Origin of the sequence: Streptomyces sp. NPDC093252 (genome assembly GCF_040683675.1) — a bacterium.
GTDB lineage: Bacteria > Actinomycetota > Actinomycetes > Streptomycetales > Streptomycetaceae > Streptomyces.
Window position 1 is genome coordinate 1 of the sequence record NZ_JBFBEM010000017.1, and the last position, 56876, is coordinate 56876.

At 73.3% G+C, this 56876-nt stretch carries 49 protein-coding genes (1 of these 49 running past the window's edge); 26 read left to right on the forward strand and 23 right to left on the reverse strand.

The window, feature by feature from the left end; translation table 11 throughout:
• Window positions 1–243 precede the first annotated feature (243 nt).
• From AB0O01_RS30525 to AB0O01_RS30550, 6 genes are all read left to right on the forward strand, one after another.
• Window positions 244–1650: an NAD(P)/FAD-dependent oxidoreductase gene (locus tag AB0O01_RS30525; RefSeq protein ID WP_365318672.1), complete on the forward strand. Its 1407-nt coding sequence runs from the start codon at window positions 244–246 to the stop codon at window positions 1648–1650.
• Window positions 1647–2156: an O-acetyl-ADP-ribose deacetylase gene (locus AB0O01_RS30530; protein WP_365318402.1), complete on the forward strand. Its 510-nt coding sequence runs from the start codon at window positions 1647–1649 to the stop codon at window positions 2154–2156. Before AB0O01_RS30525 ends, AB0O01_RS30530 begins: the two co-directional genes overlap by 4 nt.
• A gap of 28 nt (window positions 2157–2184) precedes the next feature.
• Window positions 2185–3600 carry a dihydrolipoyl dehydrogenase gene (gene lpdA / locus AB0O01_RS30535; RefSeq protein ID WP_365318404.1) on the forward strand — a complete coding sequence of 472 codons (1416 nt, stop codon included), beginning with the start codon at window positions 2185–2187 and terminating at the stop codon, window positions 3598–3600.
• A gap of 149 nt (window positions 3601–3749) precedes the next feature.
• Complete coding sequence (locus AB0O01_RS30540; RefSeq protein ID WP_365318406.1) at window positions 3750–4361, forward strand: hypothetical protein; 612 nt, start codon at window positions 3750–3752, stop codon at window positions 4359–4361.
• A gap of 174 nt (window positions 4362–4535) precedes the next feature.
• The gene (locus tag AB0O01_RS30545; RefSeq protein WP_365318408.1) at window positions 4536–6008 is read left to right on the forward strand and encodes an AlkA N-terminal domain-containing protein; all 1473 of its coding nucleotides are present in this window, start codon (window positions 4536–4538) and stop codon (window positions 6006–6008) included.
• Between the two features lie 73 nt (window positions 6009–6081).
• Window positions 6082–6576, forward strand: coding sequence for a methylated-DNA--[protein]-cysteine S-methyltransferase (locus tag AB0O01_RS30550; protein WP_365318409.1), 495 nt, complete (start codon window positions 6082–6084; stop codon window positions 6574–6576).
• On the opposite strand, the gene AB0O01_RS30555 is transcribed toward AB0O01_RS30550, so the two are convergent.
• Window positions 6573–7319, reverse strand: a complete 747-nt coding sequence (locus AB0O01_RS30555) for a Sir2 family NAD-dependent protein deacetylase (protein ID WP_365318411.1) — start codon at window positions 7317–7319, stop codon at window positions 6573–6575. The genes AB0O01_RS30550 and AB0O01_RS30555 overlap by 4 nt on opposite strands.
• A gap of 110 nt (window positions 7320–7429) precedes the next feature.
• Window positions 7430–7972, reverse strand: a complete 543-nt coding sequence (locus AB0O01_RS30560) for an NUDIX hydrolase (protein ID WP_365318412.1) — start codon at window positions 7970–7972, stop codon at window positions 7430–7432.
• Window positions 7973–8076: 104 nt separating this feature from the next.
• Here AB0O01_RS30560 and AB0O01_RS30565 point away from each other — a divergent pair, with 104 nt between their 5' ends.
• Complete coding sequence (locus AB0O01_RS30565) at window positions 8077–9231, forward strand: glycerate kinase (protein WP_365318414.1); 1155 nt, start codon at window positions 8077–8079, stop codon at window positions 9229–9231.
• 34 nt (window positions 9232–9265) lie between these two features.
• On the opposite strand, the gene AB0O01_RS30570 is transcribed toward AB0O01_RS30565, so the two are convergent.
• From AB0O01_RS30570 to AB0O01_RS30630, 13 genes are all read right to left on the reverse strand, one after another.
• Entirely contained in the window at window positions 9266–10132 is an 867-nt protein-coding gene (locus tag AB0O01_RS30570) for an oxidoreductase (RefSeq protein WP_365318416.1), read from the reverse strand.
• Between the two features lie 444 nt (window positions 10133–10576).
• A complete protein-coding gene (gene pssA / locus AB0O01_RS30575) occupies window positions 10577–11431 on the reverse strand; it encodes a CDP-diacylglycerol--serine O-phosphatidyltransferase (protein WP_365318418.1) in 855 nt (284 codons plus the stop codon).
• Window positions 11418–12074: a phosphatidylserine decarboxylase gene (locus tag AB0O01_RS30580; protein WP_365318420.1), complete on the reverse strand. Its 657-nt coding sequence runs from the start codon at window positions 12072–12074 to the stop codon at window positions 11418–11420. Before AB0O01_RS30580 ends, pssA begins: the two co-directional genes overlap by 14 nt.
• A gap of 168 nt (window positions 12075–12242) precedes the next feature.
• Window positions 12243–13448, reverse strand: coding sequence for an acyl-CoA dehydrogenase family protein (locus tag AB0O01_RS30585; RefSeq protein WP_365318422.1), 1206 nt, complete (start codon window positions 13446–13448; stop codon window positions 12243–12245).
• Window positions 13445–13957: a MaoC family dehydratase gene (locus tag AB0O01_RS30590; RefSeq protein ID WP_365318423.1), complete on the reverse strand. Its 513-nt coding sequence runs from the start codon at window positions 13955–13957 to the stop codon at window positions 13445–13447. Before AB0O01_RS30590 ends, AB0O01_RS30585 begins: the two co-directional genes overlap by 4 nt.
• A 5-nt stretch (window positions 13958–13962) precedes the next feature.
• Window positions 13963–14928 carry a CoA ester lyase gene (locus AB0O01_RS30595; RefSeq protein ID WP_365318425.1) on the reverse strand — a complete coding sequence of 322 codons (966 nt, stop codon included), beginning with the start codon at window positions 14926–14928 and terminating at the stop codon, window positions 13963–13965.
• Window positions 14925–16997, reverse strand: a complete 2073-nt coding sequence (locus tag AB0O01_RS30600; RefSeq protein WP_365318427.1) for a protein meaA — start codon at window positions 16995–16997, stop codon at window positions 14925–14927. The genes AB0O01_RS30595 and AB0O01_RS30600 overlap by 4 nt, the downstream gene beginning before the upstream one ends.
• A gap of 10 nt (window positions 16998–17007) precedes the next feature.
• Window positions 17008–18345: a crotonyl-CoA carboxylase/reductase gene (gene ccrA / locus AB0O01_RS30605; RefSeq protein WP_365318674.1), complete on the reverse strand. Its 1338-nt coding sequence runs from the start codon at window positions 18343–18345 to the stop codon at window positions 17008–17010.
• A 361-nt stretch (window positions 18346–18706) separates the two neighbouring features.
• On the reverse strand, window positions 18707–19519 hold the full coding sequence (locus tag AB0O01_RS30610; protein WP_365318429.1) for a TetR family transcriptional regulator: 813 nt from the start codon (window positions 19517–19519) through the stop codon (window positions 18707–18709).
• 302 nt (window positions 19520–19821) lie between these two features.
• Window positions 19822–21663: a 3-hydroxybutyryl-CoA dehydrogenase gene (locus AB0O01_RS30615; protein WP_365318431.1), complete on the reverse strand. Its 1842-nt coding sequence runs from the start codon at window positions 21661–21663 to the stop codon at window positions 19822–19824.
• Window positions 21664–22055: 392 nt separating this feature from the next.
• Window positions 22056–22709: a response regulator transcription factor gene (locus AB0O01_RS30620; protein WP_365318433.1), complete on the reverse strand. Its 654-nt coding sequence runs from the start codon at window positions 22707–22709 to the stop codon at window positions 22056–22058.
• A complete protein-coding gene (locus AB0O01_RS30625) occupies window positions 22706–24268 on the reverse strand; it encodes a histidine kinase (RefSeq protein ID WP_365318434.1) in 1563 nt (520 codons plus the stop codon). Before AB0O01_RS30625 ends, AB0O01_RS30620 begins: the two co-directional genes overlap by 4 nt.
• 148 nt (window positions 24269–24416) lie before the next feature.
• Entirely contained in the window at window positions 24417–25550 is a 1134-nt protein-coding gene (locus tag AB0O01_RS30630; protein ID WP_365318436.1) for an ABC transporter substrate-binding protein, read from the reverse strand.
• A gap of 316 nt (window positions 25551–25866) precedes the next feature.
• Here AB0O01_RS30630 and AB0O01_RS30635 point away from each other — a divergent pair, with 316 nt between their 5' ends.
• Entirely contained in the window at window positions 25867–26448 is a 582-nt protein-coding gene (locus AB0O01_RS30635; protein WP_365318675.1) for an adenylosuccinate lyase, read from the forward strand.
• Between the two features lie 233 nt (window positions 26449–26681).
• Here the strand turns inward: AB0O01_RS30635 and AB0O01_RS30640 are convergent, their stop codons facing one another.
• The 4 genes from AB0O01_RS30640 to AB0O01_RS30655 form a co-directional block, all read right to left on the reverse strand.
• Complete coding sequence (locus AB0O01_RS30640) at window positions 26682–27191, reverse strand: GNAT family N-acetyltransferase (protein ID WP_365318677.1); 510 nt, start codon at window positions 27189–27191, stop codon at window positions 26682–26684.
• 20 nt (window positions 27192–27211) lie between these two features.
• Window positions 27212–27622, reverse strand: coding sequence for a RidA family protein (locus AB0O01_RS30645; protein ID WP_365318438.1), 411 nt, complete (start codon window positions 27620–27622; stop codon window positions 27212–27214).
• A 52-nt stretch (window positions 27623–27674) separates the two neighbouring features.
• The gene (locus AB0O01_RS30650; RefSeq protein ID WP_365318439.1) at window positions 27675–29282 is read right to left on the reverse strand and encodes an alpha/beta hydrolase; all 1608 of its coding nucleotides are present in this window, start codon (window positions 29280–29282) and stop codon (window positions 27675–27677) included.
• Window positions 29283–29499: 217 nt separating this feature from the next.
• The gene (locus AB0O01_RS30655) at window positions 29500–30546 is read right to left on the reverse strand and encodes an Rv2578c family radical SAM protein (RefSeq protein ID WP_365318441.1); all 1047 of its coding nucleotides are present in this window, start codon (window positions 30544–30546) and stop codon (window positions 29500–29502) included.
• Window positions 30547–30748: 202 nt separating this feature from the next.
• Here AB0O01_RS30655 and AB0O01_RS30660 point away from each other — a divergent pair, with 202 nt between their 5' ends.
• The 10 genes from AB0O01_RS30660 (at window position 30749) to AB0O01_RS30705 (ending at window position 44650) form a co-directional block, all read left to right on the forward strand.
• The gene (locus AB0O01_RS30660) at window positions 30749–31192 is read left to right on the forward strand and encodes an SRPBCC family protein (protein ID WP_365318443.1); all 444 of its coding nucleotides are present in this window, start codon (window positions 30749–30751) and stop codon (window positions 31190–31192) included.
• 356 nt (window positions 31193–31548) lie between these two features.
• Complete coding sequence (locus tag AB0O01_RS30665; protein ID WP_365318445.1) at window positions 31549–33957, forward strand: MFS transporter; 2409 nt, start codon at window positions 31549–31551, stop codon at window positions 33955–33957.
• Between the two features lie 204 nt (window positions 33958–34161).
• Window positions 34162–37005, forward strand: coding sequence for a SpoIIE family protein phosphatase (locus AB0O01_RS30670; protein WP_365318447.1), 2844 nt, complete (start codon window positions 34162–34164; stop codon window positions 37003–37005).
• 151 nt (window positions 37006–37156) lie between these two features.
• Window positions 37157–37882, forward strand: coding sequence for a class I SAM-dependent methyltransferase (locus AB0O01_RS30675; protein ID WP_365318448.1), 726 nt, complete (start codon window positions 37157–37159; stop codon window positions 37880–37882).
• A 244-nt stretch (window positions 37883–38126) separates the two neighbouring features.
• The gene (locus AB0O01_RS30680) at window positions 38127–38873 is read left to right on the forward strand and encodes a sortase (RefSeq protein ID WP_365318450.1); all 747 of its coding nucleotides are present in this window, start codon (window positions 38127–38129) and stop codon (window positions 38871–38873) included.
• Window positions 38874–38945: 72 nt separating this feature from the next.
• Window positions 38946–39779 (forward strand): M55 family metallopeptidase, encoded by an 834-nt coding sequence (locus tag AB0O01_RS30685; RefSeq protein ID WP_365318452.1) that lies wholly within the window; start codon window positions 38946–38948, stop codon window positions 39777–39779.
• Window positions 39772–41076: a M20/M25/M40 family metallo-hydrolase gene (locus AB0O01_RS30690; RefSeq protein ID WP_365318454.1), complete on the forward strand. Its 1305-nt coding sequence runs from the start codon at window positions 39772–39774 to the stop codon at window positions 41074–41076. The genes AB0O01_RS30685 and AB0O01_RS30690 overlap by 8 nt, the downstream gene beginning before the upstream one ends.
• A gap of 24 nt (window positions 41077–41100) precedes the next feature.
• Window positions 41101–43050: a prolyl oligopeptidase family serine peptidase gene (locus AB0O01_RS30695; protein WP_365318456.1), complete on the forward strand. Its 1950-nt coding sequence runs from the start codon at window positions 41101–41103 to the stop codon at window positions 43048–43050.
• Complete coding sequence (locus tag AB0O01_RS30700; RefSeq protein ID WP_365318458.1) at window positions 43047–43982, forward strand: LD-carboxypeptidase; 936 nt, start codon at window positions 43047–43049, stop codon at window positions 43980–43982. Before AB0O01_RS30695 ends, AB0O01_RS30700 begins: the two co-directional genes overlap by 4 nt.
• Before the next feature lie 113 nt (window positions 43983–44095).
• Window positions 44096–44650: a GNAT family protein gene (locus AB0O01_RS30705; protein WP_365318460.1), complete on the forward strand. Its 555-nt coding sequence runs from the start codon at window positions 44096–44098 to the stop codon at window positions 44648–44650.
• On the opposite strand, the gene AB0O01_RS30710 is transcribed toward AB0O01_RS30705, so the two are convergent.
• Together AB0O01_RS30710 and AB0O01_RS30715 are read right to left on the reverse strand one after the other, a co-directional pair.
• Window positions 44622–44969 carry a DUF6204 family protein gene (locus tag AB0O01_RS30710; RefSeq protein ID WP_365318462.1) on the reverse strand — a complete coding sequence of 116 codons (348 nt, stop codon included), beginning with the start codon at window positions 44967–44969 and terminating at the stop codon, window positions 44622–44624. The two genes, AB0O01_RS30705 and AB0O01_RS30710, sit on opposite strands and share 29 nt — an antisense overlap.
• A 132-nt stretch (window positions 44970–45101) precedes the next feature.
• Window positions 45102–45884 (reverse strand): NYN domain-containing protein, encoded by a 783-nt coding sequence (locus tag AB0O01_RS30715; protein WP_365318464.1) that lies wholly within the window; start codon window positions 45882–45884, stop codon window positions 45102–45104.
• 149 nt (window positions 45885–46033) lie between these two features.
• Here AB0O01_RS30715 and AB0O01_RS30720 point away from each other — a divergent pair, with 149 nt between their 5' ends.
• The 3 genes from AB0O01_RS30720 to AB0O01_RS30730 all read left to right on the forward strand — a co-directional run bounded on the left by AB0O01_RS30720 (window position 46034) and on the right by AB0O01_RS30730 (window position 49885).
• Entirely contained in the window at window positions 46034–46948 is a 915-nt protein-coding gene (locus AB0O01_RS30720; protein ID WP_365318466.1) for an arginase family protein, read from the forward strand.
• A 217-nt stretch (window positions 46949–47165) separates the two neighbouring features.
• Window positions 47166–49013: a transketolase gene (locus AB0O01_RS30725; protein WP_365318468.1), complete on the forward strand. Its 1848-nt coding sequence runs from the start codon at window positions 47166–47168 to the stop codon at window positions 49011–49013.
• A gap of 149 nt (window positions 49014–49162) precedes the next feature.
• Entirely contained in the window at window positions 49163–49885 is a 723-nt protein-coding gene (locus tag AB0O01_RS30730) for a GvpL/GvpF family gas vesicle protein (protein WP_365318470.1), read from the forward strand.
• 33 nt (window positions 49886–49918) lie between these two features.
• On the opposite strand, the gene AB0O01_RS30735 is transcribed toward AB0O01_RS30730, so the two are convergent.
• Both AB0O01_RS30735 and AB0O01_RS30740 read right to left on the reverse strand, forming a co-directional pair.
• On the reverse strand, window positions 49919–50788 hold the full coding sequence (locus AB0O01_RS30735; protein WP_365318471.1) for a methyltransferase domain-containing protein: 870 nt from the start codon (window positions 50786–50788) through the stop codon (window positions 49919–49921).
• A gap of 130 nt (window positions 50789–50918) precedes the next feature.
• Entirely contained in the window at window positions 50919–52451 is a 1533-nt protein-coding gene (locus tag AB0O01_RS30740; RefSeq protein WP_365318473.1) for a phosphatase PAP2 family protein, read from the reverse strand.
• Window positions 52452–52509: 58 nt separating this feature from the next.
• Here AB0O01_RS30740 and AB0O01_RS30745 point away from each other — a divergent pair, with 58 nt between their 5' ends.
• From AB0O01_RS30745 to AB0O01_RS30765, 5 genes are all read left to right on the forward strand, one after another.
• Window positions 52510–53157, forward strand: a complete 648-nt coding sequence (locus AB0O01_RS30745; RefSeq protein WP_365318475.1) for a histidine phosphatase family protein — start codon at window positions 52510–52512, stop codon at window positions 53155–53157.
• A gap of 195 nt (window positions 53158–53352) precedes the next feature.
• The gene (locus AB0O01_RS30750) at window positions 53353–54972 is read left to right on the forward strand and encodes an ATP-binding cassette domain-containing protein (protein ID WP_365318477.1); all 1620 of its coding nucleotides are present in this window, start codon (window positions 53353–53355) and stop codon (window positions 54970–54972) included.
• 90 nt (window positions 54973–55062) lie between these two features.
• Window positions 55063–55290: a DUF6158 family protein gene (locus AB0O01_RS30755; protein ID WP_365318479.1), complete on the forward strand. Its 228-nt coding sequence runs from the start codon at window positions 55063–55065 to the stop codon at window positions 55288–55290.
• Between the two features lie 345 nt (window positions 55291–55635).
• Complete coding sequence (locus AB0O01_RS30760) at window positions 55636–56409, forward strand: hypothetical protein (RefSeq protein ID WP_365318481.1); 774 nt, start codon at window positions 55636–55638, stop codon at window positions 56407–56409.
• A gap of 45 nt (window positions 56410–56454) precedes the next feature.
• Window positions 56455–56876 carry the 5' portion of an aminotransferase class I/II-fold pyridoxal phosphate-dependent enzyme gene (locus AB0O01_RS30765; protein ID WP_365318483.1) on the forward strand. 886 nt of this gene lie beyond the right edge of the window, so 422 of the gene's 1308 nt are visible here — the first part of the coding sequence; the start codon lies at window positions 56455–56457; its stop codon lies beyond the right edge, outside the window.

Genomic DNA, 56876 nt, shown 5'->3' on the forward strand with positions numbered 1-56876 from the left:
GCCCCCGCGCGTCACCGCCCCCGCGCGTCACCGCCCCCGCGCGTCACCGCCCCCGGCCCCCCCACGCCCCCCCCGCCCGGCACCCCGCACCCCGCCCTCCCCCGCCTGGGCACCCCTCCCCCCACCCGTCACCCCAGCGGAGCGCCCCCGCCCCGTCACCCCAGCGAAGCACCCCCCACGCCCCCCGACATATCCTGATCCCGAGTAACCATCGGCCGGTGAAGGAGTCCGAAGGTGCCGTCAATGCTCGACGCGGTCGTGGTGGGAGCGGGGCCGAACGGGCTGACCGCTGCCGTGGAGCTGGCCCGGCGCGGTTTCTCCGTGGCCGTCTTCGAGGCCCGGGACACCGTGGGCGGCGGCGCCCGCACCGAGGAGCTGACCCTCCCCGGATTCCGCCACGACCCCTGCTCCGCCGCCCACCCGCTCGGGGTCAACTCCCCGGCGTTCCGCGCCCTCCCCCTGGAGCGGCACGGACTGACCTGGCTGCACCCCGAGCTGCCGATGGCCCACCCCTTCACCGACGGCAGCGCCGCCGTGCTGGCCCGCTCGGTCGCCGAGACCGCCGCCTCCTTCGGCCCGCGCGACGCGGGGGCGTACCGCAGACTGATCGCCCCGTTCCTCACCAAGTGGGACACCCTCGCCCAGGACTTCATGTCCCTGCCGTCCACCGCGCTGCCCCGCGACCCCCTCACCCTCGCCCGCTTCGGCCTCGCCGGACTCCCCCCGTCCACCTGGCTGACCCGCCGCTTCCACGACGAGCGGGCCAAGACCCTCTTCGCCGGACTCGTCGCCCACGTCATGGCCCCGCTGAGCGGCTTCGCCACCGGAGCCGTCGGCCTGGTCTTCGCCCTCGCCGCGCACGCCCGGGGCTGGCCGGTGGCCCGGGGCGGCTCGCAGGCCATCTCCGACGCCCTCACCTCGTACCTCACCGAGTGCGGCGGCACCGTGCACACCGGTTTCGAGGTGAAGCGGCTCGACGATCTGCCGCCCGCCCGCGCCTATGTCTTCGACACCTCACCCACCGCGCTGGCCCGGATCGCCGGCTTCGGCTCCTTCTACGACGGCTACCGCTACGGCCCGGGAGTCTTCAAGGTCGACTACGCGCTGGACGGCCCGGTGCCCTGGACCGCCCCCGAGGCCAGGATCGCCGGCACCGTGCAGATCGGCGCGGACCCCGCCGAGATCGGCACCGCGCTGCGGGCCGTGTCCCGCGAGGGCCGCGCACCCGAGCGCCCCTTCCTGATCACCGTCCAGCCCGGCGTGGTCGACCCCACCCGCGCCCCCGAGGGCAAGCAGGTCTTCTGGGCGTACGGCCATGTGCCGAACGGCTACACCGGTGACCTCACCGACGCCATCGAGCGCCAGTTGGAGCGGTTCGCCCCCGGCTTCCGCGACCGGATCCTCGCCCGAGCCACGGCCGGACCGCCCGAACTGGCCGCCGCCAACGCCAACTACGTCGGCGGTGACATCGCCTCCGGCGCCACCTCGGGCCTTCAGCTCATGCTCCGCCCGAGACTCACCCTCGCCCCCTACCGGACCCCCCACCCCGCCGTCTTCATCTGCTCGTCGGCCACCCCGCCCGGCCCCGGCGTCCACGGCATGTCCGGACACAACGCGGCGAAGGCCGTATGGAGGAGACTGCGGGCATGACCACGCTGACCCTCGTCGAGGGCGACATCACCGACCAGTCCGTCGACGCCCTCGTGAACGCCGCCAACTCCTCCCTCCTCGGCGGCGGAGGCGTGGACGGCGCCATCCACCGCCGGGGCGGACCGGAGATCCTCGCCGCATGCCGCGCCCTGCGCGCCTCCCGGTACGGCAAGGGCCTGCCCACCGGCCGGGCCGTCGCCACCACCGCCGGACTGCTGGACGCCCACTGGGTGATCCACACCGTCGGCCCCGTCCACAGCACCACCGAGGACCGCTCCGCGCTGCTCGCCTCCTGCTACCGCACCTCCCTGCTGGTCGCCGACGAGCTGGGCGCCCGGACGATCGCCTTCCCCGCGATCTCCACCGGCATCTACGGCTGGCCGCTGGACGACGGCGCCCGGATCGCGGTGGAGACGGTCCGCGCGACCGCCACCGCCGCGACCGAGGTCAGATTCGTGGTCTTCGACGACCGCGCCCACGAGGCGTTCGCGGCCCACCTCGGCTGAACCAGGCCCCACCCGGAAAGGCACCCCCATGGACGAGCAGGACACCGACCGCTTCGACGTCGTGGTACTCGGGGCCGGCCCCGGCGGCTATGTCGCCGCCGTCCGCGCCGCCCAGCTCGGCAAGCGCGTCGCCGTGATCGAGGAGAAGTACTGGGGCGGCGTCTGTCTGAACGTCGGCTGCATCCCCACCAAGGCCCTGCTGCGCAACGCCGAGCTGGCCCATGTCTTCACCCATGAGCGCAAGACCTTCGGCATCAAGGTCGACGGCACGGTCACCTTCGACTACGGCGAGGCGTTCCGCCGCAGCCGCAAGGTCGCCGACGGCCGCGTCAAGGGCGTCCATTACCTGATGAAGAAGAACAGGATCACCGAGTTCGACGGCCGAGGCACCTTCCTCGACCCGCACACCCTCCAGGTCACCGACTACGAGGGCACCACCCGCACCCTCACCTTCGAGCACTGTGTCATCGCCACCGGCGCCAGCCCCCGCCTCCTCCCCGGCACCCGCCGCACCGCCCGCGTGGTCACCTTCGAGGAGCAGATCCTCGCCGAGGAACTGCCCGGATCGGTGATCATCGCGGGCGCCGGGGCGATCGGCGTCGAGTTCGCCTACGTCCTGCACAACTACGGCGTGCAGGTGACCATCGTCGAGTTCCTGGACCGGATGGCCCCCCTGGAGGACGCCGAGGTCTCCACCGAGCTGGCCCGCCAGTACCGCAGGCTCGGCATCGACGTCCTCACCTCCACCCGGGTCGACGCGATCGACGAGTCCGGCCCCCAGGTCCGGGTCACCGTCACCGCCAAGGACGGCTCCCAGCAGATCCTGGAGGCCGACAAGGTGCTCCAGGCGATCGGCTTCCAGCCCAATGTGGAGGGCTACGGCCTGGAGAACACCGGCGTCCGGCTCACCGAGCGCGGCGCGATCGACGTCGACGGCCGCTGCCGCACCTCCGTCCCGCATCTGTACGCCATCGGCGATGTCACCGCGAAACTGATGCTCGCCCACGCCGCCGAGTCGATGGGCGTCATCGCCGCCGAGACCCTCGCGGACGCGGAGACCATGGAGCTGGACTACGCGATGATCCCGCGCGCCACGTTCTGCCAGCCCCAGATCGCCAGCTTCGGCTACACCGAGGCCCAGGCCCGCGACCTGGGCCACGACGTCAAGGTGGCCAAGTTCCCCTTCACCGCCAACGGCAAGGCGCACGGCCTCGGCGACACCACCGGCTTCGTCAAGCTGATCAGCGACGCCAGGTACGGCGAGCTGATCGGCGGCCACCTCATCGGCCCCGATGTCACCGAGCTGCTGCCCGAACTCACCCTCGCCCAGCAGTGGGACCTCACCGTCCACGAGGCCGCCCGCAATGTCCACGCCCACCCGACCCTGAGCGAGGCGGTCAAGGAGGCACTGCACGGACTGGCGGGCCACATGATCAACATGTGAACCCCCAGCCCCCGGCCCCCGGGTGCCCCGGCTCCCGGCGCCCCCGCCTCCCCGGCCCCGCGCCCGCCCCGGCCCCGTCCACCCACCCCCATTCACCCATTCGGCCCACACCGCTCGCCACCCCCGCAGCTCCGGGGTCTCCTGGCCCCATGAGCCAGAACGCAGCGCAACCGGATGGAGAGCAGCCGCAGGGCGGCCACGGCACACCGGGACCCTCGGACCCACAGGGCAGCGGCGGATACACGACCCCGGGCACCCCGGGGTCGCGGGGAACAGCGGGATCGCCCGGCCCCCAGGACAGCGAGGTCGGCGACGCCTGGAGCGCCCGTCCGCCCCGCCCCCCGCACACCGGCAACGACGCCTGGGTCACCGGCGGAGTCACCTTCGCCGGTGTCCTGCTGCTGGTCAGTGGTGTGCTCGCGATCCTCCAGGGCATCTCGGCGATCGCCAAGGACGACGTCTACACCCGCGTCGGCACCTATGTCTACGAGATCAATCTGACCGGCTGGGGCTGGATCCACCTGGTCCTCGGCGTCCTGGTCGCGCTCACCGGCTGGGGTGTCCTCTCGGGCGCCGCCTGGGGCCGGATCGCCGGTATCGTGCTGGCCTCGCTCAGCCTGATCTTCCAGTTCCTGTTCCTGCCGTACGCGCCCGTCTGGTCCGTCGTCGTGATGGCCATCGACGTGTTCGTGATCTGGGCACTGGCCAGCCGCCAGGAGACGGCCCACCGCGGAGCCCACTCCCGCACCGCGCCCCGCTGACCTGGCCCCACCACCCACCGCCCCACCACCCACCGCCCCACCATCCGCCGCCCCACCATCCGCCGCCCCACCGGCCGGTGCACCCGGACGGGCACAGCACAGCCGAGGTAGATGTCGGATTCTCGCCAGCCGGGCACCGTCGCGGTGCCCGATGCTGGACGTATGCACAAGGGGATGCACACCGACACCGAACGCTGTGTCCGCGCCGTCCGGTCCAATGACGCCCGTTTCGACGGCTGGTTCTACACGGCGGTCCTGACCACCGGTATCTACTGCCGGCCGAGCTGCCCGGTGGTGCCGCCGAAGCCCGAGAACATGGTCTTCCTGCCGAGTGCCGCCGCGTGCCAGCAGGCCGGCTACCGGGCCTGCAAGCGCTGCCGCCCCGACACCAGCCCCGGCTCCCCCCAGTGGAACCAGCGCGCCGACCTCACCGCCCGCGCCATGCGGCTGATCGCCGACGGAGTGGTGGACCGCGAGGGCGTCCCCGGTCTCGCCGCCCGCCTCGGCTACAGCACCCGCCAGATCGAGCGCCAGCTCCGTGCCGAACTCGGCGCCGGACCCCTCGCCCTCGCCCGCGCCCAGCGCGCCGAGACCGCCCGGCTCCTCATCGAGACCACGGACCTGCCGATGGCCGAGCTGGCCTTCGCCGCCGGTTTCGCCTCGATCCGCACCTTCAACGACACCGTCCGCGAGGTCTTCGCCCTGGCCCCCGGCGAGCTGCGCGCCCGCCGCCCCCGGGGGCAGCGCCCCCAGGCCGCCACCGGTGCCCTGACCCTGCGGCTGCCGTTCCGCACCCCCCTCAACCCCGACAACCTCTTCGGCCACCTCGCCGCCACCGCCGTCCCCGGGGTCGAGGAGTGGCGGGACGGCGCCTACCGCCGCACGCTGCGCCTGCCCCTCGGCCACGGAATCGTCGCCCTGACCCCCACCCCCGACCACATCATCTGCCGGCTCACCCTCTCCGACCTGCGGGATCTGCCGGTCGCCATCGCCCGCTGCCGCCGCCTCCTGGACCTGGACGCCGACCCGGTCGCCGTCGACGACGCACTGCGCGCCGATCCGCTGCTGGCGCCCCTGGTCGACAAGGCGCCGGGGCGCCGGGTGCCGCGCACGGTCGACGAGGCCGAGTTCGCGGTCCGGGCGGTGCTGGGACAGCAGGTCTCCACGGCCGCCGCCCGCACCCACGCGGCCCGCCTGGTCACCGCCCACGGCGACCCGGTGACCGACCCCGAGGGCGGCCTCACCCACCTCTTCCCCACGACCGAGCGGCTCGCGTCCGTCGACCCCGCCACCCTCGCCATGCCCCGCACCCGCCGGGCGACCTTCACCACCCTGGTCTCCCACCTCGCCGACGGCACCCTCCATCTCGGGGTGGAGAGCGACTGGCCCGAAACCCGCGCACAACTCCTCGCCCTGCCCGGCTTCGGCCCCTGGACCGCCGATGTCATCGCCCTGCGCGCCCTCGGCGACCCCGACGCCTTCCTCCCCACCGACCTCGGCATCCGCCGCGCCGCGCAGGGCCTCGGCCTGCCCTCCACCCCGGCCGCCCTCACGGCCCGCGCCGCCGCCTGGCGCCCCTGGCGGGCCTACGCGGTCCAGTACCTGTGGGCGACCGACGACCACCCCATCAACGTTCTGCCGACATAAGCCCGTACCCCGGCCCTCACCCCCCACCCCCTACGATCCCCCCAGCGACCCACACCCAAGGACGAAGACCCCCATGCACACCCGCACCCACACCGTCATCGACAGCCCCTACGACCCCCTCACCCTGGTCGCCGAGGACGGCGTCCTGTGCGGTGTCTACATGACCGAGCAGCGCCACCGCCCCCCGGAGGAGAGCTTCGGCGACCGCGCCGACGCCGCCCCCGCGTTCGCGGCGGCCGAGGAACAACTGGAGGCGTACTTCTCCGGCGACCTCAAGGACTTCGACCTCGAAATGCACCTCATCGGGACCGACTTCCAGCGCACCGTCTGGGACCAGCTCTGCCGCATCCCGTTCGGCGAGACCCGCTCCTACGGCGATCTCGCCGACGCCCTCGGCAACCCGAAGGCGTCCCGCGCGGTGGGCCTCGCCAATGGCAAGAACCCCATCAGCATCATCGTCCCCTGCCACCGAGTGATCGGCGCCGCGGGCAGCCTCACCGGCTACGGCGGCGGCCTCGACCGCAAGCGCCGCCTCCTGGACTTCGAACGCGGCACGGCCCTCTTCTAGGGCGAGACCCCTTGGACCCCGCCCCCGATCTCCTTCAGCAGCCGCGGCAACGCCGTCCCGATCGGGTCCCGTACGACCTCGTCGGCCAGTTCGTCGTACGGGGTCGGCTCGGCGTTGACGATGACGAGACGGGCCCCGTGGTCGGCGGCGACCCCCGCGAGCCCGGCGGCCGGCTGGACCTGGAGGGTGCTGCCGACGGCGAAGAACACCTGGCACGCCTTGGCGATGGCGACCGCCTGACCCAGCACGCCCGGATCGAGCTTCTCCCCGAACATCACCGTCGCCGACTTCAGGACGGACCCGCACTCCAGACAGGGCGGGTCCTCCTCCCCGGCCGCCACCCGGGCGAGGGCGTCCTCCATCGGCCCGCGCGCCCCGCACCCGGTGCACACCACGCTCCGCGCGCTGCCGTGCAGTTCCAGCACCTTGCGGGCGGGCATCCCGGCCAACTGGTGCAGCCCGTCGACGTTCTGCGTGATCACCCGGACCGGCACCCCGGACCGCTCCAGCTCCGCCACCGCCCGGTGGGCGGCGTTCGGCTCGGCCCGGAGGGTGCGGTTCTCGCGCCGCATCCGCCAGGACCGCCGCCGGATCTCCGGATCCCCCATGTAGTACGCGTACGTCACGAGCTTCTCGGCCTCGGGATCCCGCCGCCACAGCCCGGCCGGGCCGCGGTAGTCGGGGATACCGGAGTCGGTGCTGATACCGGCGCCGCTGAGCAGGGCGACAAGAGGCTTGGCCATGCCGCCGAGGGTAGGGCGGGAGGCCGGAGCGGGGCGAACGGATATCCGCACCGCCGGGGCGCCGCGCCGACCGGGCCGCCGGCGGAAGGCTGAGCCCCCCGTCCGTCCCCTCAGGCCACCCGCTCGCCGTTCTCCAGCTCCGCCGTGCCCGAGCCGTCCGCGAGGACATCCAGCGCGGCCCGCACCCGGGGACCGAGGGCGCCCGGCAGATAGGGGTCCAGCTCCTCGCGGGGCACCAGCCGCCAGGACAGCAGCTCCTCCTCCTGGAGCCGGATCGCCTTGAGATCCGCGTCGCCGAGCACCCCACCGTCGTAGAGGTATGCCACCAGGGGCGGCCAGCCCGCCCGGTACACCCAGTCGACGGCGAGCAGCCGCCCCAGCGTGCGGTCCAGGCCGATCTCCTCCGCGGTCTCCCGCCGGGCGCCCTGGCGCGGGGTCTCCCCGCCGTCCGACTCGATGGTGCCGCCGGGCAGGGTCCAGCCGTCCCGGTAGTTCGGCTCGACCAGCAGCACCCGGCCCTCCGCGTCCCGGAAGAGCGCGGCGGCACCGGCGAGGACACGGGGCAGTCCGGCGATGTACGTGGCGAAATCAGAACTGTCAGAAGTGGTCACCCTGGCAAGGGTAGCCAGCCCCGCGGGCACCTCCCGGGGCATGACGGCGGGGGCGCCCTCCGGTTAAGGTCGCATCGGCGCGACTGCCTTGGAGCTCGATCCTGGAACTCGATGCGCTCAAGGCCCGAGGAGCGAGGGGATGGCAAGTGGCAGACGCTGCTGACGTGCGCGGTACCCGGCGGGTACTGGTGGCCGCCGACAAGTTCAAGGGCTCACTGACGGCGGTCGAGGTCGCCGAACGGGTGGCGGCCGGACTGCGCCGGACCGTGCCGGACCTCACCGTGGAGTGCCTCCCGGTCGCCGACGGCGGTGACGGCACGGTGGCCGCGGCCGTCGCGGCCGGATTCACCCGCCACGAGGTACGGGTCACCGGACCGCTCGGCGACCCGGTGACGGCGGCGTTCGCCCTCCGCGACGGCACCGCCGTGGTCGAGATGGCCGAGGCCAGCGGCCTCCAGCGACTCCCCGAGGGCGTCTTCGCCCCCCTGAGCGCCACCACCCACGGCTCCGGCGAGCTGCTGCTGGCCGCCCTGGACGCGGGCGCCCGGACCATCGTCTTCGGCGTCGGCGGCAGCGCCACCACGGACGGCGGCGCGGGCATGCTGACGGCCCTCGGCGCCCGCTTCCTGGACGCCGACGGCACCCCGGTGCCCCCGGGCGGCGGCGGCCTCACCGCCCTCGCCACGGCCGACCTGACCACCCTGGACCCCCGCCTCGCCACCACCGACCTCGTCCTCGCCAGCGATGTGGACAACCCCCTGACCGGCCCCACGGGCGCCCCGGCGGTGTACGGCCCGCAGAAGGGCGCCACACCGGACGACGTGGCCGCCCTGGACGCGGCCCTCGCTCACTACGCCAAGGTCCTGGAGGGGACGGCGGGCCCGAGGGCGGCCCAGTGCGCGGCGGCACCCGGCGCGGGCGCGGCGGGCGGCATCGGCTACGGCGCCCTGATCGTCGGCGCCCGGTTCCGCCCCGGCATCGAGGTGATGCTCGACGTCCTCGGCTTCGCCCCGGCCCTGGCCCGCGCCGATCTGGTCATCACCGGCGAGGGCTCCCTCGACGCACAGACCCTGCACGGCAAGGCCCCGGCGGGCGTCGCCGCGGCGGCCCGCGCGGCGGGCAAGGACGTCATCGCGGTCTGCGGCCGTCTGGCCCTCCCGCCCGAGTCCCTGACCCGCGCGGGCATCCTCCGCGCCTACCCCCTCACGGACGAGGAACCCGACATCACGAGGTGCATCACCCACGCGGGCCCCCTCCTGGAACAGGTCGCCCAGCACATCGCCCACAACCACCTGACCTGACCTGACCTGACCTGACGGCACCGGCGCCCCACCCTCAGCCCCCCACCCCGTCCAGCTCCGCCACCACCCCCTCCGGCAGCACAAGGTCCGCCGCCGCGAGGTTCTCCCGCAGATGGGCCAGGGACGACGTCCCGGGGATCACGGAGATCGTGGGGGAGCGGTGCAGCAGCCAGGCCAGGGCGACCTGCTGCGGCGAGGCCCCCAGCTCGGCGGAGACCCTGGTCAGACGGTCCGACTGGATCGGGTTGAAGCCGCCCAGCGGGAAGTACGGCACGAAGACGATGCCCTCCGCCGCGCAGCGGTCGACCAGGGCGTCGTCCCGGCGCTGGGCCAGGTTGTAGCGGTTCTGGACGGTGACGACCGGTGCGATGCCCTGCGCCTCGCTGAGCTGCGCGTCCGTGACGTTGCTCAGGCCCAGGTGCCGGACGAGGCCCTGGGCGCGCAGCTCGGCGAGGGCGGCGAAGGGCTCGGCGAGGGAGGTGTCGTCGGGGTCGTCCACGCCGCCGAGCCGCAGATTCACCACGTCCAGGGTGTCCACGCCCAGGTGGGTGAGATTGTCGTGGACCTGGCCGACCAGGTCGGCGGGTTCGTGGGACATGTCCCAGCGGCCGTCGGCCCCGCGCCGGGCGCCGACCTTGGTGACGACGGTCAGCTCGGCGGGGTAGGGGTGCAGGGCCTCCCGGATGAGTTCGTTGACCACGACCGGCCCGTAGAAGTCGGCGGTGTCCACATGGGTGACTCCCGCCTCGACCGCCGCCCGCAGCACGGCGAGGGCCTCCGCCCGGTCCGCGGGCGGCCCGAACACATTCGGCCCCGCAAGCTGCATGGCCCCATACCCCACCCGCGAAAGCACCGGCCCCCCGACAACCGCCACAGTCCCGCCCAGAGCAACGACACCCATAAAACCCCTCTCAAACCCCCACCCCTCCACCCTGCACCCTCCACCTCACCCCCGCACCTTCCCCCACCCCTTTCAGGGGCGCGGGGAACTGCGCATTCCCCCCACCGCCCCGCACTCTCCCACCCCACCCAGCCCACCACCTCCCCAGGGGCGCGGGGAACTGCGCGCTCAACCCCCACCGCCCCGCACTCTCCCACCCCACCCAGCCCCCTACCTCCCCAGGGGCGCGGGGAACTGCGCGCTCAACCCCCACTCACCCGCACTCTCCCACCCCGCCCAGCCCCCACCCCCCAGGGGCGCGGGGAACTGCGCACTCACCCCCCACCAACCCGCACCCGCACCCGCACCCACACACAAGAAGGGCCCCGGACCGACATCCGGCCCAGAGCCCTTCCTCACACCAACCCAAACCAACCCAGCCCAGCGGAGCAGCACGCACTCTCACTACGGCAAATGCGCGGCGCGCGACTCCCGCCGGTTGTCCCGGAAATTGTTCACCCGGCGAGCCGTGGCGAACAGCGGGATCACCGCACCCATCACGAGCTGAAGCGCACACCCGGTCTGGAGCAGAAGCTGCCCGCTCGGCGCGTCGAACGCCCACGCCGCGAGCAGCCCCATGCTGACCACGATCCAGGAGAGCATCGCGACGGCGAGCCGCCCCCGGGGCTTGGGGTACTCGACCCGGCTCACCATCAGCCACGCCGTGCCGATGATCGCCAGCAGCGTCGCCACGAAGGGCAGCTCCAGCAGCACGATGGAGACGACCGTGAGCGCCCCGAAGGGGCTCGGCATGCCCTGGAACATCCCATTGGGCGGTGTCACACACGAGAACCGGGCGAGTCTGAGCACCACGGCCAGCAGCACCACGATCGCACCGACCGCGGCCACTCTCTGGTGCGCGTCGTCCGCGACCATGCCGTAGACCAGGACGAAGTACGCCGGAGCCAGTCCGAAGCTGATCAGGTCGGAGAGGTTGTCCAGCTCGGCGCCCATGGGGGAGGAGCGCAGCTTGCGCGCGACCAGCCCGTCGAACAGGTCGAAGACCGCCGCGCAGAGCATCAGGATGACCGCCGTGGCCGCGCTGTGGCGGGCCATGCCGGTCTCCTGGCTCCCGGTGAGGTGCGGGATCAGGATGCCCGTGGTGGTGAAGTACACCGCCATGAAGCCACAGGTGGCGTTGCCGAGGGTGAGGGTGTCCGCTATCGACAACCGGAGGGAGAGGGGCATCTCCTCCTCGTCGTCCGGCTCCTCGGCCTCGGGCACCCAGCCGGCCTGGGTCTCCGGGTCAATCACGGTCAATGCGAGTCACCCCAGCCACGGTCTTCTGACCGACCTCGACCGCGACCTCCACGCCCTCCGGCAGATAGAGGTCGACGCGTGAGCCGAAGCGGATCAGGCCGATGCGCTCACCCTGCTCGACCTTGGTGCCCTCGGGCACGTACGGCACGATCCGGCGGGCGACGGCACCGGCGATCTGGATCATCTCGATGTCGCCCAGCTCGGTGTCGAAGTGCCACACCACCCGCTCGTTGTTCTCGCTCTCCTTGTTGAAGGCGGGAACGAAACCACCGGGGACGTGCTCGACCGAGGTCACCGTGCCGGACAGCGGGGCGCGGTTGACATGGACATTGAGCGGGCTCATGAAGATCGCGACCCGGGTCCGGCCGTCCTTCCACGGCATGATGCTCTGCACCACTCCGTCGGCGGGGGAGATGACCGTGCCGGTGGCGATCTCACGCTCGGGGTCGCGGAAGAACCACAGCATGCCCGCCGCGAGGGCGGTGGCGGGGACGGCGACGGCCCTGGCGGCACCCGAGCGGCGGGCGCGCAGCAGGCTGACGGCTGCGGTGGCGACGGTCGGGAGAAGCCACGGCGAGGCTCCGCGTGCGAGGCGTACGCCGGCCAGGCTGTCTCGGTGTGCAGAGGTTTGGCTGTGGGGCATGGATGACCTTCGTAGCGGATGATGCCGCGCTGGACAGGGGACGGCGGCTTTCCGGCGATCGTAGCGGTTCATGGCCACAACTGGGTAAGCCAGGAAGCCGAGTCGACGGCCGGACACCGCCTACGGGGTGTGATCTTCTTCTCGAACAAAACACCCCGTCTCCGGCATTCAGCCCTGGAACCGATACTCTTCGAGCAGCCTGCGCCCGATGATCATTTTCTGGATCTCGGCGGTGCCCTCCCCGATGAGCAGCATCGGTGCCTCCCGGTAGAGGCGCTCGATCTCGTACTCCTTGGAGAAGCCGTACCCGCCGTGGATCCGGAAGGCGTCCTCCACGACCTCTTTGCAGTACTCGGAGGCGAGGTACTTCGCCATCCCCGCTTCAAGGTCGTTTCGTTCGCCGGAATCCTTTTTGCGTGCCGCATTCACCATCATCGCATGGGCCGCCTCCACCTTGGTGGCCATCTCGGCCAGCTTGAACTGGATGGCCTGGTGCTGGGCGATCGGCCGGCCGAAGGTGTGGCGCTGCTGGGCGTACCCCACGCCCAGCTCGAAGGCACGCTGCGCCACCCCGCAGCCACGGGCCGCGACATTGACCCGGCCCACCTCCACCCCGTCCATCATTTGGTAAAAACCCCGGCCGGTGGTGCCGCCCAGCACCCGATCGGCCGGAACCCGCAGCCCGTCCATGATCAGCTCGGTGGTGTCGACGCCCTTGTAGCCCATCTTCTCGATCTTGCCGGGGACGGTCAGCCCCGGCCTGACCTCGCCGAAGCCGGGCTCCTTCTCCACCAGGAACGTCGTCATGGACCGGTGCGCGGCGGTGCCCTCCGGATGCCCCTCGTCGGTCCGCACCAGCACCGCCACCAGCGACGACGTCCCGCCGTTGGTGAGCCACATCTTCTGGCCGGTCAGGACGTACCCGTCCCCGTCGCGGACCGCCTTCGAGGTGATCGCGGAGACATCCGAGCCGAGCCCCGGCTCCGACATCGAGAACGCGCCCCGGATGTCACCGGCCGCCATCCGGGGCAGGAAGTACGCCTTCTGCTCCTCGGTGCCGTGCTGCTTGAGCATGTACGCCACGATGAAGTGGGTGTTGATGATGCCGGACACCGACATCCACCCCCGGGCGATCTCCTCCACGCACAGCGCGTACGTCAGCAGGGACTCGCCCAGACCGCCGTACTCCTCCGGGATCATCAGCCCGAACAGGCCCAGTTCCCTGAGGCCGTCCACGATGGCCTGCGGGTACTCGTCCCGGTGCTCCAGTTCGGTGGCGACCGGGAGGATCTCCTTGTCGACGAAGTCACGGACGGTGGCGAGGATCTCGCGCTGGACCTCGGTCAGTCCGGCGGTCTGGGCGAGACGGCTCATTTCTCCTGCTCCCGCGGCTCCGGGCGGCCGGGCTGCTCTCCGCCGCGCTCCTCGATGTACGTCCCGGTGGGGACCAGCACCTTGCGGCGGAAGACACAGACGACCGTGCCGTCCTGCTTGTAGCCCCTGGTCTCGACCTGCACGATCCCGCGGTCGTGCTTCGACTTCGACGGCCACTTGTCCAGGACGGTCGTCTCGCCGTACAGGGTGTCGCCGTGGAAGGTCGGGGCCACGTGCCGCAGTGACTCGATCTCCAGATTGGCGATGGCCTTGCCGGAGACATCGGGCACGCTCATGCCCAGCAGCAGGGAGTAGATGTAGTTGCCCACCACCACGTTCCGGCCGAAGTCGGTGGTCCGCTCGGCGTAGTGGGCGTCGAGGTGGAGGGGGTGGTGGTTCATGGTGAGGAGACAGAAGAGGTGGTCGTCGTACTCGGTGACCGTCTTGCCGGGCCAGTGCTTGTAGACCGCGCCGACCTCGAACTCCTCGTAGGTGCGTCCGAACTGCATCGCGCTCAGTCCTCCGGGATCTCGAAGGAGGAGGTGCGGGCCATCCCGGCCGCCCGGCCCTTGCCCGCGACGACCAGGGCCATCTTGCGGCTGGCCTCGTCGATCATCTCGTCGCCCAGCATCGCCGAGCCCTTCTTCCCGCCCGCCTCGGAGGTGCAGAAGTCGTAGGCGTCGAGGATCAGCTCGGCGTGGTCGTAGTCCTCCTGGGACGGGGAGAAGATCTCGTTGGACGCCTCGACCTGGCCCGGGTGCAGCACCCACTTGCCGTCGAAGCCCAGCGCCGCCGCCCGTCGGGCCACCTCGCGGTAGCCGTCGACATTGCGGATCTGGAGATAGGGGCCGTCGATCGCCTGGAGGTCGTTGGCGCGGGCCGCCATCAAGATCTTCATGAGGATGTAGTGGTAGGCGTCCGCCGGGTAGCCGGGCGGCTGCTCGCCGACCACCAGCGACTTCATGTTGATGGACGCCATGAAGTCGGCCGGGCCGAAGATGATGGTCTCCAGGCGGGGGCTCGCCTCGGCGATCTCATTCACGTTGTTGAGGCCCCGGGCGTTCTCGATCTGCGCCTCGATGCCGATCCGCCCGACCTCGAAGCCCATCGTCTTCTCGATCTGGGTCAGCAGGAGGTCCAGGGCGACGACCTGCCGCGCGTCCTGCACCTTCGGCAGCATCAGGCAGTCGAGGTTCGGCCCGGCGCCCTCCACCACGGTCACGACATCGCGGTACGTCCACTCCGTCGTCCAGTCGTTGACCCGGACCACGCGCGTCTTGCCGGTCCAGTCGCCCTCGTTGAGGAACTTGACGATGGTGTGCCGCGCCTCCGGCTTGGCGAGCGGGGCGCAGGCGTCCTCCAGGTCCAGGAACACCTGGTCCGCGGGCAGGCCCTGGGCCTTCTCCAGGAAGCGGGGGTTGCTGCCCGGCACGGCCAGGCAGGAGCGCCGCGGACGCAGACGGTTCACGGGCGGTGTCATGCGGGGACCTCCAGGGGGTCGAGCTGGTTCGCGGTGCGGATCTCGTCGACGATACGGCCGATGATCGCGGTGATGTCGAAGTCCTTCGGGGTGAAGACGGCGGCCACTCCGGCGGCCCTGAGCTGCTCGGCGTCGGCGTTCGGGATGATCCCGCCGGCGATCACCGGGATGTCCGCGGCGCCCGCCGCCCGCAGCCGCTCCAGCACATCCGGCACGAGCCGGGCGTGCGAGCCGGACAGGATGGACAGGCCGACCGCGTGGACGTCCTCGGCGAGCGCGGCGTCCACGATCTGCTCCGGGGTGAGCCGGATGCCCTGGTACACCACCTCGAAACCGGCGTCCCGGGCGCGCACCGCGATCTGCTCGGCGCCGTTGGAGTGCCCGTCCAGGCCCGGCTTGCCGACCAGGAACCGCAGCTTGCCCACCCCCAGCTCCCGGGCCGTCAGCTCCGCCCCGCGGCGCACCCCGGCCAGCGCGCCGCCCGGCTCGACGGGCACGGCGATCGGCGCCGAGGACACCCCGGTCGGGGCGCGGAACTCGCCGAACACCTCGCGCAGCGCGCCCGCCCACTCGCCGGTCGTCACCCCCGCCCGGACGCACTCCAGGGTCGCCTCCATCAGGTTCTCCTCGCCGGCCGCGGCCTCCTTGAGCCGCTCCAGGGCCTGTCCGACGGTCGGGAAGTGGAACGGATCGCCCAGGCCCTGCCGGTCCGAGGACTCCTGCCGGGTGGTGCGCCACTCCTCGATGGCCCGCACCGCCCGCTCCTCCACCTCCGGGTCCACGGTCATGATCGCGGTGTCCAGATCGGCGGTCAGCGGGTTCGGCTCGGTCGTCTCGAAGATGTTGACCCCGACGATCTTCTCCGCGCCGGACTCGATCCGCCCCCGCCGCTCGGCGTGCGAGGCGACCAGCCGCGCCTTGAGATACCCCGACTCGACGGCCGCCATCGCGCCGCCCATCTCCTCGATCCGGTCGATCTCCGCCAGGGACTCCTTCACCAGCGAGGTGACCTTCTCCTCGACGACATACGATCCGGCGAAGAGGTCCTCGTACTCCAGCAGATCGCTCTCATGGGCCAGCACCTGCTGGATGCGCAGGCTCCACTGCTGGTCCCAGGGGCGGGGCAGCCCCAGCGCCTCGTTCCAGGCGGGCAACTGCACGGCTCGCGCCCGCGCGTCCTTGGACAGGGTGACGGCGAGCATCTCCAGCACGATCCGCTGGACGTTGTTCTCCGGCTGCGCCTCGGTCAGCCCCAGCGAGTTGACCTGGACGCCGTAGCGGAACCGGCGCTGCCGGGGGTCCTCGATGCCGTACCGCTCGGCGGTGATCTTGTCCCAGATGCGGGAGAAGGCCCGCATCTTGCACATCTCCTCGATGAACCGGACCCCCGCGTTCACGAAGAACGAGATCCGGCCCACCACCTCGCCCCGGCGGTCCTCGGCGATCTGCCCCGACGCGAACACCGCGTCCAGCACGGCGACCGCGGTCGACATCGCGTACGCGATCTCCTGGACCGGGGTGGCCCCCGCCTCCTGGAGGTGGTAGCTACAGATGTTGATGGGGTTCCACTTGGGGATGTTGTTGACGGTGTAGCAGATCATGTCCGTGGTCAGCCGCAGCGAGGGGCCGGGCGGGAACACATGGGTGCCCCGGGACAGGTACTCCTTGACGATGTCGTTCTGGGTGGTGCCGGTCAGGCTCGCGAGGTCGGCGCCCTGCTCCTCGGCGACCACCTGGTAGAGCGCCAGCAGCCACATGGCGGTGGCGTTGATGGTCATCGAGGTGTTCATCCGCTCCAGCGGGATGTCCCGGAACAGCCGCCGCATGTCCCCGAGGTGCGCGACCGGCACCCCGACCCGGCCGACCTCGCCCCGGGCCAGGACGTGGTCGCAGTCGTAGCCGGTCTGGGTCGGCAGGTCGAACGCCACCGACAGCCCGGTCTGCCCCTTGGCGAGATTGCGCCGGTACAGCTCGTTGGACGCCTCGGCGGTGGAGTGACCGGCGTAGGTGCGCATGAGCCACGGCCGGTCCTTCCCCGCGCGCTCGGCGGGCTCCTGACGGTCCGTCATCCGGCGGCCCTCAGACGTTCCGGAAGCGGTTGATGGCGTCGAGGTGCCGCGCCCGCTTCTCCGCGTCCCGCACCCCGAGCCCCTCCTCCGGCGCCAGGCACAGCACGCCCACCTTCCCCTGGTGCAGATTGCGATGGACGTCGTAGGCGGCCTGGCCGGTCTCCTCCAGGGCGTACACCTTGGAGAGGGTGGGGTGGATCTTGCCCTTGGCGACCAGGCGGTTGGCCTCCCACGCCTCGCGGTAGTTGGCGAAGTGCGAGCCGATGATCCGCTTCAGGGACATCCAGAGGTAGCGGTTGTCGTACTCGTGGGTGTAGCCGGAGGTGGAGGCGCAGGTGACGATGGTGCCGCCCTTGCGGGTCACGTACACCGAGGCGCCGAAGGTCTCCCGGCCCGGGTGCTCGAAGACGATGTCGACATCCTCGCCGCCGGTCAGTTCGCGGATGCGCTTGCCGAACCGCTTCCACTCGCGCGGGTCCTGCTCGTGCTCGTCCTTCCAGAACCGGAAGCCCTCGGCGGTGCGGTCGATGATCGCCTCGGCGCCCATCGCCCGGCAGATCGCCGCCTTCCGCTCGCTGGAGACGACACAGATCGGGTGGGCGCCCCCGGCCAGCGCGAACTGGGTGGCGTACGAGCCGAGGCCGCCGCTGGCGCCCCAGATCAGCACATTGTCGCCCTGCTTCATCCCGGCCCCGTTGCGGGAGACGAGCTGCCGGTAGGCGGTGGAGTTGACCAGGCCGGGGGCGGCGGCCTCCTCCCAGCTCAGATGGTCCGGCTTGGGCATGAGCTGGTTGGACTTGACGAGGGCGATCTCGGCGAGGCCGCCGAAGTTGGTCTCGAAGCCCCAGATCCGCTGCTCGGGGTCGAGCATGGTGTCGTTGTGCCCGTCGCTCGACTCCAGCTCCACGGAGAGGCAGTGGGCCACCACCTCGTCGCCGGGCCGCCAGGAGTTGACCCCGGGGCCGGTGCGCAGCACGACGCCCGCGAGGTCGGAGCCGATGATGTGGTACGGCAGGTCGTGGCGGCGGGTCAGCTCGCTGAGCCGGCCGTAGCGCTCCAGGAAGCCGAAGGTGGACAGCGGTTCGAAGATCGAGGTCCACACCGAGTTGTAGTTGACGGAGCTGGCCATGACCGCCACCAGGGCCTCGCCCGGCCCGAGTTCGGGCACCGGGACCTCGTCCAGGTGGATCGACTTGCGGGGGTCCTTGTCCCGGGTCTCCAGCCCCGCGAACAGCTCCGTCTCGTCCTTGTGCACGGTGATCGCGCGGTACGACTCGGGGAGCGGCAGTGCGGCGAAGTCGGCGGCGGTGGCGTCGGCCGACTGGATCGCGTCCAGGATGTCCTTCACGGTCACGGTGTTGCCTCCGGCGAATGGCGCCCTGAGGGAGGGGCGCTGAGGGGTGCGGCGGGGAAGCTGCTGAGCTGGTGGGAAGCGCTTTGTGGCGCGGGAGGGTGCCTGTGACGCAGGCGTCCGGCGGGACGAGCCGGGTGTGCTCGCCGGGACGGGCCGGACACCCTCAACGTATGACACCGCGTGTCAGGTGACAAGGCACTGAGTGCCAGAAAGTGTGCTCAGGTGAAATCTTTACCTGACAGATGAGCGATGATCGATCAGGTGGGGGTGCGGGGGAGTGGAAGCGGAAACGGCGGAGGGGGCCGCGGTCCGAAGACCGCGGCCCCCTCCAGGTGGACCGATGGGTGACGAAGACCTACGTGCGCTCCTTCAGCGCCTCCTCGATGGTCCGCATCACCTCGTCCAGCGGGGCGTCCGTGCGGGCCACCGTCACCAGGACCTCGCCCTGGGTGGAGGCGGTCGCGGCGGCCGGCTTGGCGGGGGTGGTGCGGCCCGCCATGATGCCGGAGCCGACGGTCTTGCGGACGATCGCGAAGGCATGGTCGAGCTGCGCCTCCACATCGCCCTGGCCCCCGGCCCGCAGCCAGCGCCGCAGCACATGGTTGTGCGCGGTGACCACGGCGGAGGCGGCCACCTCCGCGAGCAGCGGATCGTCGTTGGCGTCGTCGTCGTGGGCGTGCTCGTCGAAGTGGCCGAGCAGATAGCGGGTGAACAGCCGCTCGTAGCGGGCCACCGAGGCGATCTCGGCCTCGCGCAGCGTGGGTACCTCGCGGGTCAGCTTGTAGCGGGCGACCGAGATCTCCGGGCGGGCCGCGTACATCTTCATGACTTCCTTGATGCCGCGGCACACCGTGTCCAGCGGGTGCTCGTGCGCCGGGGCCGCGTTGAGGACGGCCTCGGCGCGGATCAGGGTGTCGTCGTGGTCGGGGAAGATCGCCTCTTCCTTGGAGCGGAAGTGGCGGAAGAAGGTGCGGCGGGCGACCCCGGCCTGGGCCGCGATCTCGTCGACGGTGGTGGCCTCGTACCCCTTGGTGGCGAACAGCTCCATGGCCGCCGCCGCCAGTTCCCGGCGCATTTTCAGCCGCTGGCTCGCGGCACGGCTGCCCGCGGCACTCTCCGGTGCGTCGGACGTGGCGGGTGTACGTGAGGACTTGGCGGGCTCGGGCATGACCCGAACGTACTGCATGTGCGCAGCTCGATGCGCGTGCCGGGGTGCCCCTGCGGGGGGAGGGGGGTGGGAAGGGGTGGGTGTGGGGTGGCCGGTGCCGGGTGGGTGCGGGTGGGTGGGGGTTGGGTGCGCGGTTCCCCGCGCCCCTGGGGGGTGGGGGTGGCCGGTACCGGGTTCGTGCGGGGCGATGGGGGTTGGGTGCGCGGTTCCCCGCGCCCCTGGGGGGGGTGTGGGGTGGCCGGTACTGGGTTCATGCGGGGCGGCGGGGGCCGGCATGCTCAGCGGCGCGGGTACCGGTGTCCTCAGTGGTGGGTGTGCTCGCGGAAGCCGCGGCCTGTCTTGCGGCCGAGGCAGCCCGCCGCCACCAGGTGCTCCAGCAGCGGTGCCGGGGCCAGACCCGGCTCCCGGAACTCCCGGTGCAGCACCCTCTCGATCGCCAGCGACACATCCAGCCCCACCACGTCCAGCAGCTCGAACGGGCCCATCGGATAGCCGCCGCCCAGCTTCATCGCCGCGTCGATGTCGTCCGGCGTCGCGTAGTGCTCCTGGACCATCTTGATCGCGTTGTTGAGATACGGGAACAGCAGCGCGTTCACAATGAAACCGGCCCGGTCGCCGCAGTCGACGGGATGCTTGCGCAGCGTCCCGCACACCTCCCGGACGGTCGCGTGGACCTCGTCGGCGGTGAGCACCGTACGGACCACCTCGACCAGTTTCATCGCCGGGGCCGGGTTGAAGAAGTGCATCCCGATCACGTCCTCGGGGCGGGACGTGGCGCGGGCGAGGGCGACGACCGGCAGCGAGGAGGTGGTGGTGGCCAGCACCGCGCCCGGCCTGCACACCTTGTCCAGCGTCCCGAACAACTGCCGCTTGACGTCCAGATCCTCGGCGACCGCCTCCACCGCGAGATCGACGTCCCCGAAGGCGTCCCAGGATCCGGCCGGGGTGATCCGGTCCAGGGTCTTCGCGGCGGCCTCCGCGGTCATCCGGCCCTTGTCGACCGACCGGGCCAGGGACGTCCCGATCCGGGCGCGCGCCGCCTCCGCCTTCCCGGCGCTGCGGGCGGCCAGCACCACGTCGTAGCCCGCCTTGGCGAACACCTCGGCGATCCCGGACGCCATGGTCCCCGACCCGGCGACGCCGACCGAGCGGACCTCCCGGCCGACCGTCCAGGGCCCGCCGGAGGCCGGGGACTGCGCGTCCGGGACGACGGTGGCGCTGCCCGGCGCCTCGTAGGTGTAGAAGCCGCGGCCCGCCTTGCGGCCGGTCAGGCCCGCCGCGCCGAGCTGCCCCAGGATCGGCGCGGGCGCGTGCAGCCGGTCGCGGGACTCGGCGTACATCGCCTCCAGAACGGTCCGGGCGGTGTCGACGCCGATCAGGTCCAGCAGCGCCAGCGGGCCCATCGGCAGCCCGCAGCCCAGCTTCATCGCCGCGTCGATGTCCTCGCGGGAGGCGTACTTGGCCTCGTACATCGCCGCGGCCTGGTTGAGATAGCCGAACAGCAGCCCGTCCGCGACGAACCCGGGACGGTCCCCGACCGCCACCGGCTCCTTGCCCAGCTCGACCGCGAGCCGGGTCACCGCGTCCACGGCGGCGGGCGCGGTCAGCACCGAGGAGACCACCTCGACCAGCTTCATCGCCTGCGCCGGGTTGAAGAAGTGCACGCCCAGCACCCGCTCGGGCCGCGCGGAACCGGCCGCCAGCCGGGTCACCGACAGCGCGTTGGTCCCGGTCGCCAGGATCGCGTCGGGCCGCACGATCCCGTCCAGCTCGGCGAAGATCCGCCGCTTGGTCTCGTACGACTCCGGTGCCACCTCGATCACCAGATCGGCGTCGGCCGCCGCCCGCAGATCGGTGCCGGTGCGCAGCCCGGCGAGGGCCTCGGCGCGCTGCTCCTCGGTGATCCGGCCACGGGCCACGGCACGGGCGGTGGACGCCTCCAGCGCGGCGCCGCAGCGGGCGGCCTGGGCCTCGCTGATGTCGATGCCGATCACCGTCCGCCCGGCACGGACGAGGACCTCGGCGATACCGGTGCCCATGGTGCCGAGACCGACGACGGCGACGGTGCGGAGGGTGGTGGCGGGGGTGCCGGGGGACCCGGGGGCGGCTGTGGGTGTGGTGGAGGGGGACAAGGGAGTGGCCATCGAGGACTCTCCAGAGGTGAAGGTGGGGTGACGACTGGGCACGCGCCGGGCGCCGGGGGCGCAAGGGGGCGCGGTGGTGCCGCACAGAGATGCGGCACGGGGATGCACTGAAGTGCGGGTGACGTGGGGATGCCGGGCTGCGAGCGCACACGCCCGGGTGCGTCACCGCCGGACACGGGCGACGCGTCCGGGGCGCGGTGAGGCCGACCGGCCCTGTCCCGTGGCCGGGTCGTCGAACCCCACGACGACTGCGTCACCAGGCCGTCGTGAGCGAAGCAGCGGGTGGTGACCCGCTCGTCTGAGATTAACCGGTGGGTAACGAGCGCGCCAGCCCCCGGAGATGTGGTCTGCGCCTCGCCACCGCCGGCCCGCTCAGGTCAGGTCGGGTGGGGTCAGGTCAGGTCGAGGATCCCCCGCCGTACCGCCTCCGACACCGCCGCCGGACGGTTGTCCACCCCGAGCTTGCGGTAGATGCGCACGAGGTGGGTCTTGACCGTGGCCTCGCTGAGGAACAGGGCCGTGGCGATGGCCCGGTTGCCGAGCCCCTCCGCCACCAGCCGGACGACCTCCGTCTCCCGCTCGCTCAACGACCGTGCCGGATCGGCCACATGACCCACCAGCTCGCCCACGATCTCCGGCGCCAGCCCCACCGAACCGGCCGCCGCCGCGCGCACCGCCCGGAACAGCTCCTCCGGCGCCCCCGCCTTCGGCACATACCCCCGGGCCCCCGCCTCCAGCGCGCGCACCACATCGGCGCGCCCGGTGTAGCCGGTCAGCATCACGACCGCCACCCCCGGCGCCTCGGCGGCCAGCCGCCGCACCGCCTCGGTCCCGTCCATCCCGGCCTCCGGCCCACCGAACCGCAGATCCATCAGGACGACATCCGGCCCGGTCCGCGCCGCGAGCGCCACCGCCTCCGCACCACTGCCCGCCTCCCCGGTCACGACGAGATCCGCCTCGCCCTCCAGCAGCGCGCGCAACCCGGCCCGGACCACGGCGTGGTCGTCCGCGATCAGCACCCGTACCGTCGTCGCCCCCGCCGTCATCCGACACCCGCCCCGGTGGCCGGTCCCCGGGCGGTGCGCGGCGGCGGTCCGGTGCCGTGGCCGGGTACGGCGAGCCAGGCGCGGACGGTCGTGCCCCGGCCCGGCGCGCTGGTGACGCGCAGTCCGCCGCCGAGTTCGCCCAGCCGGGCGCGGGCGGCCGGGAGCCCGAGTCCGCGTCCGGGACGCGCGGCGGGCCGGTCCGGGTCGAAACCGACACCGTCGTCCCGGACTTCGAGGACGACCCGGTCCGGTCCGTGGCGCAGGGTCACCGTCACCTCGACGGCGGCGGCGTGCTCGCGGATGTTCGCCAGGGTGCTGCGCGCCACGCGGAGGAGGGCGGTGGCGGCGTGGTGGTCGAGGGGCGGGGGCTCGGGCTCGCGCGGGGGTGCCGTGGCCCGGCGGGGCGGGTTTGTGTGGGGTGGGTCTATGTGGGGTGCGCCCGTGTGGGTTGGGTCGGTGTGGGGCGGGTGTGTGGGGGGTGGGTTCGCGGGGGGCGGGTCTACGTGGGTCGGGTCTATGTGGGTTGGGGCTACGTGGGTCGGGGCTACGTGGGCCGGGTCCATGTCTCTCGGGGCCGTCCCGGTCGCCGATCGGTAGCTCACCCGTGCCGCCGTGCCGTCCTCGGCCGACCGAGCGCACAGGGCGCGCAGGGCGTCGTCCAGTCCCCTCGCTTCCACCCCGGAGGCGGTGAGGTCGCGCAGGATGCGGCGGGTCTCGGCGAGGTTGGCGTCGAGGCCGTCGGCCACCGCCCGGACCCGGGTGCGTGCCACGTCCGGACGGGCGTCCCAGTCGCGCTCGGCGGCCTGGAGCAGCATCAGCCCGCCCGACAGATCCTGGGCCAGCGTGTCGTGCAGATCGCGGGCGATCCGGGCGCGTTCCGCCTCGACCCCGGCCCGCCGCTGCTGCCGGGCCAGGACGTCCCGGGTGGCCCGCAACTCGTCCAGCAGCCGCTGCCGCACCGCCGCGTCCCGCTGCTGCGCCCGGTACAGGGCGACCGTGCCCCACACCGCCGCCACCGGGAGGATCACCAGCTCCGGGACGGCCGGAGGGTCCGCGCGGACCAGCGCCGCCACCGTCACGGCCGTGACGCCGGCCACCGCCGCCGTCGCCCGGCGCGGGCCCAGCACCCGCAGCGCCGCGCAGGCCAGCGGAACCGCGCACCAGACATACGCGGGGGTCAGCACCGGCGGCGCCACGAACAGCAGCCCGCCCCACAGCACCACCAGCAGCGGCACCCACGCCGCCCGGCCCGCAGCACCCAGCCACCGGCCCAGCAGCGCCGGGCCGCCCGCGTACGCCAGGGCCAGCAGCGCGCTGAACGTGACGACCGGCAGGCACAGCGGGAGGGCGAACCGCGCCGCGCCCACCAGACCGGCGCCGACCACCAGGAAGAACAGCAGATGCGACAGATGGTCAAGGGAGAGCCGGAGCCGGGGGGTGATGCCGGGCGGGGTGACGGGACCGGGCCCGACCCGGCCGGACAGCGCACCGCGAGACGAGGCACCGCCGGACGTGGCACCACCGGACCGGATGTCGCCGGACCGGACGCCACCGGACACGGCACCACCGAACACGGCACTCCCCCTCGGCGCTCAGCGGAGCCTCTCGGCTTCGTCGCGGCGTCTTCTCGGCCCGCAGATCAGGGACCGAGGGTAGCCGCGCGCCCATATGACCGGCGTGAGGAGCGCACCCTCCGGCTGCGGAGTGTCAGGCGCCCGGACGCAGCCCCAGCCACCCCGGTGTCGGCTCGCCCACCACCTCACCGAAGTACAGGGCGAACGTCTGCTTCCACCGCTCCACCAGAGCCCGGTCGGCCATGAACTCCGGGAAGCCGTCCACATCGGCGGCCGGGTACTCCCACACATGCTTCAGTCCGGGCTGGGCCGGTACGTCCGTGCGCACGGTCCAGGGCATCACCCGCTGCCGTTCGGGCGACAGTTGCCAGTTGAGGTACAGCTTGGCGGCGGCCGGGTGCCGGGCCCGCTTGAGGATCGCGGCACGCTGGCCCCAGGCCATGAACGGGTGGCCGCCGTCCGGGATCGTCAGCCGCAGCGGCGTCGAAGCCGCGACCGGCGAACTCCCCACGCCCACCGCGATGTCCTTCTGGCCCGCGGCCGTCACGTCCAGCGGCAGGGCGCCCCGCAGGAACTGCACGTCCTGCGCCGCGAACCGCGCCGCCCAGTCCCAGCCGTAGCGCTCCACGTACCGCACGAACAGATACAGCGCCGCGTCGTCGTCGTGCGGATAGCGGGCCACCAGCCGCCCCTTCCACTTCGGGTCGAGCAGGTCGAGCGGCGTGCGCGGCGCGTCCGCCGCCCCTACCGCCGTGACATTCGGCACGAAGCTGAACGCGTTCGCGATCAGCGCGACCGACGACCCGTTCGACGCCTTGAAACCGCTGTGCACCTTGGAGAAACCGGCTGGCCGGTACCGCAGCAGATGGCCCTCCCGGTCCCAGCGCGGGAAGTCGTGCAGCGTCTGGAACTGCACCAGGTCGGGGACCAGGGTGCCGGTGGCCAACTGGTTGTCGACCCGGACGTCGTGGTACTTGCTGTAGTCCACGACCACGGTGAGATCGATCCCCGGGAAGCGGCTCAGGAAGGCGTTCTTGATGCCGTCGTGCATGGTCGCGTAGTCACCGCCGAAGTACGCGACGAACCTGCCGCCCTCCGCCAGCGCTGCCTCGTACAACTCGTCGAGCGACCGGGTCTCCTCGCCGCCTCCGGTACCGGAGGCCGTGGCGGCGGTCGCGGTGGGGGCGCCGAGTGCGCCGAGACCGAGGGCGGCGCCGACCCCGGCACCCGCGCCGAGGATCGTCCGTCGGCTGAAGTGGCTGGACATGCTGAGCACCTCTCTGCTGGCTGGCAGTTGGGGAGGGAAAGGGGCGCGCCGTTCGTCCCGTCGGTGACGATCCTGCCGCGCGGCCCGGGGCCACCGCGTCGGCCGTTCGGAGCCGGGGCCGGGCCCCTGGTGGAAGCGGGATTCAACCGAACGATGGACCGGCGCGGTCTTGCGCGCCGGTGGTCCCGTGTCCCCCCGTCGCGGCCGGAGTTGATGTCACAGCGCCGGGTATGTCACTGGTGTTCCCTACCGACCGGAGTGATGCGGGCTCATGGAAGAAGCGGAACAGTCGGAACCGTCGGCCCCCACGGAGGGCGTGGAACGGGAGGACCGGGCGGTCCTGGAGCGCCTGCGCCAGGAGTCCGGACGCTCGGCCCTCTACGAACGACTGGCCGCGAGCGGCGACCGCGATGAACTGGCGGCGGTGCTGACCGCGCCCACACAGCCGCTGTGGGCCCGGGAACTGGTCGCCTACCGGCTGGGCCTGGCCGGTGACCGGCGGGCCTTCGAGGCACTGGTGCTGCTGCTCAACCATCGCGACCCGGCCCGCTGCGCCTGTGCGGCCCAGGCCCTCGCCCGCCTCGGCGACCCCCGCACCGCCCGCGCCGCCGCCGCCCTCGCCACCAATGAACTGCGGGTCGCCTACGCCCTGCACCCGGTGCGGCTGCTCACCGAACTGCGCGCCCCCGAGTCCGTCCCCGCCCTGGTCACCACCCTTCAGCGGCGGCTCCGCCCGCACGACCCGTACCGCCGGGTGGCCCTGGCCTGCGTGGAGGGGCTGGCCACCCTGGGCGACCCGCGCGCCCGCCCCGTACTCCAGCAGGCCCTGGCCCACCCGCCCCTCGCGGAGGCGGCGATGGGGGCGCTGGCGAGGATCCCGGAGCAGAGGGGGAGGTAGCCGGAGCAGAGGGGGAGGCCGACCGGGCTCGGGGGTGCCCGCATGTGCCCGCATCCCGGCACCCCCGAGCCCGGTCGGCCCCGATGCCCCGAGGTCACCTCAGCCCCCGCTCACGAGGTCACCTCAGCCCCGCCCCCGAGGTCACCTCACCCTCCGCACACGAAGCCCCCCAACCCCCGCACACAAATCCCCCCAACCCCCGCACACAAGTCACCCCAGCCCCCGCACACAAGTCACCCCAACCCCCGCACATACCGCACCTCCGGCACCAGCGCCCCCGCCACCTCGTACGGCTCCTCGGTGCCGTCCGGGTGGAAGCCCGCGTGTGCGTAGAAGCGGCGGGCGCGGGTGTTGCCCCGGACCACCCAGAGGAGCATCCGGGGATGTCCGGCCGCCGTGCGGGCGCGCAGGGACTCCCGCAGCAGGGACTGTCCGACGCCCTGGCCCTGCCGGGCCGGGTCCACGTAGAGCGCGTACAGCTCCGCGTCCGCGTCCACCTCAGGGCCCTCTGCCGTGTCGTCGCGGTACGGGCCGTGGCAGGCCCAGCCGAGGATCTCGCCGTCCCGCTCCGCCACCAGGTCGACCACCCCGGTGGCGCGGCGGGCGAAGCGCGCGCGCTGGCGCTCGGCGTCCTCGGCGGCACTGAGGGCATCGAGATAGGGCTGCGGCATCAGGCCCCGGTAGGCGGAGCGCCACCCCTCGGTGCGGATCTCGGCCACCCGGGCGCAGTCCTCGTACCTCATCTCCCGCACGCCTGCCCCGCTCACTCCTCGCCCACCACCGCGAACGCCTCGATCTCCATCAGGAACTCCGGGCGGACCAGCCCGGCGACCCGGATCGCGGAGGCCGCCGGGAGCCGGTCGTCGGGTATGTGCGCGGCGCGGGCCTCGCGGATGGCCGGCATATGGGCCATGTCCGTGACGAAGTAGGTGAGTTTGACGACATCGCCGAAGTCCGCGCCCGCCGCGGCCAGACAGCGGCGCAGGTTCTCGAAGACCTGGCGGGCCTGCGCGGCGGGGTCGCCCTCGCCGATCAGCTCTCCGTGCTCGTCGAGGGCGATCTGCCCGGCCACGGCCACGAACCGCCCGGTGCCCATCACCACATGCGCGTACTGGGCGGCGGGCGCCACCCCGGCCGGGACGGGGATCCTGGTCGGCTCACTCTTCTCGCTCATGCCTCCATCATGGATCACGGGTCTGACAACGCCCCGGCGAGGGGCGTGCGGGTCAGCCCCGGAAGCCCAGCAGCTCGTGCAGGGCCGAGCCGTTCGCGGAACCGTTCGCCGGTTCTCCGGCCGCCTTGGTCGCCTTGCCCGGCGGCTTCGGGTCCGGTGACGCCGGGCACACCGCGTCCGCGCCGCCCCCGCCGGTGCCGTCCGGGACGGTGCCGTCGGTGAGGTAGGCCGCCAGATGCCGGTCGAGACAGGTGTTGCCGCTGAGCGTGATGCCGTGGTTGCCGCCGCCCTCCTCGACGACCAGGCGGGAGCCGCGCAGCAGCCGGTGCAGGGTCGCGCCGCCCTCGTACGGGGTGGCCGCGTCGTCCGTGGCCTGGAAGAGCAGCACCGGGGGCAGCTCGGCGTTGGTCACGTCCACCGGGCGCAGCGGCTCGCCCGGCCAGAAGGCGCAGGGTGCGTTGTACCAGGCGTTGTTCCAGGTCATGAAGGGCGCCTTGGCATACGTCCGCCAGTTGTCCGCGCGCCAGGTGCCCCAGTCCCGGGGCCAGCCGGCGTCCCGGCACTGCACCGAGGTGTAGACGCTGTAGCCGTTGTCCCCGGCGGTGTCCACCGCGGCGAGATCCTCGTACGCCGCGACCAGCGGGCCGGGGTCGTGCTCGCCCACGTACGCGGCGAGCGCCTCGGCGAGGCGGGGCCAGTAGCCGTTGTAGTAGCCGCCGGGCAGGAAGGTGTCCTCCAGTTCGGCGGCGCCGACGGTGCCCTCGGCGGGCTTCTCGGCCAGGGCCGCCCGCATCGCGTACCACCGCGCCTCCACGCGCGCGGGGTCGGTGCCCAGCCCGTAGACGGCGTCGTGGCGGGCGATCCAGGCCATCAGGGCGCGGTGGCGGGCGTCGAAGGCTTGGTCCTGGGCGAGATTGTCGGCGTACCAGACGCCCGTCGGGTCGACGACCGAGTCCAGTACGGCCCGGTGGACGCGCCGCGGGTACAGCTTCGCGTAGACCGCGCCGAGGTAGGTGCCGTAGGAGTAGCCGAAGTAGCTGATCCGCTCGGCGCCCAGGGCGGCCCGGACACGGTCCATGTCGCGCGCGGCGCTGAGGGTGTTGATGTGCGGCAGGAGAGGGGCGTGTTTTTGGGCGCAGGCGTCGGCGAAGGACTTCGCGCGCGCGAGGTTCGCCTCCTCGACGGCCCGGGTGGTGGGCAGCGAGTCGGGGCGGACGGGGCCGAAGTGGCCGGGGGCGCAGTCCAGGGCGGGGCGGCTGCGGCCCACCCCGCGCGGGTCGAACCCGATGACGTCGTACTGGGCCGCGACCTTCTCGGGCAGGGCCGAGGCGACGAACCCGGCGAGGCCCAGCCCGCTGCCGCCCGGACCGCCGGGGTTGACCAGCAGCGGCCCCTGGGAGGTCTTCGCGGTGTGCGGCACCCGGGACAGGGCCAGCGTGATCTGCTCGCCGTGCGGGTCGTCGTGGTCGAGGGGCACGGTGAGCGACGCGCACTGGAGCCGGGGATGGGCGGTGGTGCCGCACTTCTGCCACGCCAGGGGCGGCGCCCCGGGTGCGGGGTCCGCGGCCCGCGGGGCGTCCGCCTGGGCGGGCGGGGCCGTCAGCGCGGTGGCTGTCAGCACGGCGGCGGCGCCGCACAGCAGGGCTGCGCGTCTTCTCACGGGGCCTCCCGGGGTGGGGAAAACGGACCGCGCGTGTCGCGGGTCCCGCGCCGCATCGTCCCGAAATCGGCGCCCGGAAGAACCTGTTCGATCAGTAGTTGACCCTATTGTGTGACCCGGTGCGTGCGTTCAGATGCGGGCAGGTGAAGGCCGGTGCGCGCGAACGCGGGTCGCCCCCGGCACGGCCCGGTCCGGTTCGGCCCGGCGTGGGCGGTCCTCACATCAGGGTGAGCTGGGTCGGCCCGGTGGGTTCCATGGTCTCCGGGGCCGGTGGTTCCGGCAGTCGGCGGGGCATGCCCGCGCGCGTGGGGCCGATCCCGTACTCCCGGGCGAGGTCGTGCACCTGGCGGGTGATCCGGCGCTGGTACCACTTGGGCGCGTAGGCGCCGTCGGCGTAGAGCCGCTCGTAGCGGCGGACCAGATGCGGGTGGTGGCGGGCCAGCCAGGCGCTGTACCACTCGCGGGCGCCGGGCCGCAGATGCAGCACCAGGGGCGTGACCGAGGTGGCCCCGGCGGCGGCGACGGCCCGGACCGTGGCCCGCAGCCGGGCCGGGTCGTCGCTGAGGAAGGGCAGCACCGGCGCCATCAGCACCCCGCACCCGATGCCCCGCTCGGACAGCGCCCGTACGACGTCCAGGCGCCGTTCCGGGGCCGGGGTCCCCGGTTCGACCGTGCGCCACAGCTCCTGGTCGGTGAAGCCCACCGACACCGATATGCCCACGTCGGTGACCTCGGCGGCCTGGGTGAGCAGCTCCAGGTCGCGCAGGATCAGGGTGCCCTTGGTCAGGATCGAGAACGGGTTGGCGTGGTCGCGCAGGGCGGCCAGGATGCCCGGCATCAGCCGGTAGCGGCCCTCGGCGCGCTGATAGCAGTCCACATTGGTGCCCATCGCGATGTGGTCCCCCTGCCAGCGGCGGGAGGCGAGCTGGCGGCGCAGCAGCTCCGGCGCGTTCACCTTGACCACGATCTGCGAGTCGAAGTCCAGGCCGGTGTCCAGGTCCAGATAGCTGTGCGACTTGCGGGCGAAGCAGTAGACGCAGGCGTGCGAGCAGCCCCGGTAGGGGTTGATGGTCCATTCGAACGGCATTCGGGAGGCCCCGGGCACCCGGTTGACGATCGAACGGGCCCGCACCTCGTGGAAGGTGATGCCACGGAACTCGGGCGTGTCGAACGTGCGGCTGACCACCGCGTCCGCGCCGAACAGCGCGGCGTCGGCCGCCCTGCTGTGGCCCCCGGACTCCACGGTGAGGTTCTCCCAGCGCATGACGCCTCCTCGGTAGCACTGCGCCACAGAATAGAACATCTGTTCCCATGATCGTGCGACCGCCGCTCTCCGGGTACGGCGTGTCACCCGGCGATCACCCCCGCGCCGGCGCGCGCACCCCGATTTGGGCGCCCGGCGACCGGGGTGGTTGGGTGGGCCCATCCCGAGCAAGCCCCGAGATCGCATGTCCTGGAGGAAGTCGATGGCGCAGGTCGAGGCCACTACCGAGCGGGTCGTCGCAGCGGACCCGGAGACCGTGTTCGACACCCTCGCCGACTACAGCGGTGCGCGCGCGAAGCTGCTGCCGGAGCAGTTCAGCGAGTACGAGGTGCGCGAGGGCGGCGACGGCGAGGGCAGCCTCGTCCACTGGAAGCTCCAGGCCACCAGCAAGCGCGTCCGCGACTGTCTGCTGGAGGTCACCGAGCCCAGCGACGGCGAGCTGGTCGAGAAGGACCGCAACTCCTCCATGGTCACCGTCTGGCGGGTCACCCCGGCCGGTGAGGGCAGGTCCCGGGTCGTGGTGACCAGCACCTGGACCGGCGCGGGCGGTGTCGGCGGCTTCTTCGAGCGGACCTTCGCCCCCAAGGGCCTGGCCCGGATCTACGACGCGATCCTCACCCGCCTGGCGGCCGAGGTGGAGAAGTAGCCGACCCGGCCGACCGTCCCCCGGGATCCGACCGCCCCCCCGGGGATCCGACCGCCCCCTGGGGATCCGACCGCCCCTCGGGGTCCGGACGCCACCCGGATCCCGGGGACCCGCCGGGATCCTCCCGTACCCCGCCGTCTCCCGCCCCAAGCCCCCCTAACCGTACGGGAGTTGACGCGGACGAGGGCGAAGTCGAGGGAAACCGAGGGGAGTCGAATTAAACCGGTTCCCTGGGATTCTCACCGTTTCGAGTGGATCCACCCCCGAAGTTGCGTTACGTCGTAACTCGTAGCGCTTGCCGTGAGTTCTCGCTTCACGCGGGACATCTGCGGCAGGCGCGACGAGGGGAGCGTTACGTGGGCGGGATCACTCTGGTGCAGGACGAGCCGGTACGGGACGAAACGGCCCCGGCACCCCCGGCACCCCCACCGGCCGCCGGTCCCGGTGAACTCAGCCCGCGCCGGGTGCGGCTGGTCTTCTTCGGGCTGATGCTCGCGCTGCTGCTCGCCGCGCTGGAGCAGATGATCGTCGCCACCGCGCTCCCGAAGATCGTCGGCGATCTGCACGGCCTGGACAAGATGTCCTGGGCGATCACCGCCTATCTGCTCACCTCCACCGTCGGCCTCCCGGTCTACGGCAAGCTCGGCGACCTCCTCGGCCGCAAGGGCGTCTTCCAGTTCGCCATCGTCGTCTTCGTCATCGGCTCCGCCCTGGCCGGCCGCGCCCAGACCATGGACCAGTTGATCGCCTTCCGCGCGGTGCAGGGCGTCGGCGCGGGCGGGCTGATGATCGGCGTCCAGGCGATCATCGCGGACATCGTGCCGCCCCGTGAGCGCGGCCGGTTCATGGGCCTGATCGGCGCCGCGTTCGGTCTCGCCTCGGTCGCCGGGCCGCTGCTCGGCGGCTACTTCACCGACCATCTCTCCTGGCGCTGGTGCTTCTACATCAACATCCCCTTCGGCCTGCTCACCATGGCCGTGGTCGCCGTCGTCCTCAAACTCCCCAAGCCCACCGCCAAAGCCCGGTTCGACTTCCTCGGCACCCTGCTGCTCGCCGCCGCCTCCACCTGCCTGGTCCTGCTGACCAGTTGGGGCGGCACCGAGTACGCCTGGGGCTCGCGGATGATCCTCGGGCTCGCCGCCGGGGCCGTGGTCAGTGCCCTGCTCTTCCTGGCCGCGGAGCGGTACGCCGCCGAACCCCTCATCCCGCTGCGGCTGTTCCGCGACTCCGTCTTCAACATCACCGGTCTGGTGGGCCTGGTGATCGGTGTCGCGCTGTTCGGCGCCGCCAGTTATCTGCCGACCTACCTCCAGATGGTCGACGGCGCCTCCGCCACCGAGTCCGGGCTGCTGATGCTGCCCATGATGGGCGGCATCGTCGGCGCCTCCATCGTCTCCGGACAGCTCATCACCCACTCCGGCCGCTACAAGATCCACCCCATTCTCGGCGGGGCCCTGTCCGTCGCAGGGATGTATCTGCTCTCCCAACTGGAGACCGGCACCCCGCGCTGGCAGTACAGCGTCTGGATGTTCGTCCTCGGTGCCGGGATCGGCATGGTGATGCCGGTCCTGGTGCTCGCCGTGCAGAACTCCGTGCGCCCCGCCGACCTCGGCACCGCCACCAGCGCGAACAACTACTTCCGGCAGATCGGCGGCAGCGTCGGCGCCGCCGTCTTCGGCACCCTCTTCGCCGACCGCCTCACCGACGCCCTCGCCGACCGGCTGCCCCGCACCCCCGGCACCGAACTGCCCGACGCCGAGTCCCTCACCCCGCAGGCGGTCCACGCCCTGCCGCCCGCCCTGCGCGACGCCTACATCCAGGCGTACGCCGACGCCATGCCGAGGATCTTCCTCTACCTCGTACCGGTCCTGGTCGTCGGCCTGTTCCTCGCCTTCTTCCTCAAGGAGAAACCGCTGGTGTCCCACAACGCCCCCACAGCCGCGCTGGCCGAACCGCAGATCACCGAGGTGACCGTCACCGTCCCCGGCGCCCGGGTCCCGCACACCGCCGGGATCCCCGTCTGCGGCACGGTCCAGCACCCCGACGGCACCGCCGTGCCCCGCGCCGCGCTCACCCTCATCGACGCGGCCGGACAGCAGATCGGGCGGGGCGCCAGCGGCGAGGACGGACGCTACGCGCTGGCCACCCCCGGCCCCGGCGCCTACGTCCTGATTGCCGCCGCGGGCGGCCACCAGCCGCAGGCCGTCTCCGTCTCCGTCGCCGAGCGCCCCGTCGAACTCGATGTCGTCCTCGGCGGCGCGGGCCGCCTCGCCGGAGCCGTCCTCACCGCCGACGGCAGCCCCGTCCGGGACGCCACGGTCACCCTCACCAACGTCCACGGCGAAGTCGTCTCCAGCACCCGCAGCGGGCGCGAGGGCGGGTATGTCATCAGCGAGCTGGTCGCGGGCGAGTACACCCTCGCCGCCAGCGCGCCCGCCTTCCGCCCGGCCGCCCTCCCCATCACCGTCCAGGCGTCCCGCGAGACCCGCCAGGACATCGAACTCGCCGGGGGCGCCGTGCTGCGCGGCACGGTCCGGGCCGGGGGCGGACGCCCGGTCGAGGACGCCCGCGTCACCCTGCTCGACGCCGCGGGCAATGTCGTCGACACCCTCACCACCGGCCCCGACGGCACCTTCCGCTTCGTCGACCTCTCCTCCGGCGAGTACACCGTCATCGCCGCCGGATACCCGCCCGTCGCCACCGTCCTGCGGGTCGCGGGCGGCGGCCGTACCGAACGCGACCTCCAGCTCGGCCACGAGGACTGACGACGGACCGGCGGCGGCCCCCGGCGTGAGAGCCCCCGCGCACCGCTCACCCGGGCGCCCCTTCGCACGCCTGAGTGCGCCGGAGCGGTGACCGGGCGGACGGGGCCGGGGAATTCGCGTATTGGCACACATCGTGAGCGGGCGCCGCCGTACCGTGGTCGCGGGAACAGATCTTGTGGAGGCATGGGGGAGAGAGGCTGGGCCATGAACCATGGCACCGACCGGGAGGTTCCCGGCCGTGCGGCCGGTCCGGACACGCCGAGCGCACCACCCGGCTCCGCCGCACAACCCACCGGCACCGGGCACGCCACCGACACCGGGCACGCCACCGGCGGGGAGCCCGCCGACGCCGGCCCGCCCGCCCCCGGAGCGCCCGTCACCGCCGGACCGTCCGCCGACGCCGGGCTCTCCACCACCACCGGGCACGCCACCGCCGGACCACCCGCCGTCGTCGGCCCCGCCGCCACCGGAGGGCCCACCACCGCAGCGCCCGACCTTGCCGCAGCGCCCGCCCCTGCCGGAGAGCCCACCACCGTCGAGCCGCCCACCCCCGGACGCATCCCCCTCGCCGTGGTCGTCGTGGACGGCGGCGGGCTCGTCTCGCACTGGAGCAGGGGCGCGCGGCGGATCTTCCAGGTCCCGAGGGAGGCCGCCGTCGGCCGCCCGGTCACCGATCTGCTGCCCGTCTCCGGCGCGCTCCCCGACGAGGAGCACCCCCATGGCGGGGACCCGGTCTGCGACGGGTACGAGGGCCCCGATCTGGAATCCTCACTCGGTGGACGGCTGTCCCACCCGGCCGCCGGGCGCGCCCGGCTCACCGTGCCCGAGCGCGGCCGGATCGATGTGCTGTGGTGGGCCTACCCCCTGGTCGGCCCCGGGCCCGAACGGCTGCTGGTGCTCGCCACCGACGCCGCCTCGCTGCGCCGCCCCGGCACCGCCGAGGAGGACCCCGCCGTGGAGGACCCTGCCGTGGAGGGCTCCGCCATGGCGGACCCCGCTGGGGAGGACCCCGTCAGGGAAGCCCCCACCGTCGAGGGCCGCGCAGCGGAAGTCATCGCCCCCGGCTTCGCCCTGCACACCGACTTCCCCGGCGCCGACCGGCTCGCCCGCCGCCTGCCCGACATCCTGCCCGGCATGAGCGTCGCCGACAGCTCCCGGATCGCCGCCCAGATCCTCGAACTCGGCTACCCGGTCCTGGAGTTCAGCAGCAGCGAACTGGTCCCGGTCACCCCCGACTGGGGCGTCCCCCGCCGCGCCGAGCGCCGCGCCCGCCACGAACGCGCCGCCCGCGCACGGGCGAGCGGCCTCCCCGTTCCCCCTGACGCCGGGGACGACCCCGAGGACCTGGAGTACACCGCGGTCCGCGAGCGCCTGGAGTTCCTCAACGAGGTCAGCGGCAGGATCGGTACGTCGCTGGATCTGTCCCGGACCATCGTCGAGGTCAGCCGGGCCGTCGTGCCCCGCTTCACCGATGTCGCCGGGACCTATCTGCGCGAACAGGTGGTGGCCGGCGAGGGGTTCCCCGAGGGCGTGCCCGACACCACCACCCTGTGGCACCGGGTGGCCGTCGAGCACACCGACGAACCCGGCCGCTGGGACGACGTGGTGCCGGTCGGCGAGGCCATGCCGTTCCCCGCGCACACCCCGTTCTTCCAGTGCATGACGACCGGTGAGCCGGTGCTCGTGCCGCGCATCAGCGAGCGCCTGGGGCACACCATCGCCTCGCAGTTCGAGAAGCGGGACATCCGCCCGCTGATCAACGGCCGCTCCATGCTGATCGTCCCGCTCAAGGCCCGCCAGGTCGTCCTGGGCTTCATGATCCTGCTGCGCCACCCCGGGCGCGTCGAGTTCAACGACATGGACCGCGCCACCGGCGCCGAACTCGCCGCTCGCGCCGGACTCGTCCTCGACAACGCGCGCATGTACACCTACCAGGAGGCGGTCGCCGACACCCTCCAGGACAGCATGCTGCCGCACATCCCGCCGCGCATGGCGGGCTGCGACATCGCCACCCGCTATCTGCCCGGCACCCGGCTCGGCCGGATCGGCGGCGACTGGTTCGACTCGGTGAAACTGCCCGGCGCCCGGACCGCGTTCGTCGTCGGCGATGTGATGGGCCACGGTCTCAACTCGGCGGCGATGATGGGCCAGTTGCGCACCGCCGTGCAGACCATGGCCGCCCTGGACGTACCGCCCGCCCGGCTGCTGCGCAATCTCGACGACCTCGCCCAGCGCCTGGGCGACACCTACCTCGCCACCTGCCTCTACGCCGTCTACGACCCCCTCGCCGGGGAGCTGACCATCGCCAACGCCGGGCACATCCCCCCGGTGCTGGTGCGCGCCGGGGACGGGCGCGGTGAGCTGCTCGATCTGCCGACGGGCGCCCCGATAGGGGTCGGCGGAGTGCCCTTCGAGGCGGTCCGGGTCCGGGTGGAGCCCGGCGACCGGCTGGTGATGTGCACCGACGGGCTGGTGGAGGTGCGCGGCGAGGACATCGGCGTCGGACTGGCCACCCTGTGCGAGTCCGCCGCCCACCCGGCCGCGTCCATGGACGCCGCCTGCGACACCATCATCCGCGCCCTGAACCCCCGCGGTGGCCGCAAGGACGACGTGGCGCTGCTGATGGTCCGGCTCGGCGGGGTCGCCCCGGACGACGTGGCCGAATGGCGGCTGACCGTGGACCCGTCGGAGGTGTGCCGGGCCCGCGCGGTGGTCCGGGAGCAGCTCCACGAGTGGGAGCTGCCGCGCAAGCTGATCGACACCGCCGAGCTGATGGTCAGCGAACTGGTCACCAACGCCGTACGGCACTCCCGGCGCGGGCCGGTCGTACTGCGGCTGGTGCGCGGGGAGACCCTGCTGTGCGAGGTGGACGACGACGACCACGATCTGCCGACGCTGCTCAGCGCCGGGCCGCTGGCCGACGAGGGGCGCGGGCTGCGGGTGGTGAGCACCCTGGCCCGGGAGTGGGGCGCGAGCCGGACCGGGGTCGGCAAGACGGTCTGGTTCGAACTCGGGCTGCCCCGGCGGCGCTTGTCCGGGCGCGGCTGACGGAGCCGTGCGACGGGGGCTCGCCGGAGGACCCGTGAAGGAAGGCACCCGCGTCTTGTAGTGGCCCGCCCGGCGCGATAGGACCGTATCCGGCCGTTCACACACGGTGAGAGGGCGGCGCTCGACGGGGAATCGGGGAAGGGGAGCTGGTATGGGTGTGACCGCGCGGTACCGGGAGTCCTGGGAGAGTTTCTGGCGCGAGGCGTCCGGGGAGCCCGGGGCGGTGTTCTGGGACGCCGAGCCGGTGCTGACCTCGGGGGTGCATCTGGCGCTGTTCGAGCCGCGGATCGTGGACCCCGGGCTGCCGCTGATCGACCTGGGCTGCGGCAACGGCACCCAGACCCGCTTCCTCGCCGACCGGTTCCCCCGGGTGCTGGGCGTCGACCTCTCCGCGGCGGCGCTGGACCACGCGCGCGCCGCCGACCCGGCCGGACAGGCGGGGTACCGGGTGCTGGACGCCACCGACGGTATCGAAGTGGCCGCGCTGCACGCCGAGTTGGGCGACGCCAATGTCTATGTGCGCGGGGTGCTGCACCAGAGCGCGCCGCAGGACCGGCAGGCGCTGGTGGACGGGGTGGCCACCCTGCTCGGCGGCCGGGGGCGGGCGGTGCTGGTGGAACTGGCGGAGGCCGCCGGGGAGCTGCTCAAGGGGCTCGCGCAGAGCCCGTCCGGTCCGCCCGCCAAGCTCGCCCCGGTTTTCCGGCACGGCCTCACCCCGGGGGAGGTGGCGGACGCGGCCCTCCCGGTCTACCTCGGTGTGGCCGGTCTCACGGTGCTCGCCGAGGGCGATCTCCCGCTCACCACCACGGAGTACGGACCCGACGGCGCCCGCCTCGAACTGCCCGCGAAATGGCAGGTGGTGGGCCCCACGGGCTGACCGCACCCACCGGGCCGCGCACGGCGCCGCGCCGCCCGGTCCGGTCTGCCCGGTCCGGTCCGCCCGGTCCGCCCGGTCCGTCCCGCGCCCGCGCGCCGGGGCGCTGGAGCGGACGGGGCGACAGCGCGCCGACGAGTCCGCTCCGCGCCCGCGCCCGCGCACCCGGTCGCGGGCGGCGGACAGCCGGTGCACAGGTATCGGGTGAACCGCCCGAGGTACCCCTTGCGCGCCTATGCTCGAACGTATGACTGCTCGGCGCAGTGCCATAGCCACGGTCGCCGCGGGACTCGTTCTTCTCATCACCGGATGTGTGGACTCGGCCACGCCGAGTGCCTCCGCCACCCTCTCCGAGCCCGCCGCGACCAGCCCGCCCGCCTCCACCCCGGCCGCGGGTCCCCCCGACCGTCCCGCCGCCACGGCGTCCCCGGAGCCGTCACCCACCGCCCCGGTCCCCGACGCCGACCCGCGCACCGACTCCGCCACGCTCGGCATCCCGGACATCGGCCTGGACGCCCTGGAGATCGTGCCCTACGAGGGGACCACGGACGACCGGCCCGGCACCGACATCCAGAACGAGGGCCTCGGCGCCAGCCCCTACGGCGACGGCGGCGGGGCCGGACCCGGCGAGATCGGCAACTACCTCGTCACCGCCCACCGCCTCAGCGCCGGCGGCCCGCTGCGCGACCTGCCCTCCCTCGCCGTCGGCGACACCCTCACCGTCGACTTCGGCGGCGTCCGGTACACCTACCGGATCACCGAGACCCGGGAGACCTCCTTCCGCACGCCCAGTTCCCTGGCCGAGCAGCGGGCCGCCGTGCCCGGCAGCCCCGGCGAGACCCCCACCGAGGCCATGATCACGGTCTCCACCTGTGCCACGCCCGAGGACAACGCGGAGGGCAACTTCTGGCGGGACGCCATGGGCAACCCCGAGCATCGCATCGACAAAATCGGCGTTCTCGTGGAGACGACCGCGATTCCTGGCGCCGAATAGTCGTACGGGCGGAAAATCTTCGGTGGGCCCCCTCCTGGTCCGGCCGCGAGTCACCGCGTAACGTGACGCATCATGAAGATCCTCATCAGTGCCGACATGGAGGGCGCCACCGGTGTCACCTGGCCGGCCGACGTGCTGCCCGGGACGCCGCAGTGGGAGCGGTGCCGGTCGATGTTCACCTCCGACGTCAACGCCGCCGTCCTCGGCTTCTTCGACGGCGGCGCCGACGAGGTGCTGATCAACGAGGCGCACTGGACCATGCGCAATCTCCTCCTGGAGCGCCTCGACGAGCGCGCCGAGATGCTCACCGGCCGCCACAAGTCCCTCTCCATGGTCGAGGGCGTCCAGCACGACGACGTCGACGGCATCGCCTTCATCGGCTACCACGCCGGTGCCGGGGACGAGGGCGTCCTCGCCCACACCTACCTCGCCAACTCCATCACCGGCGTCTGGCTCGACGGCGTCCGCGCCAGCGAGGGCCTGCTCAACGCCCATGTCGTCGCCGAGTACGGCGTCCCGGTCGTCCTGGTCACCGGGGACGACGTGGCCTGCCAGGACGCCCTGGGCTACGCGCCCGAGGCCCGCAAGGTCGCCGTCAAGGACCATGTCTCGCGGTACGCGGCCGTCTGCCGTACGCCCGCCAGGACCGCCGCCGACATCCGGGCCGCCGCCAAGGAGGCCACCGCGCTGGCCGTGCGGCACGAGCCGGTGAGCGCCGGGCCGCACACCATGGAGCTGGAGTTCGACGCCGAGCATCTGGCGATGGCCGCGACCGTCGTCCCCGGCGTCGAGCGCACCGGGGAGCGCAGGATCGCGTACGCGAACCCGACCATGTACGAGGCGATCCGCACCTTCAAGGCGGTCACCACCATCGTCTCGGCCGCCGTGGAGGAGCAGTATGGCTGACGGGCGCGCCCTGGACGAGGTCGTGGAGTTCACCTCCGACCTGATCAGGATCGACACCACCAACCGGGGCGGCGGCGACTGCCGGGAGCGGCCCGCCGCCGAGTACGCGGCCGAGCGCCTCGCGGACGCCGGGCTGGAGCCGGTGCTGCTGGAGCGGGTCCCCGGGCGCACCAATGTCGTCGCCCGCTTCGAGGGCAGCGACCCTTCCGCCGACGCGCTGCTGGTCCACGGCCATCTGGACGTCGTCCCCGCCGAGGCCGCCGACTGGAGCGTGCACCCGTTCTCCGGGGAGATCCGCGACGGCGTGGTGTGGGGGCGCGGCGCGGTCGACATGAAGAACATGGACGCGATGATCCTGGCCGCCGTCCGCTCCTGGGTGCGGGAAGGGGTGCGGCCCCGGCGGGATGTCGTCATCGCGTTCACCGCCGACGAGGAGGCCAGCGCCGAGGACGGCTCCGGGTTCCTCGCCGACCGGCACGCGGAGCTGTTCGAGGGCTGCACGGAGGGGATCAGCGAGTCCGGCGCGTTCACCTTCCACGACGGGTCCGGGCGGCCGATCTACCCCATCGCGGCGGGCGAGCGCGGCACCGGCTGGCTCAAGCTGACCGCGCGGGGCCGCGCCGGGCACGGCTCCAAGGTCAACCAGGAGAACGCGGTGACCCGGCTGTCCGCCGCCGTCGCCCGCATCGGCGCCCATGAGTGGCCGCTCCGCCTCACCCCGACCGTCTCCGCCGCCCTCACCGAACTCGCCGCCCTCTACGGCATCGACCCCGACCTGACCGACGTGGACCACCTGCTGGCCAAGCTGGGCCCGGCCGCCAAGCTGGTCGAGGCGACCGTCCGCAACAGCGCCAACCCGACCATGCTCAGCGCCGGGTACAAGGTCAATGTCATCCCCGGCGAGGCGGTCGCGTACGTCGACGGGCGGTTCCTGCCCGGCGGCGAGGACGAGTTCCGGACCACGCTGGACGCCCTGACCGGGCCCGACGTCGACTGGGAGTACAGCCACCGCGAGGTCGCCCTCCAGGCGCCGGTGGACTCGCCTACCTTCGCGCGGATGCGGGACGCCGTCCAGGAGTTCGCCCCCGAGGGCCGGGTCGTGCCGTACTGCATGTCCGGCGGCACCGACGCCAAGCAGTTCTCCCGGCTCGGCATCACCGGCTACGGCTTCGCCCCGCTGAAACTGCCCGAGGGCTTCGACTACCAGGCCCTCTTCCACGGCGTCGACGAACGGGTGCCCGTCGAGGCGCTGCGGTTCGGCGTCCAGGTGCTCGACCGGTTCCTGCGGACCGCCTGACCCACGACCGGGAGAACGACGACAATGGCCACCCTTCCGTACGGCTCCTGGCCGTCCCCCGTCACCGCGGCCCTCGCCGCCGCGCACGACGGGCACCCCGAGTACCCGGGCTTCGTCGGCGACGAGATCTGGTGGACCGAACCCCGGCCCACCGAGGCCGGCCGCCGCGCCCTGATCCGCCGCCGCCCCGACGGCACCGCCGTATCCGTCCTGCCCGCCCCCTGGAACGTCCGCTCCCGGGTCATCGAGTACGGGGGCCGCCCCTGGGCGGGCGCGGCGACCGCCACCGGCCCGGTCCTGGTCTTCGTCCACCTCCCCGACCAGCGCCTCTACCGCTACGAACCCGGGAGCGACCCCGTCCCCCTCACCCCGCTCTCCGGCGTGGGCGGCGGACTGCGCTGGGCCGACCCCGTCGTCCTGGCCGGGCGGGGCGAGGTGTGGTGCGTGCTGGAGGAGTTCACCGGCGAACGGCCCACCGACGTCCGCCGGGTCCTGGCCGCCGTACCGCTCGACGGATCGGCCGCCGGTGACCGGGCCGCCGTCCGGGAACTCGCGCCCGAGCGGCACCGGTTCGTCACCGGGCCCCGCCTCTCGCCGGACGGGCGGCACGCGGTCTGGCTCGGCTGGGACCACCCCCGGATGCCCTGGGACGGCACCGAACTGCTCCTCGCCGAGGTCGGCGACCACGGCACCCTCACCGGGGCGCGGACCGTCGCGGGCGGGCCCGGGGAGTCGATCGCACAGGCCGAGTTCGCCGCCGACGGGGCCCTGCTGTACTCCAGCGACCGCACCGGCTGGTGGAACCTCTACCGCGACGGACGGCCCCTGTGCCCGCGCGAGGAAGAGTTCGGCGGGCCGCTGTGGAAGATCGGGCTGCGCTGGTTCGCCCCCCTCGCCGACGGCCGGATCGCCGTCCTGCACGGCCGGGGCGGCAGCGCGCTCGGCCTCCTCGACCCGGAGAGCGGCGTGATCACGGACGCCGCCGGGCCCTGGACCGAGTTCGGCGGCACCCTCGCCGCCGACGGGGAACGGGTGGTGGCCGTCGGCGCCGGTCCGCTCAGCGGCGCCGAGGTCGTCGAGCTGGACACCGTCACCGGTCACACCCGGGTCGTCGGCGCCCCCCACCACGACGCCGTCGACCCCGCCCACTACGCCCGCCCCGAGGCCCGGGTCCTCACCGGCCCCGGCGGGCGCGACATCCACGCCCACCTCCACCCGCCCCACCACCCCGCGCACACCGCGCCCGACGGCGAACTCCCGCCGTACGTGGTGTGGGCGCACGGCGGGCCGACCAGCCGCAGCCCGCTGGTCCTCGACCTGGAGATCGCCTACTTCACCTCGCGCGGCATCGGGGTCGCCGAGGTCAACTACGGCGGCTCCACCGGCTACGGCCGCGCCTACCGCGACCGGCTGCGCGGCCAGTGGGGCGTGGTGGACGTGGAGGACTGCGCGGCCGTCGCCCGCGCCCTCGCCGCCGAGGGCACCGCCGACCCGGCCCGGCTCGCGATCCGGGGCGGCAGCGCGGGCGGCTGGACCTCGGCCGCCTCCCTCGCCACCACCGACGTCTACGCCTGCGGCACGATCAGCTACCCCGTGCTCGACCTCACCGACTGGGTCACCGACGGCACCCACGACTTCGAGTCCCAGTACCTGCACAGCCTCGTCGGCCCCTACGAACCCGCCCTCTACCGGACCCGCTCCCCGATCGAGCACGCCGACCGGATCACCGCGCCCTTCCTGCTGCTCCAGGGGCTGGACGACGTGATCTGCCCCCCGGTCCAGGCCGAACGCCTCATCGCCCGGATGGCCGGACGGGGCGTCCCGCACGCCTATCTCGCCTTCGCGGGCGAGGGCCACGGCTTCCGCCGCGCCGACACCATGGTCCGCGCCCTGGAGGCCGAACTCTCCCTCTACGCCCAGGTCTTCGGTTTCACCCCCGCCGACGGCACCCCGTCCCTGGAGCTGACGCGATGACGTACACCGTGCCGGAACTGCGGCGGCCCGCCCGCCTCGCGCCCGGCGCCCGAGTGGCCGTCGTCGCACCCAGCGGCCCGGTCCCCGAGGACCGCCTTCAGGCGGGCCTGGACCTGCTGCGCGGCTGGGACCTCGACCCGGTCGCCCAGCCCCACGTCCTGGACCGCCACCCCGACTTCGACCACCTCGCCGGAACCGACGCCGACCGCGCCGCCGACCTCCAGCGCGCCTGGTGCGACCCGGCCGTGGACGCGGTGCTGTGCGCCCGGGGCGGGTACGGCGCCCAGCGCATGGTGGACCTGCTCGACTGGGACGCGATGCGGGCCGCCGGACCCAAGGTCTTCGTCGGCTTCAGCGACATCACCGCCCTGCACGAGGCGTTCGCCGTCCGCCTCGGCCTGGTCACCCTGCACGGGCCGATGGCGGCGGGCGTCGACTTCCTCAAGAACACCCGGGCCCAGGACCATCTGCGGGCCACCCTGTTCGCCCCGGAGACGGTCATGACCCTCACCTCCGGCGGACAGGCCCTGGTCCCCGGCCGGGCGAGCGGCGTCCTGCTGGGCGGCTGCCTCTCCCTCCTCGCCTCCGACCTCGGCACGCCCCACGCCCGCCCCACCACCGCAGGCGGCCTGCTCTGCCTGGAGGACGTGGGGGAGGAGCCGTACCGCCTGGACCGGGACCTCACCCATCTGCTGCGCGCGGGGCGGCTGGACGGTGTGGCCGGGATCCTCCTCGGCTCCTGGCAGGACTGCGGCCCCTACGACCGCGTCCGTGCGGTCCTCGCCGACCGCCTCGGCGGGCTCGGCGTCCCGGTCGCGGAGGAGTTCGGCTTCGGACACGGACCCGGGGCGGTGACGGTCCCCTTCGGGGTGCGGGGCGAACTGGACGCGGGGGCGGGGACGGTGGTGCTGGGGGAACCGGCGCTGGGGTGAGGGATGCCGGGTGCGGGTGCGTGGGTGGTTCTCGCGCAGTTCCCCGCGCCCCTGTGGGTACCCCCCTCCGGGGAGGTACCCACTCCGGGTAGGGGGCGCCGTACCCTGGCCGCATGCCGCACCCCGTGCCCCCGTTCTTTCTCGCCGAAGGTCCCCGTGTCGGGATCCGGCCGTTCACCCATGACGACGGTGAGGAGTTCACCGCGCGGGTGCGGGAGAGCAAGGCGCTGCATCAGCCGTGGCTCTTCCCGCCCGGTACCGCCGCCGCGTACACCGCCTACGCCCGGCTGCTGATCGAGGATCCGGGCCGGGCCGGGTTCCTGGTGTGCGAGCGGGAGGGCGGGGGCATCGCCGGGTTCGTCACGATCAACAACATCGTGCTCGGGGCCTTCCAGAGCGGGGCGGTCGCCTACGGGGCGTTCGCGCACGCGGCCCGGCGGGGGCTGATGGGGGAGGGGCTGGGGCTGGTGGTGGACCATGCCTTCGGGGCGATGCGGCTGCACCGGCTGGAGATCAATGTGCAGCCGGGCAACACAGCCTCCCTCGCGCTGGCCCGCGGCCAGGGGTTCCGGCACGAGGGCTTCTCGCCGAAGATGCTGTTCATCGACGGGGCCTGGCGCGATCACGAGCGGTTCGCGCTCACCGCCGAGATGCGCGCTTCCGGTTGATCTTCATGGTGTCGAGATCGGTGACCGTGGAGCGCAGCCCGGTGAAGCCGTAGCCGAGGGCGCGCAACGCGTTCTCCGCCCGCTCCTCGGCGAGGGCGGCGGCCATCTCGTCACCGTCCGCCGCGTCCGAGACCACCACGTACCGCATCGAGAAGTGCTTCAGCGGCGCCGGCTCGTAGGACAGGGAGCCCTCCTCGGTGAAGCGCATGCTGGTCATGCCGTGCTCGGGGGCCTCGGCGAGCAGCCGGGCCCGCGCCTCCTCGGTGAGGGCGTCCCAGGTGCCCCGGACGATCACGCGGTAGGTGTGCTGTTCGGTCATGGCCTGCTTCCGGTTCCGGTTCGGCTTCCGCTTCTGTGGTGGGGTGACCGGTCGACGGTATGCGGTAGGGGGGCGGGGCGCGCGGGATTATCGGGGCGGGGGCGGGGGCGGGGCTGCTGAAGGGGGTTTCGTTCATCCCTCGGGTGTCGGCTGTCGGGTGGCGCCGGTGTGGCGTTTGTCCCGGGTGTAGAGGTTCGCGGTCTTTCCGCCGCCCGGCGGGGTGCGGCGGTCCATCTCGAACAGGGCCGTCGCCGCCAGCAGATCGCTCAGCTTGGTGTAGCCGTAGGTGCGGGAGTCGAAGTCGGAGCGCTGATTGGTGATGATCTGGCCGACGCTCCCGAGCGGGGCCCAGCCGTCGTCGTCGGACGCCGCCTCCACCGCGTGGCGCAGCAGATTGACCAGCGCGGTGTCGCTCTTCAGCTTGGCCGCCGTGGTCCGCGCGGCGGACTTCGTCTCGGCCGGGGCGGTGGCGCCCTTCAGGTTCTCGACGTAGATGAACTTGTCGCAGGCCGCCACGAACGGCTTCGGCGTCTTGCGCTCGCCGAACCCGTACACCGTCAGCCCGGACTCCCTGATCCGGGCCGCGAGGCGGGTGAAGTCGCTGTCGCTGGAGACGATGCAGAACCCGTCGAAGCGCCCCGAGTACAGCAGGTCCATGGCGTCGATGACCATGGCCGAGTCGGTGGCGTTCTTGCCGGTGGTGTAGGCGAACTGCTGGATGGGCTGGATCGACTGGGTGAGCAGGTGGTCCTTCCAGCCCTTGAGCTGCGTCCCGGTCCAGTCGCCGTAGGCGCGCCTGACATGCGCGGTGCCGTACTTGGCGACCTCCGCCAGCAGTTCTTCCAGGGCCGCGGGCTTGGCGTTGTCGGCGTCGATCAGTACCGCGAGCTTGGCTGTGTTCTCCACGTTCTCCACGGGGACCGACGGTAGCGCAGGGCGGCGGGGGCGGCTCGCGCTGCTGTGAGCGGGTCGGCCCCGGGTCGGCCCCGGGTCGGTCCACGGGTCGGCCCACGGGTCGGTTCACGGGCGTTGATCCCGCCGGGCCGGTGACCGAGGATGGGGCCATGCGCCCTCTCGTCGTGGTCGACGCCCCTTCCAACCTCGGGCTGCGCCCGCCCGCGCCCGGTACCGTCCCCGGCTGCTACAAGCTCGCCGGTGCCCTGCGCGAGCAGCGGATCGTGCGGCGGCTCGGGGCACGGGAGGGCGGGGTCGTCGTCCCACCGCGCTACGACCGGGGGGAGTGGCGCCCGGGGGACGGGGTGTTCAACGCCGCCGCGCTCGCCGCCTACACCCCGAGGCTCGCGGACCGGATCGAGCACCATGTCCGCGCCGGGGACTTCCCCGTCGTGCTCGGCGGTGACTGCTCGATCCAGCTCGGTGCCTCCCTCGCCCTGCGCCGCCTCGGCCGCTACGGGCTCGCCGCCCTCGACGCCTCCCCCGACTTCCGCCACCCCGGCAACGCCACCGAGTCCGACATCGTCGGCGCCGCCGGGGGCGAGGAGGTCGCCCTCGCCACCGGGCGCGGCCAGGACGACCTGACGGACCTGGAGGGGCTGCGGCCCTATCTGCGTGACGAGGACGTCCGGTTCTTCGGCATCCGGGACGTCTTCGAGGAGGACCGGGCCGAACTCGCCGCCCTGAAGATGCCGGTGGTCACCGTGGGTGACGTACGGGAGTGGGGCGCCGACGCCCTCGCCCGCGCCACCGTCCAGGCGTTCGAGGTGCCCGCGCTCGACGGGTTCTGGGTGCATCTGGACGCCGATGTGCTCGACCCCGGGGTGATGCCGGCCGTCGACGCGCCGGACCCGGACGGGCTGACGCCGGAGGAGGTCGTCGGCCTGCTCGGGCCGCTGCTGGCGTCCGGCCGGTGCGTCGGGCTCAATGTCACCATCTACGATCCCGACCTCGACCCGGAGGGCACGGCGGGGGCGCTGCTGGCGGATGTGGTGGTGGACGCCTTCGGGGGCGATAAGGGGTGATAGGGGGCGGTAGGGGGCGGTAGGGGGAGCGGGGCCTGAGGGCAGGGCGGGCCCGTGCCCTGACCGGCGCGGTGTTTGCGCCGGGGGCTGAGGGGCACGCGGAGGGTTCCGCCGCCGACCGCCGTCGGAGGCGGGAACATGACGTGACGCCCGTCCCCGTGCGGTGATCGGGGTGATCGACGGGCCCCGCCCCCGACCCCGAGGGAGTGCGAGTGCGATGAACACCCGTGAGCTGGCCGAACTCGGTCAGCAGTTGCGTGTCGACAGCGTCCGTGCCGCCGCCGCGGCCGACTCCGGGCATCCGACCTCGTCGATGTCCGCCGCCGATCTGATGGCCGTCCTCCTCGCCGGGCATCTGCGCTACGACTTCGACCACCCCGGCCATCCCGGCAACGACCGGTTCGTGCTGTCCAAGGGGCACGCCTCGCCGCTGCTGTACTCCGCGTACAAGGCCGCCGGGGCGATCGACGACGCCGAACTGCTCACCTTCCGTGCCCTCGGCAGCAGACTGGAGGGGCACCCCACACCCCGGCGGCTGCCCTGGGTGGAGACCGCCACCGGCTCCCTCGGGCAGGGCCTGCCGGTCGCCGTCGGGATCGCGCTCGCCGGGAAGCGACTGGAGCGCACCGGCTACCGGGTGTGGGTGCTGTGCGGGGACGGCGAACTCGCCGAGGGCTCGGTGTGGGAGGCCGCCGAGCACGCCGCCTACGAGCACCTGGACAATCTCACCGCGATCGTGGACGTCAACCGGCTCGGCCAGCGCGGCCCCACCCGGCACGGCCACGACCTGGACGCCTACGCCCGCCGCTTCGCCGCCTTCGGCTGGCACACCGTCGAGATCGACGGCCACGACGTGACCGCCATCGACACGGCCTACCGCGAGGCCGAGGCCACCCGGGGCCGCCCGACCGTGATCCTCGCCCGCACCCTCAAGGGCAAGGGCGTCGAGAGCGTCCAGGACCGCGAAGGGCTGCACGGCAAGCCCCTCCCGGACCCCGAGCACGCCATCGCCGACCTCGGCGGCCCCCGCGACCTGCGCGTCCACGTCCACGAACCGCCCCCCGCCCCCGTCCCGAGCCCCGGCTTCCACCCCGGCGCCGACACCCCCCGCTGGGAACGCGGCGAGGACGTCCCCACCCGCGACGCCTACGGCCGGGCCCTCACCGCCCTCGGCGCGGCGCGCGGCGATGTCGTCGCCCTGGACGGCGAGGTCGGCGACTCCACCCGCACCGAGTACTTCGCCAAGGAGTTCCCCGACCGCTACTTCGAGTGCTACATCGCCGAGCAGCAGATGGTGGCCGCGGCGGTCGGGATGGCCGCGCGGGGCTGGGTGCCGTACGCGGGCACCTTCGCCGCGTTTCTGACCAGGGCGTTCGACTTCGTCCGGATGGCGGCCGTCAGCGGTGCCGGGATCAATCTGGTCGGCTCGCACGCCGGGGTCGCCATCGGGCAGGACGGGCCGTCCCAGATGGGCCTGGAGGACCTGGCGATGTTCCGGGTCGTGCACGGCTCCACCGTTCTCTACCCGTGCGACGCCAACCAGACCGCGCACCTGGTCACCGCCATGGCCGACCTGGACGGCGTCCGCTATCTGCGCACCACGCGCGGTGCCACCCCGGTGATCTACGGCCCCGGCGAGACCTTCCCGGTCGGCGGCAGCAAGGTACTGCGCGCCTCCGACCGCGACCGGGTGACGGTCGTCGCCGCCGGGGTCACCGTGCCCGAGGCCCTCGCCGCCGCCGATCTGCTCGACGCCGCCGGGATCCCCGTCCGGGTGATCGACCTGTACTCCGTCAAACCGGTCGACGAGGCCACCCTGCGGCAGGCCGCCGCCGACACCGGATGCCTGGTCACCGTGGAGGACCACCACCCCGAGGGCGGTCTCGGGGACGCCGTCGCCGACGCCTTCGCGGACGGCGGCCCGGTGCCCCGCCTCGTCCGGCTCGGCGTCGACTCCATGCCGGGCTCCGCGCTGCCCGGGGAGCAACTGCGCGCCGCCGGGATCGACGCCGGCGCCGTCGTCACCGCCGTACGGCTGCTGGTGGGGGAGGCGGCGCTGCCGTGACCGGGGCGGGCGGGGCGGGCGGTGCTGTGGTGACGGGGGCGGGCGGGGCGGGCGGCCGGGTGAGGTGTGGCGCGGGTGGCGGGTGCGGCGTGCGTCATGGGTTGCCGAGCGGGTAGGTCCCTTTCAGGACCCCTCCACCAGGAGACCCCATGACCACATCGCGGTATGTGTACGCCGTCTGCCGGCCCTTCGACGCGGCGCTCCAGGCCCAGCTCACGGGCGTCGCGGGCGCCCCGCCGAGACTGCTGCGCCACCACGGGCTGGTGGCCGTGGTCAGCCATGTGCCGACGGCGGAGTTCGACGAGGCCCGGCTGCGCGCCGGGGAGACGGACGAGGAGTGGCTCGCGGGCGTGGCGCGGCTGCACCAGGGCGTCGTCGACGCGCTCACCACCGTCACCTCCCCGCTGCCGCTGCGGCCGGCCACCGTGTTCCGCGACGACAGCGCGGTCCGGCTGATGATCGAGCTGCGCGAGGACGAACTGCGCCACACCCTCGACCGGCTGGCGGGCCGGGTGGAGTGGGGGGTCCGGGTCTACCTGGACGAGGCCGGGCCCGGGACCTACCCGGACGAGAGCGGGCCCGGGGGAGCGGAGGGCCCGGCGCAGTGGCGGACGCGGGGCGAGGAGTTCTCGGCGCAACTGCACCGGGAGCTGTCCGCGCGGGCCGACCGGTCCCACGCCTATCCGCTGCACCACCGGGCGCCCGGCGGCGCGGCGGGCCGGAACGTGCTGAACGCCGCCTATCTGGTGCCCCGGGCGCAGGCCGAGGAGTTCGTGGAGACCGTGGACCGGTCGAAGCACACCGAGCCGGGCATCCTGGTGGAACTCACCGGCCCCTCGGCCGCCTACTCCTTCGCCGCCGACGATTCCTGAGCCGCCCCCCGTCGCGCGGTGGGGGCCGTCCGCTCAGGCGCCCTTGCGGCAGAGGATCTCCCCGTGCAGCACGCAGAACCAGCCGTCGGGCCGCTCGCCCCACTCCCGCCACGCCCGCGCCACCGCCCGCAGTCCGTCCCGGTCGGTGTGCCCGCCGCCGGTCGCGCGGTCCGCGTACGCCGAGGCGACGGTACGGTCCGCCCACAGTCCGCTCCACCAGGCCCGCTCCTCGGCGGTGGCGAACGTCCAGGTGGCGGACGTGGCGGTGAGATCGGTCAGCCCGGCCGCCAGCGCCCAGGACTTCAGCCGCCGCCCGGCGTCCGGCTCCCCGCCGTTGGCCCGCGCCACCCGGCGGTACAGGTCCAGCCAGGCGTCCAGCCCCGGCGAGGCCGGGTACCAGGTCATCGCCGCGTAGTCGGAGTCCCGTACGGCGACGATCCCGCCCGGCCGGGTCACCCGGGCCATCTCGCGCAGGGCGCCGACCGGGTCGCCCACGTGCTGGAGCACCTGGTGGGCGTGGACCACGTCAAAGCTGGCGTCGGGGAAGTCCAGGGCGTGGACGTCCCCGGTGGTGAAGGCGGTGTTGGCGAGGCCCCGCTCGGCGGCGGTGGCCCGCGCCCGGTCGAGGATGCCGGGGGCGTGGTCCAGCCCGGTGACATGCCCGTCGGGGACCAGCGCGGCCAGATCGGCGGTGATGGTGCCGGGGCCGCAGCCGACGTCCAGGATCCGGTCCTGGGGGCGGAGCGAGCCGAGCAGATAGGCGGCGGAGTTGGCGGCGGTCCGCCAGGTGTGCGACCGCAGTACCGACTCGTGGTGGCCGTGGGTGTAGACGGCGGTCTCCCGCGCTTCCGGGACGGCCTCCGGGACCGTTTCCGGGACCGTTTCCGGCGTGGCTTCCGGCATGGCTGGCACCTTCCTCTGCGAGGTCTGCGGGATCTGCGAGGTCTGTAGACCTTCTGATCCCTGCCCCCGCACGCTACGCCGCATTCTGAATACTGAGACCCCTTGTTTCTCTATATGGACTGATGGTTCGTCAGATATGAGGTTCCTCGTCGTCGGGCGCGGGTTCCGGGTCGGTGTCGTGGGGCCGGTACACCACCAGCGCCCGGTACTGCTTGCGCAGCGTCACCTCGCCGCCCACCTCGGTGACCTCGCCGTCGTACGCCAGCAGCGTGCCCGGCGGGACATCGGTCAGCCGCAGGGTGCCGACCTGGACGGCGGCATGGGCGGGGGAGCGGGTCAGCGGGCCCGCCACGGCCGCCGCCAGCAGCCGCAGCGCCGGATACCGGCCCCCGTGCACCACCCGGACGTCCAGCCGCCCGTCCGCCAGATCCGCCCGCCGCCCCGGCACCAGCCCCATCCGGTGGTACGTGCCGTTGCCCGCGAACAGCAGCCACATCGGCCGGACCCGCCCCCCGAACCCGGCGCGCAGCGGATGCCGGTCCGCGCGCAGCACCCGCGCCGCCGCCACCACCCCGGCCGGCCAGCCCCCGATCCGCCCCGACCAGCGGTCCCGCTCCCGCACCAGCTCCGGATACACCCCGAGGCTCAGGGTGTTCAGGAAGATCCCCCGCCGCTCACCGCCGCTGAACCGGCCGATGTCCACATGCACCGCCTCGCCCCGCTCCACCGCCCGGCCCAGCGCCCGCGCGTCGGCCACGCCCAGGTCCAGGGCGAAGTGGTTCAGGGTGCCGCCGGGCAGCACCGCCAGCGGCAGCCCGTGCCGCAGCGCGATCTCCGCCGCCGCGTTCACCGTGCCGTCCCCGCCGCACACCCCGAGCACCCGGGAGTCGGCCGCCGCCTTCTCCAGCTCCGCGGCCACCTCGTCCGGCGCGCACTCCACGATCCGCGCCCGCGGCAGCACGTCCCCGAGTCCGTGCGCCCGGTCCGCGGTGCCCGACGCCCGGTTCACCACCAGCGTCAGCCCCTCGCCCGCCGGCAGCCCCGGCGCCGCGGCCCGCGGATGGGCGGGCCGCACCGCGTGCGCGTGCGGCGGCACCAGCGCCCGGACGACGAGGGCGGCGCCGACGCCCAGGGCCGCGCCCGCGAGGACATCGCTCGGGAAGTGCACCCCCGTGTAGACCCGGGACATCGCCACCGAGTACGCGACCGGCGCCACCACCGCCCCCCACCCCGGCGACTCCATCGCCACCCCGGCGCCGAACGCCGCCGCCGACGCCGCGTGCCCGGACGGGAACGAGGTGGTGATCGGCTGCCGCTTCAACTGCCGGACGGCCGGAACCGGGCCCAGGGGCGGACGCGGGCGGCGCACGCTGCGCTTGCCGACCGTGTTGATCGTCGCGGACGCCAGCGCCAGCGACACCAGCCCGCGCGCGGCGGCCCGGCGCCCCCTCGGGGTGCGGCTCGCCGCTATCGCCGCGGCCGTCACCCCCCACAGCACCCCGTGGTTCGCGAACCGGCTCAGCCTCGGCAGCACCCGCTCGGCATACGGCCACTCCCGCTCGGCGGCGAACGCGAACAGTTGGTGGTCGAGCGTGAGCAGCCGGTCGCGCAGACCGTGGCGGCGGCCGGGGCGTGGCGCGGTGAGATCGACATCAGGGTTCATGGGTCACGGTTACCCTGAAGTGGCCGTTCTTGTCCCCGACAGACAGAAGAATGCCCGCATGCGCCTGATCCTGATCCGTCACGGCCAGACCACCGCCAACGTCGGCCTGCTGCTCGACACGGCGGTCCCCGGCGCCGGGCTGACCGATCTCGGACGGCGACAGGCCGCCGCCCTGCCCGGCGCCCTGGCCGGTGAGCACATCGACGCCCTCTACGCCTCCACCCTCACCCGCACCCAGCACACCGCCGCCCCCCTCGCCGCCGCCCGCGGCCTGGACGTCCTGGTGCGCGACGGCCTGCGCGAGGTGACCGCGGGCGACCTGGAGATGCTGCCCGGCGAGTCCGGCGCGGGCGAGCGCTACATGCGCACGGTGTTCGCGTGGATGAACGGCGACACCGGGGTGCGGATGCCGGGCGGGGAGAGCGGCGACGAGGTCCTCGCCCGCTACGACGCCGTGGTCGCCGAGGCCGCCGCGAGCGGCGCGGGCACGGTCGCCATGGTCAGTCACGGCGCCGTCATCCGGTTCTGGAGCGCCGTCCGCGCCGCCAACCTCGACGCCGCCTTCGCCGCGGCCCACCGGCTGGAGAACACCGGCACCGTGCTGCTGGAGGGCGGCCCCGGGGACGGCTTCAAGGCCCTGAGCTGGGCGGGTACGGCACCGGGACCGTCCGGGGAGAGCGGGCCCACGGGGCATTCGGTGGGCTGACGGACCGCGCCGGGGGTCTGTCCGGGGTCTGTCGGTACGGATCTGTCCGGGGTCTGCCAGGGGTTTGTCGCTACGGATCTGCCCGGAGTGTGCCCCGGCTCTGCCCGGGGTCTGTCCGGGGTCCTGCGGGGTCTGTCCGGTATCCGTCCGATATCCGTTTGCCCGCATCCCCGGCCCCCGCCCACAATGCGCCCCATGGGACATCTGGAAGCCGCGCACCTCGAGTACTACCTCCCCGACGGGAGGGCGCTGCTGGGCGATGTCTCGTTCCGGGTCGGTGAGGGCGCCGCCGTCGCCCTGGTCGGCCCCAACGGCGCCGGGAAGACCACCCTGCTCCGGCTGATCTCCGGCGAGCTGAAACCCCACGGCGGCACCGTCACCGTCAGCGGCGGCCTCGGGGTGATGCGCCAGTTCGTGGGCTCCGTCCGCAACGAGACGACCGTACGTGACCTGCTGGTGTCGGTCGCGCCGCCGCGCATCCGGGAGGCGGCGAAGGCCGTCGACACCGCCGAGCACGGCATCATGACCGTCGACGACGAGGCCGCCCAGCTCCGCTACGCCCAGGCCCTCGCCGACTGGGCCGAGGCCCGCGGCTACGAGGCCGAGACCCTCTGGGACATCTGCACCACCGCCGCCCTCGGCGTCCCCTACGACCGGGCCCAGTGGCGCCAGGTCCGCACCCTCTCCGGCGGCGAGCAGAAACGCCTGGTCCTGGAGGCGCTGCTGCGCGGCACCGACGAGGTCCTCCTCCTGGACGAGCCGGACAACTACCTCGACGTGCCCGGCAAGCGCTGGCTGGAGGAGCGGATCAAGGAGACGGCCAAGACGGTCCTGTTCGTCTCCCACGACCGGGAACTCCTCGCCCGCGCCGCCGACAAGATCGTCTCCGTGGAGCCCGGCCCGGCCGGGGCCGACGCCTGGGTGCACGGCGGCGGCTTCGCCACCTTCCAGGACGCCCGCCGCGAGCGCTTCGCCCGCTTCGAGGAACTGCGCCTGCGCTGGGACGAGAAACACGCCCAGCTCAAGAAGCTCGTCCTGAACCTGCGTCAGGCCGCCACCAACAGCGATGCCATGGCCTCCCGCTACCGCGCCGCCCAGACCCGGCTGCGCAAGTTCGAGGAGGCCGGGCCGCCGCCGGAGCCGCCCCGCGAGCAGGACATCCGGATGCGGCTCAAGGGCGGCCGGACCGGGGTCCGCGCGGTCACCTGCGCCGGTCTGGAGCTGACCGGCCTGATGAAACCGTTCGACCTGGAGGTCTTCTACGGCGAACGGGTCGCCGTCCTCGGCTCCAACGGCTCCGGCAAGTCCCACTTCCTGCGGCTCCTCGCCGGTGACGAGGTGGCCCACACCGGCACCTGGAAGCTAGGCGCGCGGGTCGTCCCCGGCCACTTCGCGCAGACCCACGCCCACCCCGGGCTGCTCGACCGCACCCTCCTGGACATCCTGTGGAAGGACCACGCCCAGGATCGCGGCGCCGCCATGAACCGGCTGCGGCGCTACGAGCTGACCCGGCAGGCCGAGCAGACCTTCGCCCGGCTCTCCGGCGGCCAGCAGGCCCGTTTCCAGATCCTGCTGCTGGAACTCCAGGGGGTCACCGCGCTGCTCCTCGACGAGCCCACGGACAACCTCGACCTGGAGTCGGCCGAGGCGCTCCAGGAAGGGCTGGAGGCATTCGACGGGACGGTGCTGGCGGTCACCCACGATCGCTGGTTCGCCCGCTCCTTCGACCGGTTCCTGGTGTTCGGCAGCGACGGGAAGGTACGGGAGTCGTCGGGGCCGGTGTGGGACGAGCGGCGGGTGGAGAGGGCGCGGTAGCGCCTTTTGGATCTGGTGCCCTCCGGGCGGGGTGAAGTGAATGTTCGTACAGTGGAGGAGCAGGCACGGACACGACGATCGGGGCACCACATGACCGGAGTCGACCCTGGTCGGCTGGACGACCAGCAGCTCATGAAAGAGCTGGAGACCATCCACCGCACGCGCCACGACACGCTGCTGTACGGGTCCAACGACGCGCTGCGGACGCACAACGAGCGGATGGCGCAGCTCGAAGGGGAGTACCTGCGGCGCAATCCCGGGCGGTTTGTGGCGGCGGGGAGGACTCGGGAGGGGGCTCGGCGGGGGGTCGGTCCCTAGGGGTGGTGGGGGGTGGGGGTGGTGGGTGTGTGCGGGTCGTGGGGGGTTTGCGCAGTTCCCCGCGCCCCTGGGGGTGGGGGTTGGGGTGGGGTGGGTGTGTGCGGGTTGTGGGGGGTTTTGCGCAGTTCCCCGCGCCCTTGAGAGGGAGGTGGGTGGGTGCGGGTCGTGGGTGGCTGGGCGCGCAGTTCCCCGCGCCCCTTGGGGGCGCTGTGGTGAGTGGTGTTTCACTCGGTTGGCTCGGGGGTGTGGGCCAATGGGCTTTGGGGGCGCGCGGGGTGGGGGGCGGGGGGATCTGATGGGGGCGGGAGGTCGTTTCCCGTTGCCGTCGGTCGAGGAGTCCGTGCCATGTGCCGCAGTCCCCGTCTTGTGTCCCTGCTCCTGGTGGCCGGAGCCGTCGTGCTCGGCGGTGCGCCGGGCGTGGCCGCGGAACCGGCCGCCGAGGTGAGCCCGGCGCGGGTGGGGCCGGACGGCAGCGTCACCCTCTCCGTGACCTGCGATCCCGCCGACGGGGCGGCGCCCGGTGCGATGGAGGCCACCTCGCGGGCGTTCGCCGAGGGCCGGATCACCCTGCGGCCCGAGCCCGGCGGGGACGGGCGTTCCGGGACCGTCTACCGGGGCACCGCCCGGATCGGTACCGCCGTGCACCCCGACGGCGGCGCCCGTGACGCGGCCTGGACCGTGGACGGCGCCTGCCCGGCGTCCCGGGGCGGCGGCAAGGGCCGCCAGTGGAGTGCCACCTTCACCGTCGAGAAGGGGAACGGGGAGCGCAAGGAGGAAGGCAAGGAGGAGCGGCAGGAGGAAGGCCGGGAAGCGGGCCGGGAAGCGGGCCGGGAAGCGGGCCGGGAAGAAGGCCGGGAAGAAGGCCGGGAAGAAGGCCGGGAAGAAGGCCGGGAGGAGCGTCGGGACGACTGGGGTGGGGGTGGGCAGCGGCCCTGTCCGCCGTCCCGTCCGGGGGAGTCCTGTGAGCCGCCGACCGCCGAGCACGGCGTCCACGCGGGCTCCGGCGGCGCCTTCACCGGCTCGGTGCCCGCGCTGGTGGCCGGCGGACTGCTGATCGCCGGGGCGTGCGGCGGAGCCGTGTACCGGCTGCGCCGCGGGACCGCCCGCACCCGGGGCTGACACCCCGCGCTGGACACGGGAACGGGGATCCAAGGGAGGCACGGGATGCGGCGCACCGACCCGGAGAACCACGGCCCCGTCCGGTACGGGCCCCACCTGCCCGACGACGGGCTGCCCCCGCTGCCCGAGCTGACCGGCGTCCTCGCCGCCGCCGCGGGACGCGCCCGCACCGAGCCCGTCGGCGGCGGCCGGGCCCTGCTGGAGGCCGCCTGCGGCTACTGGGCCCGCCGCGGCCTGCGCACCCGCCCCGAACAGGTCGCCGCCGGACCGGGCGCCCCCAGCCTGCTGCTGGCCCTGACCGCCGCGCTCGGCGGCGATGTCCTGGTGCCGCGCCCCTGCACCGCCTGGTGGGCGCCGTACGCGCGGCTGCTGGGGCGGCCGGTGTTCCATGTGGCGACCCCGGCCGAGTGCGGGGGCGTGCCCGACCCCTACGCGCTGCTGGAGACCGTGCGCCGGGTACGGGACGA

What these genes read in the sequence shown, in the direction of transcription:
- AB0O01_RS30620 (WP_365318433.1), bottom strand. Translation starts at nt 22,709, where the DNA reads ATGACGGCGGGGGCGACGACGGTACGGGTGCTGATCGCGGACGACCAC.
- AB0O01_RS30570 (WP_365318416.1), bottom strand. Translation starts at nt 10,132, where the DNA reads ATGGGTGTCGTTGCTCTGGGCGGGACTGTGGCGGTTGTCGGGGGGCCG.
- AB0O01_RS30755 (WP_365318479.1), top strand. Translation starts at nt 55,063, where the DNA reads ATGACCGGAGTCGACCCTGGTCGGCTGGACGACCAGCAGCTCATGAAA.
- AB0O01_RS30695 (WP_365318456.1), top strand. Translation starts at nt 41,101, where the DNA reads ATGGCCACCCTTCCGTACGGCTCCTGGCCGTCCCCCGTCACCGCGGCC.
- AB0O01_RS30760 (WP_365318481.1), top strand. Translation starts at nt 55,636, where the DNA reads ATGTGCCGCAGTCCCCGTCTTGTGTCCCTGCTCCTGGTGGCCGGAGCC.
- AB0O01_RS30655 (WP_365318441.1), bottom strand. Translation starts at nt 30,546, where the DNA reads ATGCGCTGGGAGAACCTCACCGTGGAGTCCGGGGGCCACAGCAGGGCG.
- AB0O01_RS30615 (WP_365318431.1), bottom strand. Translation starts at nt 21,663, where the DNA reads ATGGCCACTCCCTTGTCCCCCTCCACCACACCCACAGCCGCCCCCGGG.
- AB0O01_RS30730 (WP_365318470.1), top strand. Translation starts at nt 49,163, where the DNA reads ATGACCACATCGCGGTATGTGTACGCCGTCTGCCGGCCCTTCGACGCG.
- AB0O01_RS30740 (WP_365318473.1), bottom strand. Translation starts at nt 52,451, where the DNA reads ATGAACCCTGATGTCGATCTCACCGCGCCACGCCCCGGCCGCCGCCAC.
- AB0O01_RS30585 (WP_365318422.1), bottom strand. Translation starts at nt 13,448, where the DNA reads ATGAGCCGTCTCGCCCAGACCGCCGGACTGACCGAGGTCCAGCGCGAG.
- AB0O01_RS30525 (WP_365318672.1), top strand. Translation starts at nt 244, where the DNA reads ATGCTCGACGCGGTCGTGGTGGGAGCGGGGCCGAACGGGCTGACCGCT.
- AB0O01_RS30690 (WP_365318454.1), top strand. Translation starts at nt 39,772, where the DNA reads ATGGCTGACGGGCGCGCCCTGGACGAGGTCGTGGAGTTCACCTCCGAC.
- AB0O01_RS30550 (WP_365318409.1), top strand. Translation starts at nt 6,082, where the DNA reads ATGCACACCCGCACCCACACCGTCATCGACAGCCCCTACGACCCCCTC.
- lpdA (WP_365318404.1), top strand. Translation starts at nt 2,185, where the DNA reads ATGGACGAGCAGGACACCGACCGCTTCGACGTCGTGGTACTCGGGGCC.
- AB0O01_RS30750 (WP_365318477.1), top strand. Translation starts at nt 53,353, where the DNA reads ATGGGACATCTGGAAGCCGCGCACCTCGAGTACTACCTCCCCGACGGG.
- AB0O01_RS30600 (WP_365318427.1), bottom strand. Translation starts at nt 16,997, where the DNA reads ATGACGGACCGTCAGGAGCCCGCCGAGCGCGCGGGGAAGGACCGGCCG.
- AB0O01_RS30660 (WP_365318443.1), top strand. Translation starts at nt 30,749, where the DNA reads ATGGCGCAGGTCGAGGCCACTACCGAGCGGGTCGTCGCAGCGGACCCG.
- AB0O01_RS30710 (WP_365318462.1), bottom strand. Translation starts at nt 44,969, where the DNA reads ATGACCGAACAGCACACCTACCGCGTGATCGTCCGGGGCACCTGGGAC.
- AB0O01_RS30735 (WP_365318471.1), bottom strand. Translation starts at nt 50,788, where the DNA reads ATGCCGGAAGCCACGCCGGAAACGGTCCCGGAAACGGTCCCGGAGGCC.
- AB0O01_RS30680 (WP_365318450.1), top strand. Translation starts at nt 38,127, where the DNA reads ATGACTGCTCGGCGCAGTGCCATAGCCACGGTCGCCGCGGGACTCGTT.
- AB0O01_RS30560 (WP_365318412.1), bottom strand. Translation starts at nt 7,972, where the DNA reads ATGCCCCGGGAGGTGCCCGCGGGGCTGGCTACCCTTGCCAGGGTGACC.
- AB0O01_RS30700 (WP_365318458.1), top strand. Translation starts at nt 43,047, where the DNA reads ATGACGTACACCGTGCCGGAACTGCGGCGGCCCGCCCGCCTCGCGCCC.
- AB0O01_RS30645 (WP_365318438.1), bottom strand. Translation starts at nt 27,622, where the DNA reads ATGAGCGAGAAGAGTGAGCCGACCAGGATCCCCGTCCCGGCCGGGGTG.
- AB0O01_RS30595 (WP_365318425.1), bottom strand. Translation starts at nt 14,928, where the DNA reads ATGACACCGCCCGTGAACCGTCTGCGTCCGCGGCGCTCCTGCCTGGCC.
- AB0O01_RS30610 (WP_365318429.1), bottom strand. Translation starts at nt 19,519, where the DNA reads ATGCCCGAGCCCGCCAAGTCCTCACGTACACCCGCCACGTCCGACGCA.
- AB0O01_RS30540 (WP_365318406.1), top strand. Translation starts at nt 3,750, where the DNA reads ATGAGCCAGAACGCAGCGCAACCGGATGGAGAGCAGCCGCAGGGCGGC.
- AB0O01_RS30545 (WP_365318408.1), top strand. Translation starts at nt 4,536, where the DNA reads ATGCACACCGACACCGAACGCTGTGTCCGCGCCGTCCGGTCCAATGAC.
- AB0O01_RS30630 (WP_365318436.1), bottom strand. Translation starts at nt 25,550, where the DNA reads ATGTCCAGCCACTTCAGCCGACGGACGATCCTCGGCGCGGGTGCCGGG.
- AB0O01_RS30685 (WP_365318452.1), top strand. Translation starts at nt 38,946, where the DNA reads ATGAAGATCCTCATCAGTGCCGACATGGAGGGCGCCACCGGTGTCACC.
- AB0O01_RS30530 (WP_365318402.1), top strand. Translation starts at nt 1,647, where the DNA reads ATGACCACGCTGACCCTCGTCGAGGGCGACATCACCGACCAGTCCGTC.
- AB0O01_RS30720 (WP_365318466.1), top strand. Translation starts at nt 46,034, where the DNA reads ATGCGCCCTCTCGTCGTGGTCGACGCCCCTTCCAACCTCGGGCTGCGC.
- AB0O01_RS30725 (WP_365318468.1), top strand. Translation starts at nt 47,166, where the DNA reads ATGAACACCCGTGAGCTGGCCGAACTCGGTCAGCAGTTGCGTGTCGAC.
- AB0O01_RS30670 (WP_365318447.1), top strand. Translation starts at nt 34,162, where the DNA reads ATGAACCATGGCACCGACCGGGAGGTTCCCGGCCGTGCGGCCGGTCCG.
- AB0O01_RS30705 (WP_365318460.1), top strand. Translation starts at nt 44,096, where the DNA reads ATGCCGCACCCCGTGCCCCCGTTCTTTCTCGCCGAAGGTCCCCGTGTC.
- AB0O01_RS30590 (WP_365318423.1), bottom strand. Translation starts at nt 13,957, where the DNA reads ATGCAGTTCGGACGCACCTACGAGGAGTTCGAGGTCGGCGCGGTCTAC.
- AB0O01_RS30745 (WP_365318475.1), top strand. Translation starts at nt 52,510, where the DNA reads ATGCGCCTGATCCTGATCCGTCACGGCCAGACCACCGCCAACGTCGGC.
- AB0O01_RS30555 (WP_365318411.1), bottom strand. Translation starts at nt 7,319, where the DNA reads ATGGCCAAGCCTCTTGTCGCCCTGCTCAGCGGCGCCGGTATCAGCACC.
- AB0O01_RS30580 (WP_365318420.1), bottom strand. Translation starts at nt 12,074, where the DNA reads ATGCCCCACAGCCAAACCTCTGCACACCGAGACAGCCTGGCCGGCGTA.
- AB0O01_RS30640 (WP_365318677.1), bottom strand. Translation starts at nt 27,191, where the DNA reads ATGAGGTACGAGGACTGCGCCCGGGTGGCCGAGATCCGCACCGAGGGG.
- AB0O01_RS30675 (WP_365318448.1), top strand. Translation starts at nt 37,157, where the DNA reads ATGGGTGTGACCGCGCGGTACCGGGAGTCCTGGGAGAGTTTCTGGCGC.